General features: G+C 60.9%; 53 protein-coding genes (1 of these 53 only partly in view). 28 read left to right on the plus strand and 25 right to left on the minus strand.

What is annotated here, in order from left to right:
* Positions 1-338 precede the first annotated feature (338 nt).
* The 4 genes from lhpI (at position 339) to AC1DMK_RS21355 (ending at position 5,728) form a co-directional block, all read left to right on the plus strand.
* Complete coding sequence (lhpI, locus tag AC1DMK_RS21340) at positions 339-1,283, plus strand: bifunctional Delta(1)-pyrroline-2-carboxylate/Delta(1)-piperideine-2-carboxylate reductase (RefSeq protein ID WP_477861793.1); 945 nt, start codon at positions 339-341, stop codon at positions 1,281-1,283.
* Positions 1,284-1,288: 5 nt separating this feature from the next.
* Positions 1,289-3,745: an ATP-dependent helicase HrpB gene (gene hrpB / locus AC1DMK_RS21345; RefSeq protein WP_477861795.1), complete on the plus strand. Its 2,457-nt coding sequence runs from the start codon at positions 1,289-1,291 to the stop codon at positions 3,743-3,745.
* A gap of 27 nt (positions 3,746-3,772) precedes the next feature.
* Positions 3,773-5,083 carry an ActS/PrrB/RegB family redox-sensitive histidine kinase gene (locus AC1DMK_RS21350; RefSeq protein WP_037064486.1) on the plus strand — a complete coding sequence of 437 codons (1,311 nt, stop codon included), beginning with the start codon at positions 3,773-3,775 and terminating at the stop codon, positions 5,081-5,083.
* 69 nt (positions 5,084-5,152) lie between these two features.
* Complete coding sequence (locus AC1DMK_RS21355) at positions 5,153-5,728, plus strand: ActR/PrrA/RegA family redox response regulator transcription factor (protein ID WP_037064695.1); 576 nt, start codon at positions 5,153-5,155, stop codon at positions 5,726-5,728.
* A 2-nt stretch (positions 5,729-5,730) separates the two neighbouring features.
* Here the strand turns inward: AC1DMK_RS21355 and AC1DMK_RS21360 are convergent, their stop codons facing one another.
* Positions 5,731-6,225: an MmcB family DNA repair protein gene (locus tag AC1DMK_RS21360; RefSeq protein ID WP_037064488.1), complete on the minus strand. Its 495-nt coding sequence runs from the start codon at positions 6,223-6,225 to the stop codon at positions 5,731-5,733.
* 181 nt (positions 6,226-6,406) lie between these two features.
* On the opposite strand from AC1DMK_RS21360, the gene AC1DMK_RS21365 reads away from it, so the two are divergent.
* On the plus strand, positions 6,407-7,096 hold the full coding sequence (locus AC1DMK_RS21365; RefSeq protein WP_037064490.1) for a L,D-transpeptidase: 690 nt from the start codon (positions 6,407-6,409) through the stop codon (positions 7,094-7,096).
* 77 nt (positions 7,097-7,173) lie between these two features.
* On the opposite strand, the gene AC1DMK_RS21370 is transcribed toward AC1DMK_RS21365, so the two are convergent.
* From AC1DMK_RS21370 to hslV, 5 genes are all read right to left on the minus strand, one after another.
* The gene (locus tag AC1DMK_RS21370) at positions 7,174-9,345 is read right to left on the minus strand and encodes a malate synthase G (protein WP_477861799.1); all 2,172 of its coding nucleotides are present in this window, start codon (positions 9,343-9,345) and stop codon (positions 7,174-7,176) included.
* A gap of 98 nt (positions 9,346-9,443) precedes the next feature.
* Positions 9,444-10,847, minus strand: a complete 1,404-nt coding sequence (locus AC1DMK_RS21375) for a cytochrome P450 (protein WP_477861801.1) — start codon at positions 10,845-10,847, stop codon at positions 9,444-9,446.
* 50 nt (positions 10,848-10,897) lie between these two features.
* Complete coding sequence (locus tag AC1DMK_RS21380) at positions 10,898-11,845, minus strand: DUF1402 family protein (RefSeq protein WP_477861803.1); 948 nt, start codon at positions 11,843-11,845, stop codon at positions 10,898-10,900.
* A gap of 187 nt (positions 11,846-12,032) precedes the next feature.
* The gene (gene hslU / locus AC1DMK_RS21385; protein WP_477861805.1) at positions 12,033-13,340 is read right to left on the minus strand and encodes an ATP-dependent protease ATPase subunit HslU; all 1,308 of its coding nucleotides are present in this window, start codon (positions 13,338-13,340) and stop codon (positions 12,033-12,035) included.
* Positions 13,341-13,379: 39 nt separating this feature from the next.
* Positions 13,380-13,907, minus strand: coding sequence for an ATP-dependent protease subunit HslV (gene hslV / locus AC1DMK_RS21390; RefSeq protein ID WP_037064699.1), 528 nt, complete (start codon positions 13,905-13,907; stop codon positions 13,380-13,382).
* A gap of 177 nt (positions 13,908-14,084) precedes the next feature.
* Between hslV and hisB the strand changes: the two genes are divergently transcribed.
* Genes hisB through coaA form a run of 7 tightly spaced genes read left to right on the plus strand, consistent with a single transcriptional unit; the run spans position 14,085 to position 18,746 of the window.
* Positions 14,085-14,693 carry an imidazoleglycerol-phosphate dehydratase HisB gene (gene hisB, locus AC1DMK_RS21395; protein ID WP_037064501.1) on the plus strand — a complete coding sequence of 203 codons (609 nt, stop codon included), beginning with the start codon at positions 14,085-14,087 and terminating at the stop codon, positions 14,691-14,693.
* Between the two features lie 23 nt (positions 14,694-14,716).
* The gene (locus AC1DMK_RS21400) at positions 14,717-15,202 is read left to right on the plus strand and encodes a DUF2628 domain-containing protein (RefSeq protein ID WP_477861807.1); all 486 of its coding nucleotides are present in this window, start codon (positions 14,717-14,719) and stop codon (positions 15,200-15,202) included.
* Positions 15,202-15,852, plus strand: coding sequence for an imidazole glycerol phosphate synthase subunit HisH (gene hisH / locus AC1DMK_RS21405; RefSeq protein WP_477861809.1), 651 nt, complete (start codon positions 15,202-15,204; stop codon positions 15,850-15,852). The genes AC1DMK_RS21400 and hisH overlap by 1 nt, the downstream gene beginning before the upstream one ends.
* A gap of 28 nt (positions 15,853-15,880) precedes the next feature.
* Positions 15,881-16,630, plus strand: a complete 750-nt coding sequence (gene hisA / locus AC1DMK_RS21410; protein WP_037064509.1) for a 1-(5-phosphoribosyl)-5-[(5-phosphoribosylamino)methylideneamino]imidazole-4-carboxamide isomerase — start codon at positions 15,881-15,883, stop codon at positions 16,628-16,630.
* Positions 16,627-17,415 carry an imidazole glycerol phosphate synthase subunit HisF gene (gene hisF, locus AC1DMK_RS21415; RefSeq protein WP_477861812.1) on the plus strand — a complete coding sequence of 263 codons (789 nt, stop codon included), beginning with the start codon at positions 16,627-16,629 and terminating at the stop codon, positions 17,413-17,415. The genes hisA and hisF overlap by 4 nt, the downstream gene beginning before the upstream one ends.
* 15 nt (positions 17,416-17,430) lie before the next feature.
* Positions 17,431-17,754, plus strand: coding sequence for a phosphoribosyl-ATP diphosphatase (locus AC1DMK_RS21420; RefSeq protein ID WP_477861814.1), 324 nt, complete (start codon positions 17,431-17,433; stop codon positions 17,752-17,754).
* Positions 17,751-18,746, plus strand: a complete 996-nt coding sequence (gene coaA / locus AC1DMK_RS21425; RefSeq protein ID WP_037064516.1) for a type I pantothenate kinase — start codon at positions 17,751-17,753, stop codon at positions 18,744-18,746. Before AC1DMK_RS21420 ends, coaA begins: the two co-directional genes overlap by 4 nt.
* Before the next feature lie 98 nt (positions 18,747-18,844).
* Here coaA and AC1DMK_RS21430 read toward each other — a convergent pair whose 3' ends face one another.
* From AC1DMK_RS21430 to AC1DMK_RS21440, 3 genes are all read right to left on the minus strand, one after another.
* Positions 18,845-19,456, minus strand: coding sequence for an alpha-ketoglutarate-dependent dioxygenase AlkB (locus AC1DMK_RS21430; protein WP_477861816.1), 612 nt, complete (start codon positions 19,454-19,456; stop codon positions 18,845-18,847).
* Position 19,457: 1 nt separating this feature from the next.
* Positions 19,458-19,895 carry an alternative ribosome rescue aminoacyl-tRNA hydrolase ArfB gene (gene arfB, locus AC1DMK_RS21435; RefSeq protein ID WP_477861818.1) on the minus strand — a complete coding sequence of 146 codons (438 nt, stop codon included), beginning with the start codon at positions 19,893-19,895 and terminating at the stop codon, positions 19,458-19,460.
* Between the two features lie 96 nt (positions 19,896-19,991).
* Positions 19,992-21,602 carry a phosphoenolpyruvate carboxykinase gene (locus tag AC1DMK_RS21440; protein ID WP_477861820.1) on the minus strand — a complete coding sequence of 537 codons (1,611 nt, stop codon included), beginning with the start codon at positions 21,600-21,602 and terminating at the stop codon, positions 19,992-19,994.
* 344 nt (positions 21,603-21,946) lie between these two features.
* Between AC1DMK_RS21440 and AC1DMK_RS21445 the strand changes: the two genes are divergently transcribed.
* The 12 genes from AC1DMK_RS21445 (at position 21,947) to trxA (ending at position 39,597) form a co-directional block, all read left to right on the plus strand.
* A complete protein-coding gene (locus AC1DMK_RS21445) occupies positions 21,947-22,675 on the plus strand; it encodes a response regulator transcription factor (protein WP_196246785.1) in 729 nt (242 codons plus the stop codon).
* 79 nt (positions 22,676-22,754) lie between these two features.
* Entirely contained in the window at positions 22,755-24,545 is a 1,791-nt protein-coding gene (locus tag AC1DMK_RS21450) for a sensor histidine kinase (RefSeq protein ID WP_037064701.1), read from the plus strand.
* Positions 24,542-24,994 (plus strand): HPr kinase/phosphorylase, encoded by a 453-nt coding sequence (locus tag AC1DMK_RS21455; RefSeq protein WP_477861822.1) that lies wholly within the window; start codon positions 24,542-24,544, stop codon positions 24,992-24,994. Before AC1DMK_RS21450 ends, AC1DMK_RS21455 begins: the two co-directional genes overlap by 4 nt.
* 153 nt (positions 24,995-25,147) lie before the next feature.
* Positions 25,148-25,549 carry a PTS sugar transporter subunit IIA gene (locus tag AC1DMK_RS21460; RefSeq protein WP_037064533.1) on the plus strand — a complete coding sequence of 134 codons (402 nt, stop codon included), beginning with the start codon at positions 25,148-25,150 and terminating at the stop codon, positions 25,547-25,549.
* A gap of 14 nt (positions 25,550-25,563) precedes the next feature.
* Entirely contained in the window at positions 25,564-25,842 is a 279-nt protein-coding gene (locus AC1DMK_RS21465; protein ID WP_477861825.1) for an HPr family phosphocarrier protein, read from the plus strand.
* 173 nt (positions 25,843-26,015) lie between these two features.
* Complete coding sequence (gene ahcY / locus AC1DMK_RS21470; RefSeq protein WP_037064537.1) at positions 26,016-27,416, plus strand: adenosylhomocysteinase; 1,401 nt, start codon at positions 26,016-26,018, stop codon at positions 27,414-27,416.
* A 203-nt stretch (positions 27,417-27,619) separates the two neighbouring features.
* Complete coding sequence (locus AC1DMK_RS21475; protein ID WP_477861827.1) at positions 27,620-30,205, plus strand: PAS domain-containing sensor histidine kinase; 2,586 nt, start codon at positions 27,620-27,622, stop codon at positions 30,203-30,205.
* Positions 30,202-31,719 carry a tRNA (adenosine(37)-N6)-threonylcarbamoyltransferase complex ATPase subunit type 1 TsaE gene (gene tsaE, locus AC1DMK_RS21480; protein ID WP_477861829.1) on the plus strand — a complete coding sequence of 506 codons (1,518 nt, stop codon included), beginning with the start codon at positions 30,202-30,204 and terminating at the stop codon, positions 31,717-31,719. The genes AC1DMK_RS21475 and tsaE overlap by 4 nt, the downstream gene beginning before the upstream one ends.
* Positions 31,720-31,732: 13 nt before the next feature.
* Positions 31,733-32,464 (plus strand): nucleotidyltransferase family protein, encoded by a 732-nt coding sequence (locus AC1DMK_RS21485; RefSeq protein WP_037064544.1) that lies wholly within the window; start codon positions 31,733-31,735, stop codon positions 32,462-32,464.
* 3 nt (positions 32,465-32,467) lie between these two features.
* Positions 32,468-35,659, plus strand: a complete 3,192-nt coding sequence (gene addB, locus AC1DMK_RS21490) for a double-strand break repair protein AddB (protein ID WP_477861831.1) — start codon at positions 32,468-32,470, stop codon at positions 35,657-35,659.
* Positions 35,652-39,203, plus strand: coding sequence for a double-strand break repair helicase AddA (gene addA, locus AC1DMK_RS21495; RefSeq protein WP_477861833.1), 3,552 nt, complete (start codon positions 35,652-35,654; stop codon positions 39,201-39,203). Before addB ends, addA begins: the two co-directional genes overlap by 8 nt.
* A gap of 73 nt (positions 39,204-39,276) precedes the next feature.
* The gene (gene trxA, locus AC1DMK_RS21500) at positions 39,277-39,597 is read left to right on the plus strand and encodes a thioredoxin (RefSeq protein WP_037064550.1); all 321 of its coding nucleotides are present in this window, start codon (positions 39,277-39,279) and stop codon (positions 39,595-39,597) included.
* Between the two features lie 46 nt (positions 39,598-39,643).
* Here the strand turns inward: trxA and AC1DMK_RS21505 are convergent, their stop codons facing one another.
* From AC1DMK_RS21505 to AC1DMK_RS21550, 10 genes are all read right to left on the minus strand, one after another.
* Positions 39,644-40,996 (minus strand): bifunctional folylpolyglutamate synthase/dihydrofolate synthase, encoded by a 1,353-nt coding sequence (locus tag AC1DMK_RS21505; RefSeq protein ID WP_477861835.1) that lies wholly within the window; start codon positions 40,994-40,996, stop codon positions 39,644-39,646.
* Positions 40,997-41,023: 27 nt separating this feature from the next.
* On the minus strand, positions 41,024-41,929 hold the full coding sequence (gene accD, locus AC1DMK_RS21510; RefSeq protein ID WP_037064553.1) for an acetyl-CoA carboxylase, carboxyltransferase subunit beta: 906 nt from the start codon (positions 41,927-41,929) through the stop codon (positions 41,024-41,026).
* A gap of 39 nt (positions 41,930-41,968) precedes the next feature.
* Positions 41,969-42,808 carry a tryptophan synthase subunit alpha gene (trpA, locus tag AC1DMK_RS21515; RefSeq protein WP_477861837.1) on the minus strand — a complete coding sequence of 280 codons (840 nt, stop codon included), beginning with the start codon at positions 42,806-42,808 and terminating at the stop codon, positions 41,969-41,971.
* A 3-nt stretch (positions 42,809-42,811) separates the two neighbouring features.
* A complete protein-coding gene (gene trpB, locus AC1DMK_RS21520; RefSeq protein ID WP_477861839.1) occupies positions 42,812-44,032 on the minus strand; it encodes a tryptophan synthase subunit beta in 1,221 nt (406 codons plus the stop codon).
* A gap of 2 nt (positions 44,033-44,034) precedes the next feature.
* A complete protein-coding gene (locus AC1DMK_RS21525; RefSeq protein ID WP_037064556.1) occupies positions 44,035-44,703 on the minus strand; it encodes a phosphoribosylanthranilate isomerase in 669 nt (222 codons plus the stop codon).
* Positions 44,704-44,778: 75 nt separating this feature from the next.
* Positions 44,779-45,540 (minus strand): M48 family metallopeptidase, encoded by a 762-nt coding sequence (locus AC1DMK_RS21530; protein WP_477861841.1) that lies wholly within the window; start codon positions 45,538-45,540, stop codon positions 44,779-44,781.
* A gap of 84 nt (positions 45,541-45,624) precedes the next feature.
* Positions 45,625-46,059, minus strand: a complete 435-nt coding sequence (locus AC1DMK_RS21535; protein WP_477861843.1) for a DUF2852 domain-containing protein — start codon at positions 46,057-46,059, stop codon at positions 45,625-45,627.
* A 143-nt stretch (positions 46,060-46,202) separates the two neighbouring features.
* Positions 46,203-47,480 (minus strand): polyhydroxyalkanoate depolymerase, encoded by a 1,278-nt coding sequence (locus tag AC1DMK_RS21540; RefSeq protein WP_037064703.1) that lies wholly within the window; start codon positions 47,478-47,480, stop codon positions 46,203-46,205.
* Between the two features lie 202 nt (positions 47,481-47,682).
* The gene (locus AC1DMK_RS21545) at positions 47,683-48,525 is read right to left on the minus strand and encodes a fumarylacetoacetate hydrolase family protein (protein WP_477861846.1); all 843 of its coding nucleotides are present in this window, start codon (positions 48,523-48,525) and stop codon (positions 47,683-47,685) included.
* 95 nt (positions 48,526-48,620) lie between these two features.
* Positions 48,621-49,574: a glutathione S-transferase family protein gene (locus AC1DMK_RS21550; RefSeq protein WP_477861847.1), complete on the minus strand. Its 954-nt coding sequence runs from the start codon at positions 49,572-49,574 to the stop codon at positions 48,621-48,623.
* A gap of 160 nt (positions 49,575-49,734) precedes the next feature.
* On the opposite strand from AC1DMK_RS21550, the gene AC1DMK_RS21555 reads away from it, so the two are divergent.
* Both AC1DMK_RS21555 and AC1DMK_RS21560 read left to right on the plus strand, forming a co-directional pair.
* Entirely contained in the window at positions 49,735-50,043 is a 309-nt protein-coding gene (locus AC1DMK_RS21555; protein ID WP_477861849.1) for a DUF2218 domain-containing protein, read from the plus strand.
* Positions 50,040-50,633 (plus strand): nitroreductase family protein, encoded by a 594-nt coding sequence (locus AC1DMK_RS21560; protein WP_037064575.1) that lies wholly within the window; start codon positions 50,040-50,042, stop codon positions 50,631-50,633. Before AC1DMK_RS21555 ends, AC1DMK_RS21560 begins: the two co-directional genes overlap by 4 nt.
* Positions 50,634-50,805: 172 nt before the next feature.
* On the opposite strand, the gene gyrB is transcribed toward AC1DMK_RS21560, so the two are convergent.
* The 5 genes from gyrB to AC1DMK_RS21585 all read right to left on the minus strand — a co-directional run bounded on the left by gyrB (position 50,806) and on the right by AC1DMK_RS21585 (position 56,139).
* On the minus strand, positions 50,806-53,241 hold the full coding sequence (gyrB, locus tag AC1DMK_RS21565) for a DNA topoisomerase (ATP-hydrolyzing) subunit B (RefSeq protein WP_477861851.1): 2,436 nt from the start codon (positions 53,239-53,241) through the stop codon (positions 50,806-50,808).
* Positions 53,242-53,374: 133 nt separating this feature from the next.
* Positions 53,375-53,752 (minus strand): helix-turn-helix domain-containing protein, encoded by a 378-nt coding sequence (locus AC1DMK_RS21570; RefSeq protein ID WP_037064579.1) that lies wholly within the window; start codon positions 53,750-53,752, stop codon positions 53,375-53,377.
* Positions 53,749-54,324 (minus strand): Smr/MutS family protein, encoded by a 576-nt coding sequence (locus AC1DMK_RS21575; protein WP_477861854.1) that lies wholly within the window; start codon positions 54,322-54,324, stop codon positions 53,749-53,751. The genes AC1DMK_RS21570 and AC1DMK_RS21575 overlap by 4 nt, the downstream gene beginning before the upstream one ends.
* The gene (gene mltA / locus AC1DMK_RS21580) at positions 54,324-55,442 is read right to left on the minus strand and encodes a murein transglycosylase A (protein WP_477861855.1); all 1,119 of its coding nucleotides are present in this window, start codon (positions 55,440-55,442) and stop codon (positions 54,324-54,326) included. Before mltA ends, AC1DMK_RS21575 begins: the two co-directional genes overlap by 1 nt.
* On the minus strand, positions 55,435-56,139 hold the full coding sequence (locus AC1DMK_RS21585; RefSeq protein ID WP_037064583.1) for a Tim44/TimA family putative adaptor protein: 705 nt from the start codon (positions 56,137-56,139) through the stop codon (positions 55,435-55,437). Before AC1DMK_RS21585 ends, mltA begins: the two co-directional genes overlap by 8 nt.
* Positions 56,140-56,266: 127 nt before the next feature.
* Between AC1DMK_RS21585 and AC1DMK_RS21590 the strand changes: the two genes are divergently transcribed.
* On the plus strand, positions 56,267-56,767 hold the full coding sequence (locus tag AC1DMK_RS21590; RefSeq protein WP_477861857.1) for an FxsA family protein: 501 nt from the start codon (positions 56,267-56,269) through the stop codon (positions 56,765-56,767).
* Between the two features lie 108 nt (positions 56,768-56,875).
* Positions 56,876-57,352: a protein-export chaperone SecB gene (secB, locus tag AC1DMK_RS21595; protein WP_037064586.1), complete on the plus strand. Its 477-nt coding sequence runs from the start codon at positions 56,876-56,878 to the stop codon at positions 57,350-57,352.
* Between the two features lie 49 nt (positions 57,353-57,401).
* Here secB and dnaQ read toward each other — a convergent pair whose 3' ends face one another.
* Positions 57,402-57,546, minus strand: partial view of a DNA polymerase III subunit epsilon gene (dnaQ, locus tag AC1DMK_RS21600; protein ID WP_037064587.1) — the end only. The gene runs 569 nt beyond the window's last position; only the last 145 of its 714 coding nucleotides appear in the window; the start codon falls outside the window, past its right edge; the stop codon is at positions 57,402-57,404.

Here is a 57,546-nt window from a genome sequence, read left to right on the forward strand (position 1 = left end):
ACCAAGAACAAAAGACATCGTCGCCAGCAGCGCCGCCGCCCTCGTTCAGTGAGGGGGCTTATACGGCTAACCCCTTTTCCAAGTCAACACACCCAAACAATGTTTTTTCACAATTTTGTAACATCATGATTCATATGACAGAATTTCAAGCGCGCACAAGGAAGGCCCAAACAGGGCGACAAAGACCGCGGCGGCGACGGGCGGGGCCATGTCCCACACAGGAATACCCGTCGCGCTGGAACTGCAAGGACAAACGCCAGGCGCAGGCATTACCGGCTTGCACCGCCAATGGCGATCGCTAGGTTGGCCGCCAAGACAATGATCAAGAGAGAACACGCATGCTTGTCCTGGATGAGAAACAGACCCGCGCCGCCCTGCCCTGGGCGGAGCTTGTCGAGGCGCTGGCGACTATGTTTGCCGGCCCGTGCGTTGCTCCCGTGCGCCACCATCATGACGTGGAGGTGCCGGGCGAACGACATGCGACCCTGCTCCTGATGCCGGCGTGGGTGCCGGGGCACTATGCCGGCGTCAAGATTGTCTCCGTCTTTCCCGACAATGCGCAGCGCTCGCTGCCGGCGATCTTCGGAACCTATCTTCTTTCCTCGGCGAAAACCGGTGAAATGCTGGCGGCGATCGACGGCGGCGAGTTGACGGCGCGCCGGACGGCAGCCACATCCGCGCTTGCAGCGCGCTATCTCGCGCACCCCGAGGCCAAGGAGATGCTTGTCTGCGGCACCGGGCGGCTCTCGCTCAATCTCCTGCAGGCGCATGCCATCACGCGGCCGCTCGAACGTTTCCGCATCTGGGGCCGCAACGTCGACAATGCACGAAAGATCGCAGCCGAGGCCTTGGCGCTCGGGTTGCAGGCAGAGGCCGTGGCCGACCTGGAAGCGGCGGTGCGCTCGGCCGATATCGTGTCCTGCGCGACGCTTTCGGACGAACCGCTCATTCGCGGCGACTGGCTGAAGCCCGGCGCGCATCTCGATCTCGTCGGCGCCTTCAAGCCAAGCATGCGCGAAAGCGACGACGCGGCCATCCGGCGATCAAGTGTATTCGTCGATACGCGCGCGGGGGCGATGAGCGAGGCGGGCGACATCGTGCAGCCGTTAAAGAGCGGCTTCCTCACGGAAGACGGGATCAAGGCCGAGCTCGCAGAGCTCATCAAGGGCGTCCGCCCGGGCCGCACCAGCAGCGAGGAAATCACCCTCTTCAAGTCCGTCGGCGCCGCGCTCGAGGATCTGGCCGGCGCGATCCTCGCCTACGAGACGACGACGCGGGCGTGACGGAAATGAGGTTGTTGCCGGAACTGCCGGTTTCGCATGTCCTTGCGGATATCGGCGAGGCTCTTTCCAGCCATGGCCGCGCAGTGCTTTCTGCGCCGCCCGGCGCCGGCAAGACGACGCTGGTTCCTCTTTATCTGCTCGACCAGCTCTGGCGCGGCGACGGCCGGATCATCCTGCTCGAACCGCGCCGGCTGGCAGCGCGCGCTGCGGCGGGTCGAATGGCCTCCCTGCTCGGCGAACAGGTCGGCGAGACCGTCGGCTATCGCATGCGACTGGACAATCGCGTCTCGGCGCGGACGCGGATCGAAGTGGTGACCGAGGGCGTGTTCGCGCGGATGATCCTCGACGATCCGGAACTTGGCGGCGTGTCGACGGTGATTTTCGACGAGTTCCACGAACGCTCGCTGGACGCGGATTTCGGCCTTGCGCTGGCGCTCGACGTGCAATCTGCGCTCCGCGAGGACCTCAGGATCCTGGTGATGTCGGCCACGCTCGACGTGGCGCGCATTGCAGCGCTGCTGGATCAGCCGCCTGTCATCGAAAGTCTCGGGCGAAGCTTTCCGATCGACGTCCGCTACCGGGACCGGCCGGGGGGAGAGCGCGTCGAAGATGCTGTGACGCGGGCAATCGTCGAGGCGCATCAGACGCAGAGCGGCTCGATCCTCGCCTTCCTGCCCGGGCAGGCGGAAATCAGCCGAACGGCGGAACGGTTGCAGGGACGGTTCGACGATCAGACGCTGATTGCGCCGCTCTACGGCAATCTCAGCCAGAAGGAACAGGACGCCGCCATCCGCCCGGCTCTGCCCGGGACCCGCAAGATCGTGCTCGCAACCTCGATCGCCGAGACGTCCATTACGATCGACGGCGTCCGGATCGTCATCGACAGCGGCCTGCAAAGACTACCTGTGTTCGAGGCCTCCACCGGTATCACCCGCCTGGAGACGGTGCGCGTTTCTCGCGCCTCTGCCGACCAGCGGGCCGGACGCGCAGGCAGAACCGAGCCCGGTATTGCGGTTCGCCTGTGGCATCAGGGGCAAACGGCAGCGTTGCCGGCATTCACGCCGCCGCAGATTCTGTCGACCGACCTGTCCGGCCTCGTCCTCGACCTTGCGCATTGGGGCGTTCAGGATACGCGGTCGCTTGCCTTTGTCGATCAACCGCCCGAGGCGACGCTTGCCGAGGCGCGGGCGCTACTGAAGCAGCTCGGCGCACTCGACGCGGACGGGGCGCTTAACACGCGTGGCAAGGTCATGCGCGAGCTGGCATTGCCGCCTCGGCTGGCAGCGATGGTCATTTCGGCCGGCGAGACCGGGCATGCGAGGGATGCCGCCGTGCTCGCGGTGATGCTCACCGAACAGGGGCTCGGCGGCACGGGTGTCGACCTGGAAGAGCGGATGCGGCGTTTCAAATCCGAACGCGGCGAGCGTGCCGAGGCGGCGCGCCAGCTGGCGGGCAGACTGGCGAAGGGACTGGACCTTTCCAAGCCCACGGAGCCCAGCATGGCGGGCAGGCTTCTGCTGCATGCCTTTCCCGATCGGATCGCGCTGCAGCGCGGCGGCAGAGGGCGTTTCGTGATGGCGAACGGGCGCGGCGCCGAACTGCCGGAGACCGAAAGGCTTGCCGGTAGCCAGATGCTGGTGATCGCCGACCTCACCGGGCGCGCAGCGCAGGGGCGTATTCTGGCCGCAGCCGAGGTCTCGCGGGCTGACATCGAGGCAGAGCTGCCGGGCGCGATCAGAACGGATGACCAGACCTTCTTCGACCGGCAGAGCCGGCAGGTCAGGGCGCGGCGGGCGACGCGGCTCGGGGCCATCGTCTTCGACGAGACGCCCCTGCCCCGACCTTCCGGTGCTGAGGTGACAAAGGCACTGGCCGACGGCTTGCGCGAACTCGGCCTCGACCAGCTGCCTTTCTCGAAGGAAGCAAAGCAGCTTCGCGAGCGTATAGGCTTTCTTCACCGTGGCATCGGCGAGCCCTGGCCCGACATGAGCGACGATGCGCTGCTTGCCCGCATGGAAGACTGGTTCATCCCCTATCAGACCGACGCACGCGGGCTTTCGGAGGTTTCGGCAGGCGGCCTTTCGAACGGTCTTATGGCGCTCGTGCCGCATGCGCTGCACCGCGATCTGGCGCGCCTCGCGCCCACCCATTTCGAGGCACCGACCGGACAACGCCACCCCATCCAGTATGACGCCGAGGAGCCGACGCTGACGATCCGGGTGCAGGAGCTGTTCGGATTGAAGCAGCATCCGACGATCGGCGGCGGCCGGCTGCCGCTGCTTCTCGAGCTCACGTCTCCTGCACACAGGCCGATCCAGACGACACGCGACCTGCCGGGTTTCTGGGCCGGCTCCTGGAAAGATGTGCGCGCCGACATGCGCGGACGCTATCCGCGACACCCTTGGCCGGAACGGCCCGACGACGCCCTGCCGACGACAAGGGCGAAGCCGCGTGGTACATGAGCCGCAAACAGGTTCAAGGAACAGCCCATGGTCGATCATGTCGAGAGCATGCCGGAGGAGGACAGACACAATAGCCGTCGCCTGAGGCTTCAAACGCTGGTGAGGCTGAGATGGCTTGCCGTCTGCGGCCAGGCGGTGACCGTCTTCATCGTCGCCTTCTGGCTCCGGTTTCCGCTTCCACTGATCGCCAGCATCGCGCTGATCGCGGCGCTTGCGGCTGTCAACTTCTACCTGATGATCCGCTACCCGCCGACGCATCGCATCGACCCCGGTACCGCTTTCGCACTGCTCGGCTTCGATCTGCTGCAGCTCTGCGCCCTGCTCTTCATCACCGGCGGCCTTGCCAATCCGTTTGCGGCGCTGGTGTGCGTTCCCGTCATCATTTCCTTTGCGTCGCAGCCAATCCGCTACAGCACGGCGTTGATTCTGGTGGCGATGATCTGCATCACCATTCTCGCCTTCTCGCCGTTTCCGCTTCCCTGGTTCGGCGGCGTGGAGGTCAATGTCCACACCGTCATGCAGTTCGGCGTCTGGTGTTCGATCGCATCGACGATGACCTTTGCCGCTTTCTACGCCTACCGGGTCTCGATGGAAGCAAGCCAGCTGGCCGATGCGCTGGCGGCCACCGAGCTGGTGCTGCAGCGCGAGAAGCACCTGTCGCAGCTGGACGGGCTTGCTGCAGCTGCCGCGCACGAGCTCGGAACGCCGCTCGCCACCATCAGCATCGTTGCCAAGGAGATGGAGCGGGAGCTCAAGGACGACGACCGCTTCCGCGAGGACGTTCAGCTGCTGCGCAGTCAGAGCGAGCGCTGCCGCGATATTCTGCGGCGTCTGGCGACGCTTTCGGCGGAAGGAGAGGCGCATCTGCGGCGCCTGCCTTTGTCCTCGATGATGGAGGAGATCGTCGCGCCGCATCGCGAGTTCGGGATCAAGCTCGAACTGATCGAGAAGGGTCCGCGCAAGGGCGAGCCGGTGACCGATCGCAATGCCGGCATCATGTATGGCCTCGGCAACCTCATCGAGAACGCCGTCGACTATGCCCGCGAGAAGGTGACGGTGACGGTCGAGCACGACCAGCGGAGCGTTCGCATCATCGTCGAGGATGACGGAGAGGGATATTCGTCGGATATTTTGACCCGGATCGGTGAGCCCTATGTGACGAAGCGGCAGCGGGAGGATCGCGCCGGCGGACTGGGATTGGGTCTGTTTATCGCCAAGACGCTGCTCGAGCGCTCCGGCGCATCGCTGATCTTCGAGAACCGTGGGCCGGAGAGCGCCGGTGCGCGCGTGCGTGTCGAATGGCCGCGCATGCTGATCGATGCGCATTCGACAAAATGACTGTATCGGCCTAATGAAAGATCAGTGCATTTGACTTATGTCAGGCGGACAGCATCAGGATTGACGATGATGAACGAGCAGAACCACGACACTTCTTCAGCCACCGAGGATCATATCGGTCCGGATGCGAGCCTGTTGATCGTCGACGACGACGGCCCGTTCCTCAGACGCCTGGCGCGCGCGATGGAAACACGCGGCTTTCATGTCGAAACCGCCGAATCGGTTGCAGAAGGCGTTGCCAAGTCCAAGATCCGCCCGCCGAAGTACGCCGTCGTCGACCTGCGTCTTGGAGACGGCAACGGTCTGGATGTCATCGAGGCGATCCGGCAGCGTCGTGACGATACGCGCATTATCGTGCTGACCGGCTACGGAAACATCGCGACTGCCGTGACGGCGGTCAAACTCGGGGCGGTCGACTATCTGGCAAAGCCCGCCGACGCCGACGATGTGTATGCCGCACTGACGCAGCGCGCTGGCGAAAAGGCGGAGCTCCCGGAAAACCCGATGTCGGCCGACCGCGTGCGGTGGGAGCATATCCAGCGCGTCTACGAGATCTGCGAGCGCAATGTGTCGGAGACGGCGCGGCGCCTCAACATGCACCGACGCACGCTGCAGCGGATTCTCGCCAAGCGCGCGCCCAAGTAGGATCAGGTTTCGTCGACGTCGAACGGCTTGCCGCTTGCCCACTCGGCCATCAGCAGGCGCTGGGCGGCGGTGCGCGAGAAATCGAGCGTTACCGATTTGCGGGTGGCGGGCGCCAGACGGTGTTCGGGCGCTTCACGGATCATATGCGCGCCGTAGCCGTCCGACAGAAACAGGCCGCACTCCTCGGGAAAGATATCGAGCGGCACGTCCTTATGCGTGGCAAAGAACAAGCGATCGCAATGCAGCCGATACTCCGGCCATTTGCGATCCACCTTGAAGTCTTCGATCGAGGTCTTGATCTCAATGATCCAGATCTCGCCCTTCTCCGAGATGGTGATCAGATCCGCCCGTCGTCCGCTCGCCAGAGACAACTCCGGCAACACCGCGTGACGCATTTCATGAAGTAGAATCTGAGTCCCGCGGCGAACGAGCATGGCTCTGTCCGATTGCCGGCCATCTATTAACGGATTGTTATTATAAAGACTCAAAATGGTCATGGATAACCGTCGATGTAGCGCGCGTGTTGTTGCAAAAAAACCATGCGGTTCTACTTTGCCGTTGCGTATTCGTTTTGCCGCACTGCAACAGCTTGCAATGGCAAAGTTAATCGAAAATAAACCATATTCAAAGATGGTTCAAAAGAACGATCCTCCCTTGCCCCATTCCTAAGAGACATCCATGCGCATCCGCAATGCAATTCCTGTATTCGGCCTGATGGCGACGCTCGCTCTGGCCGGTTGCTCCACGACTTCCGAAAGTGCCTCTGTTGCAGACAAGAGTGCCGCACCAGGGCCGATCGTGCAGACCGCACAGATCTTCGACGACGCCTACGGCGTCACCACGGATGCCGGATACTCGCTGCCTGCGATCCCGATCCAGAAGGTCAAGCCGCAGTTCCATCGCCAGGTTGTCTCCTACGAAACCACGGAACGCCCGGGCACGATCATCGTCAACACCCGCGAGCGCTTCCTGTATTACATCATGCCCGGCGGCAAGGCCATGCGTTACGGCATCGGTGTTGGCAAGCAGGGCTTTGCCTGGGCGGGCACCGCCTACGTCGCCTGGAAGCAGGAATGGCCGAACTGGCATCCGCCCAAGGAAATGGCTGTCCGCCGACCGGAAATCGCCAAGTACGTCGAGGACGGCATGGGCCCCGGCCTGTCCAACCCGCTCGGCGCGCGCGCCATGTATCTGTTCAACGAAAAGGGCCAGGACACGCTCTTCCGTCTGCACGGCACGCCGGAATGGGCTTCGATCGGAACCGCTGCCTCGTCTGGCTGCATCCGTCTGATCAATCAGGACGTGATCGACCTCTACAGCCGTGTCCGTCCGGGCAAGGCGTCCTCTAAGGTTATCGTCATTCAGTAGGCCGGACCTGAAGTTCGCTATGAAAGGGCCGCCGGAACCTTCGTTTCGGCGGCCTTTTGTATACGAGCGGCTGTCGATCAGGCGTCCTGCTTGGCCTTGAGCTGCAGACGTCGCCGATGCAGGACCGGCTCGGTGTAGCCATTCGGCTGCTGCCTGCCCTTCAAGACGAGATCCAGGGCGGCCTGGAAGGCGATCGAGCCGTCGAAATCGGCAGCCATCGGCACATAGGCGGGATCAGAGGCGTTCTGCTGATCCACGACAGCCGCCATGCGCTTCATCGTCTCGACGATCTGAGCTTCGGTCACCACCTTGTGATGCAGCCAGTTTGCCATGTGCTGTGCGGAGATGCGCAGCGTTGCCCTATCCTCCATCAGACCGACATTGTTGATATCAGGCACCTTCGAGCAGCCGACGCCCTGGTCGACCCAGCGAACGACGTAGCCGAGGATGCCCTGCGCATTGTTGTCGAGTTCGCGCTGGACTTCTTCCGGCGCCCAGTTCGGCCGCACGGCAACCGGAACCGATAGAATATCGCTGAGCTTGGCACGGGCGCGATCCTTCAATCCCTGCTGGACGCGCGCGACGTTGACCCGATGATAGTGTGTGGCGTGCAATGTCGCGGCGGTCGGCGACGGCACCCATGCGGTGTTTGCCCCGGCTTTGGGATGCGCGATCTTCTGCTCCAGCATTGCCGCCATCAGATCCGGCATGGCCCACATGCCCTTGCCGATCTGCGCGTGGCCGGAAAGGCCGCATTCGAGACCGATGTCGACGTTCCAGTTCTCGTATGCGGCGATCCAGGCCGCCTGCTTCATGTCGCCCTTGCGAATCATCGGCCCCGCTTCCATCGAGGTGTGGATTTCATCGCCGGTGCGATCGAGGAAGCCCGTATTGATGAAGACGACGCGCTCCCGGGCAGCCCTGATGCATTCCTTGAGGTTGACCGTCGTACGACGCTCCTCGTCCATGATGCCCATCTTGATGGTGTTGCGCGCCATACCGAGCGCATCCTCGACGCGGGAGAAGATCTCGACGGCGAAGGCGACCTCTTCCGGCCCGTGCATCTTCGGCTTGACGACAAAGACCGAGCCGGCACGCGAATTCTTGCGCCGACCGCTCGGGCCGACGTCGTAGAGCGCGATCAGGCCCGTGATCATGGCATCCATGATGCCCTCGGGCACTTCGTTTCCGTCGCGATCAAGAATCGCCGGGTTGGTCATCAGGTGGCCGACGTTGCGGATCAGCATCAGCGAGCGGCGACGAACCTCGAAAGGAACACCGTCCGGGCCGGTGTATTCGATATCCGGATTAAGCTTGCGAATGAACGTCGAACCGCCCTTGGCCACTTCTTCCTCAAGATCGCCCTTCATCAGGCCCAGCCAGTTGCGATAGACGACGGTCTTGTCCTCGGCGTCGACGGCAGCGATGGAATCTTCGCAGTCCATGATGGCGGTAATCGCCGATTCGAGCCAAATATCGGAAATATGCGCCGGGTCGCTCTTGCCGATGGCGGTGGAGGCATCGATCACGATGTCGATATGGATGCCGTTGTTCTTCAGGAGTACATGCGTCGGTGCGGATGCTTCGCCTCGATAGCCGGCAAAATGCGCCTGATCCGTCAGGGAAACGTGTTCCCCGTCGGTCGACGTCATGGCAAGCACGCCGTCCTTGACCGCAAAGCCCGCGACATCCTTCCAGCTCCAATCGGCCAGCGGAACGGCGCCATCGAGAAAATCGCGGACCCAGGCGATGACCTTTTCGCCGCGCTTGGGATTGTAGCCCTTGCCCTTCTCTGCGCCATCGCTTTCGGCAATCGCGTCGGTTCCATAGAGCGCATCGTAGAGCGAACCCCAGCGGGCATTGGCGGCGTTGAGCGCGTAGCGGGCGTTCATGACGGGGACAACCAGCTGCGGGCCGGCGATCGAGGCGATTTCAGGGTCGACATTCGTCGTCGACACCTGGAAATCCGAGCCTTCCGGCAAGAGATAGCCAATGTCTCGCAAGAAGGCCTGATACGCTTCCATGTCGGTTGGCGCGCCATGCTGGCGATACCAGTCGTCGATTCGGAGCTGGAGCGCATCACGCTTTGCCAACAATTCGCGATTCTTCGGAGCAAGATCATGAACGATCGCCGAAAAATCAGCGAAAAACCTATCCGCGTCGACCTTGAGCCCGGGCAGTGCTTCGTCGACCAGAAACGCGTGAAGGACTGGCTCGATCGCAAGACCGTTTTTATCGATGCGGCTCATGGAATATCTCCTCGGACAATGGCGGCTTTCGCATGCTGCCACTTTGCCCGGCTTTCATTGATAGTCAATTGTGCAATAGTTCGAAAGATTTATGCCTTTTAGGGCGATGCGCGCGGCGTGACACGCAACGGCAGGCCGTTCTGTGGCTGGGTCGTCAGCTTCTGGACCGGCCAAGGCCTGGTTTGGTCCGTCATATCGAAACGGAAACGCCTCATCAGCACCGCGAGCGCGATCACCGCTTCCTGGAGCGCGAAGGTCGCCCCGATGCAAACGCGTGGACCGGCGCCGAAAGGCAGGAACTGAAAGCGGCCGATCTTGCCGCGATTTTCCGGCAGGAAGCGTTCCGGCATATAGGCGCGGGGCTTTTCCCAGTAGAGTTCGTGGCGATGCAGGGTCCACGGCATGATGAGGACCGTGACACCGGCTTCGATGTCCACAGTTTCGCCTTTGGCATCGGCCCATCTATCGGCGGCGATCGCGGCGCGGTTGATCGAGGGAGCGGGCGGATAGAGCCGCAGCGCCTCCTCGAAGGCAGCGCGGGTGTATGGCATAAGGTCAAGCCACTGAACCGGCTCGGCGCCGCTCGCCATGACCCGGCCTATCTCATCTTCCATCGCATCACGGAAATGAGGCGTGTTGGCCACGCAATAGAGCGTCCAGGCAAGCGCCCGCGCTGTCGTTTCGTGGCCCGCGCCGATGAAGGTCAGAATATTGTCTTCTATTTCCTCGTTGGAGAGACCACCGGTGGCTGCCTGCTCCAGCAACAGCGTCAGAAAATCTTCGGGCGTCGACGCCCGATCGGCTTTCATCCGCGCCAGGCGCGCATCCATTGTCTGGCGCACGATGAAACGGAATTTGTCGAGGACCTTCTGGCCGCCAATGCGCGTCACGCGCGGCACCCAGGACGGAGCGCGCAGCAGGTCCATCGGATCGACGCGCCCCATGCGGTGCAGCAGCGCGTTCACATCGTCTGCGAAACTGTCCGACGAGGTCACGATCTCGCCGGAAAACAACGTGTCGGCGAGGATCACGAAGGTCAGCTCCGTCATGTCGCTGGCGATTTCGAACACCTGGCCCTCGCCGCCGGCTGATTCGTACTTTCGCGCATAGTCCTCGGATTGGCGCAGCATCTGTCCGGCAAAGCCGTTTGCATGGCGCGGCGTGAAGACCGGCGCAACCGCCTTGCGCGACCGCTTCCACACCTCGCCTTCGGCCGTCAGCAGCCCGTCGCGCAGGATCGGGCGCAGGACGAGCTGGCGAATATCCGACATGCGGTAGTTTGCTGCATTGTCGACGAGGACGTGCCTGATCAGCCCCGGATCGTTGACGATGAGGGTGCGTTCCCGGAAGAACCGCGTCTTGATCCAGGGCAGCGTGTAGGACGGCTCGCCCCATAGCTCCAGCGGATTGCGCAGGATGGTGCGGATGATCTCCAATCGGCCTGGCGGCACCGTGCGAGGCATCGGTGCGGGCGGAACAAAGGGGTCTGGACGCATGTCCATCAGAGCCTGGCCTTTCGCGGAGGATTGTCTCCCTCCCGGCAAGGCTAGAACTAGAGCAGGCGCTCGAGCTCGTCCAGCTTGTCGTTGACCAGCCAGCCGTAGTAGTTCTCTTCCGGCAAGACGGTCTGACCCGATGCGCGGTTCTTGGCGGCCAGTGCCGAGGCGCGCTGGCGCGAATTGCCGACATTGTAGAGCGTCGCCGTCAGGCCGGGATTCTTCGAGATATCCATGCCGGCGATCTGCTTGTAGTCGTCGATCGACTTGCGGACGGAGGCCGCGACGAAGGCGAGCGAGATGTCAGGCTGCATGATCGCCCGGTATACGCCGCCGGCATCCTTTTCGTTCAGCCTGTCGTAGCCAGAGACCTTGGTGACGAGATCCGAGAGCATAAGTGCGGTCAGCGGATTGATCTGGCCGAGCCCGAAGGTCTGGCCCGCGTAGAAGGGCTGGAAGAACACCGCACTGAAGCGATTGTCCGGGAAGCTCTTGCCATCGACGGTCCTGCCGCGGAAATCGCTTTCCCAGACATCCTCGCGGCAGCTCCACAGCACGTAGGAATCGCCCTTGCCGCTGCATTCGGCAAACTGTGGCCGCTTGATGAAATCATCGACGTCCTCGCCACCATAGGCAAAGCGGAAGCTCTCGCCCGCGTAGGAGGCGGCCTTGACGTAGTAGGACTGCAGCCGGTCGTAAGCGTCGACATTGTAGGTGTGTTCGCCGACGATGGCGCCGACGACGTGGATCGGATCAATGCCGTAGGCAGCGGAGACCTTCTTGATCTTGCCCATCAGCTCATGGTCGGTCGCGAGAAGTTCGTGGACCTTGTCGTACTTGCGATCGAAGGATGTCTTGGTGCCCTTGGTCCGGCGAACGGACGCGCCCGGAATATCAGGCTGCTCAGCATGACGATTGCCCGGCGGCACGACTTCGATGGCAAATGCAGGCGCCGCGGACAGCACGGCAACAGCAATCAGAAGGCTTGTCAGAAGGCGTCGCACGATCAGCGTTCCCATCATTCCTGGCATTGGTCACGAAACGCGCTGACTGGACCATAATCTTGGCCGAATAATGCTGGCGCGGATAACAAAGCGGGCCTTTCACTAAAAAGTAAAAGGCCCGTTGTCGAGAGTGCAAACAGTCAAAAATCCGGAATCGTCCCGGTTGCGAGCAAGGCCGGTGCCAACATCACAGTATGAAGCGCGACAGATCCGTGTTCTGGGCGAGATCGCCGACATGCTGGCGAACGTAGGCCGCGTCGATTGTCACCGCAGTGCCGCCGCGATCTGGAGCATTGAACGAGATTTCGTCCAGCACCCGCTCCATTACCGTCTGCAGACGGCGCGCACCGATGTTTTCGACCGACGAGTTCAAGTGAACGGCGACATCGGCGAGCGCGTCGATGGCGTCATCCGTGAAGTCGAGGTTCAGACCTTCAGTTTCCATCAGCGCCCGATACTGGCGAATGAGACTCGCCTCGGTTTCCGTCAGAATGCGGCGGAAGTCTTCCTTGGTCAGCGGCCGTAGTTCGACGCGGATCGGCAGGCGACCCTGCAGTTCCGGCAGGAGGTCCGAAGGCTTGGAGACATGAAAGGCGCCCGAGGCGATGAAGAGGACATGGTCGGTCTTCACCGGTCCGTATTTGGTGGAGACGGTCGTGCCTTCGACGAGCGGCAGAAGATCGCGCTGCACGCCTTCGCGAGAGACGCCGGCACCCATGCCGCCATCGCGGGCAGCAATCTTGTCGATCTCGTCGAGGAAGACGATGCCGTCGTTCTCGACCGCACTGACCGCCTCGCGCTGGATAACCTCGTTGTCGATCAGCTTGTCGGACTCGTCACGGATCAGCTCGGCATAGGACGCCTTGACCGTCGTGCGGACCTTCTTGGTACGGCCGCCCATCGCCCTGCCGAACATTTCCGACAAGTTGAGAACGCCGACATTGCCGCCTTGCATGCCTGGAATGTCGAAGCCGCCCATGCCGGTGTTGGTATCGGCCACTTCGATATCGATTTCCTTGTCGTCCATTTCGCCGGTGCGCAGCTTCTTGCGGAAGCTGTCACGGGTGGCGGGCGACGCCGTCGAGCCTACCAGCGCGTCGAGGACGCGTTCCTCGGCGCTCATATGGGCTTTCGCCTGCACTTCAGACCGCTTCTTTTCGCGTGCAAGGCCGATGCCGACTTCGACGAGGTCGCGGATGATCTGCTCGACATCGCGGCCGACATAGCCGACTTCGGTGAACTTTGTTGCTTCCACCTTGATGAACGGCGCGCCGGCCAGCTTGGCGAGACGACGGGAGATCTCCGTCTTGCCGACGCCTGTCGGGCCGATCATCAGGATATTCTTGGGCATGACCTCGTCGCGCAGATCTGGTTCGAGCTGCTGGCGACGCCAACGGTTGCGCAACGCGATCGCCACGGCGCGCTTGGCCTCATGCTGGCCGATGATGTAGCGGTCGAGTTCGGATACGATCTCGCGGGGGGAAAAAGTCGTCATCTTCTATGTCCCATCAGGGGTGAAATCTCTCGGAAAGGATCAGGCGTCCGCATCCAGCGTTTCGACCACGATATTGTGGTTGGTATAGACACAAATGTCAGCGGCAATATCGAGAGCACGTCGGGCGACTTCCTCGGCGGACTTGTCGGTGTCCATCAAGGCGCGGGCGGCTGCGAACGCATAATTCCCACCTGAGCCGATTGCGATGGCGCCGTGCTCGGGTTCAAGAACATCGCCGTTGCCGGTGATAGCCAGCGTCACGGATTTGTCCGCAACCAGCATCATGGCTTCAAGATTGCGCAGATACTTGTCGGTGCGCCAGTCCTTGGCGAGTTCGACGGCCGCCCGCATCAGCTGCCCGGGATACTGCTCGAGCTTTTTTTCAAGCCGCTCCAGAAGGGTGAACGCGTCGGCGGTCGCGCCCGCGAAACCGGCAATCACTTCTCCCTTGCCGATGCGGCGAACCTTGCGGGCATTGCCTTTCATCACCGTCTGACCAAGGCTCACCTGACCGTCGCCCGCCATAATGACCTTGCCGCCCTTTCGAACTGTAATAATCGTTGTCATCAATACACCTTCGCCCGCTTGCCGGGCCTTTGCACCGGGCCGATCGCCGGCCTTGTTGAGACCTATGTAAGTTGGCGGGAGCCGATTGCAAATGGCTTCGATTTCTGCCGCCGCGGTTCTGGATATTTCCAGGCCCGCCTGATAAGGAACGGCCGTATTTCCCGATGGAGCAGCCATATGGCCGAAACCACAGCAAGCCGCACCGGCGCGGTGTCGCGCAAGACGAACGAAACTTCGGTCTCGGTGGCCGTCAACCTCGACGGTATCGGAAAAGCGAAGATTTCCACCGGCGTCGGCTTCTTCGACCACATGCTCGACCAGCTGTCGCGACATTCGCTGATCGACATGGAGATCGAGACCAAGGGTGACCTGCATATCGACGATCACCACACGGTGGAAGATACGGGTATCGCCATCGGTCAGGCCATCGCCAAGGCACTCGGCGACCGCCGCGGCATCACGCGCTACGCGTCGATCGATCTCGCCATGGACGAGACGATGACGAAGGCAGCCGTTGATCTCTCCGGTCGTCCCTTCCTTGTGTGGAACGTCGCTTTCAGCGCACCGAAGATCGGCACGTTCGACACCGAGCTCGTCCGTGAATTTTTCCAGGCGCTTGCCCAGAACGCCGGCATCACGCTGCATATCGTCAACCATTATGGTGCCAACAACCACCATATCGCAGAGACATGCTTCAAGGCCGTTGCCCGCGCATTGCGCACGGCGACAGAGATCGATCCGAGGCAGGCGGGCCGTGTTCCCTCGACGAAGGGCACGCTCGTCTGAGCCCCTTCAGGGAGCTTGACGACATGACTTCCAGCTATGTGGTTCTGACTGCTCCCGGCGGGGCCGATGTCGCACACGAGAAGACGCAGATCATCCGCGACGGCTTTACTGTGCTCGGCTTCCTGTTTCCGTGGCTCTGGCTTGCCGCCCATCGGCTCTGGCCGCATGCGATCGCTGCCTTCCTGCTGCAAAGCCTCGGCGGCGCCCTGCTGGACCGTCCCGGGCTTTGGCCGATCGGCGCTGCGATCACCTTTGCAACGAGCCTTCTCGTGGCCCTTGAAGGACAGAATTTCCGTATCCGCAGCCTGGCCTCAAAAGGCTGGGAGGAGGATGGGCTGGTCTCGGCTGATTGCTTGCAGGTCGCCGAAGAGATCTATTTTTCTGGTGTTCAGACCGACATTCGTGACGAAAGCCGCGTTCCTTCGCCGCAATGGGACAGTGCCTCCCATGCCRATGCGCGCCGCAACGCCACATCGCTCGGTCTCTTTGGTTTTGATGGAGGACGCTGATGCGCGTCGCAATAATCGACTACGGCTCAGGCAATCTGCGTTCAGCGACGAAGGCCTTTGAGCGCGCCGCCMGTGAAGCCGGCATCGATGCCGTGATCGATCTCACCGACAGAGCCGAGAACGTGGCCGCCGCCGACCGCGTCGTGCTTCCGGGCGTCGGCGCCTATGCGGATTGCCGGCGTGGACTGGACGCCGTCGACGGTATGAGCGAGGCACTCCTCGAGGCAGTCGAGATGAAGGCTCGGCCCTTCCTCGGCATCTGCGTCGGCATGCAGCTGATGTCATCGCGCGGCCTTGAGAAGACCGTGACGAACGGTTTCGGCTGGATCCCAGGCGATGTCGTCAAGATGACGCCTGACGATCCCAATCTGAAAATTCCGCAGATCGGCTGGAACACGCTCGACCTGCGCAGCCCTCACCCGCTTTTCGACGGGATTGCGACCGGGCCGGACGGACTGCATGCCTATTTCGTTCATTCCTACCATCTGGCCGCGGCGAATGAAGACAATGTGATTGCGACGGCCGGCTACGGCGGACCGATCACCGCCTTTGTCGGCCGCGACAACATGGTGGGAGCCCAGTTCCATCCGGAGAAGAGCCAGAAACTCGGGCTCGCCCTGATTGCCAACTTCCTGCGCTGGAACCCCTGAGCTCGCGCGATTGCAAGGACTGAACAGAATGATCCTATTTCCTGCTATCGACCTCAAGGACGGCCAGTGCGTCCGCCTCAAGCTTGGCGACATGGAGCAGGCGACCGTCTACAATCCGGACCCCGCCGCGCAGGCCAAGGCTTTCGAGGACCAGGGCTTCGAATGGCTTCACGTGGTTGACCTCAATGGCGCCTTTGCCGGGGAGAGCGTCAACGGCGCGGCTGTCGATGCGATCCTCAAGGCGACGACGAACCCGGTGCAACTGGGCGGCGGCATCCGCACGCTCGATCACATCGAGAACTGGCTGTCGCGCGGGTTGACACGTGTCATCCTCGGCACGATTGCAGTGCGCGACCCGGCGCTGGTGATCGAAGCCTGCAAGGCATTTCCCGGCCGCGTCGCAGTTGGCATCGATGCCAAGGGCGGCAAGGTGGCCGTCGAGGGATGGGCCGAGGCTTCGCAGCTCGGGATCATCGAACTGGCCAGGAAGTTCGAGGGCGCCGGTGTTGCCGCGATCATCTATACCGATATCGACCGCGACGGCATTCTGACCGGCATCAACTGGGATTCGACGCTGGAACTTGCCGACGCCGTTTCCATACCGGTCATCGCATCTGGCGGCCTCGCGTCGATCGACGACGTCAAGCGCATGCTGCAGCCCGACGCATGCAAGCTGGAGGGCGCGATTTCCGGTCGCGCGCTCTATGATGGCCGTATCGACCCCAGCGACGCCCTGGCGCTGATTAAGGCGGCGCGGGCAAAGGAGATCGTGCAATGACCCTCAAGGCCCGTGTCATTCCCTGCCTCGACGTCAAGGACGGCCGCGTCGTCAAAGGCGTCAATTTCGTCAACCTGGTCGATGCCGGCGATCCCGTGGAGGCTGCCAAGGCTTATGATGCGGCCGGCGCCGACGAACTCTGCTTCCTCGACATCACCGCCTCCTCCGACAATCGCGAAACGATCTTCGATGTCGTGGCGCGAACCGCCGAGCAGTGCTTCATGCCTGTGACCGTCGGCGGCGGCGTGCGCACGCTTGGCGATATACGAAAGCTGCTGCTTTGCGGCGCCGACAAGGTTTCGATCAATTCGGCGGCCGTCAACAATCCGGATTTCGTGTCAGAAGCGGCGGACAAGTTCGGCGACCAGTGCATTGTCGTTTCCATCGACGCCAAGCGTCGACTGACGCGGGCGGTCGGCGGCGACAACATCAGCGCCTGGGAGATCTACACGCATGGYGGCCGCACTGCGACGGGCATCGATGCCGTGGATTTCGCCGCGAAAATGGTCGAACGTGGCGCCGGCGAACTGCTCGTCACCTCGATGGACCGCGACGGCACCAAAGTCGGCTACGATCTCGAACTGACGCGGGCGATTGCCGATGCCGTGCGGGTACCGGTGATCGCATCCGGCGGCGTCGGCGATCTCGACGATCTGGTGGCTGGTGTCAAGCAGGGGCACGCGACCGCCGTTCTTGCCGCCTCGATCTTCCACTTCGGTACCTATTCCGTCGGCGAGGCCAAGCGCTATATGGCCTCCAACGGCATCGCGATGCGTCTCGACTGAGCTGAAGGCTAGGCAATGACCCAATTTACCCTTTTCGATCTCGAAAAGATCATCGACGAGCGCTCGAAGGCACCTGCGACCGAATCCTGGACTGCCAAGCTGGTCGCCGCCGGACAAACGAAAGCAGCGAAGAAACTCGCAGAGGAAGCGATCGAGGTTGTGATGGCCGCGGTTGTCGATGATCGCGACAATCTCGCCTACGAGGCGGCCGACGTCCTCTATCATCTCTTGGTCGTATTGAAGATCGCAGGCATTCCGTTGCACAGTGTGATGGACGAACTCGAACGCCGGACCGGGCAATCCGGCATCAAGGAAAAGGCCGGTCGGCAAGATCCATGAGCATTGCGAAGCAAATCCATGGCGCACCTGAGGCGCTCGACCACTTCCAGGCGAACGACTACTCGCCGTATCACTTCTTTTCGTCGGAGGAGTGGGCGCATTTCCGGGCAGATACGCCGCTGACGCTGACACTGGACGAAGTCAAACGGCTGCGCTCCATGGGCGACCCGATCGACCTCGACGAGGTACGACGGATCTATCTGTCGTTGTCACGGCTGCTGTCGGCACATGTGGAATCGTCGCAGTTGCTTTTCGAGCAGCGCAATCGATTCCTCAGCCTCTCCAATGTTGCCAAGACGCCCTTCGTCATCGGGATCGCCGGCTCGGTGGCCGTTGGCAAGTCGACGACGGCCCGCATCCTGAAGGAACTGTTGCGCCGCTGGCCTTCCAGCCCCAAGGTGGACCTGGTGACGACGGATGGCTTTCTCTATCCGAACGCCGTGCTGCAACGGGAAAACCTGATGCAGCGAAAGGGTTTCCCTGAAAGCTACGACACTGGCGCAATCCTGCGCTTTCTGGCCGCGATCAAGGCGGGGCAGCCGAACGTCAAGGCACCGTCCTACTCGCACCTGGTCTACGACGTGTTGCCGAACGAATACACGATCATCGACCGGCCCGATATTTTGATCTTCGAGGGCATCAATGTGCTGCAGTCGCGCGATCTGCCCGCAGGCGGCAAGATCGTGCCGATGGTTTCCGACTTCTTCGACTTCTCGATTTATATCGACGCGGAAGAAAGCCGGATTCACAACTGGTACGTCACACGTTTCATGCGCCTGCGCGAGACGGCGTTTCGCGATCCGAACTCGTTCTTTCACCGCTACGCGTCGATCAGCGAGGAAGAAGCGCTTTCGATTGCGGAAGGGCTCTGGGAGAACATCAACCTCAAGAACCTGCGCGAGAATATCCTGCCCACGCGTCCGCGCGCCGACCTCATCCTGCGCAAGGGCCAGAATCATCTGACCGAGCAGGTTGCGCTCAGAAAGCTCTAGAGCAATTCCAGCAAAAGTGCATAGCGGTTTTGCGTTCGAAATTGCGTAAAAACAAAAGGTTAGAGCGTTTTCGCGATTCGGAGAAAAGCGGAAATGCTCTAACGGGTTACACGGCGGAGCGTCAGGTTGATGCGACCGCCGTTTTTCAGCAAGGTCGAGGTTGCCGGGTAGATGCGGTCCACACCGTGGAAGCACAGCCTCCCCTCGGCACCGAGAACAACGACGTCACCACTCGACAGCTTGAAGGACAGGGTCCGGTCGCTACGATCCAACCCGCCGACACGGAAAAGGCAGGCGTTGCCGAGCGAGATGGATACGACCGGCGCCTCAAGGTCCTCTTCGTCCTTGTCCTGATGCAATCCCATGCGGGCTTCATCCGCATAGAAATTGACGAGGCAGGCCTGCGGCGGCTTTTGATAGCCGGAGACGTCGTTCCAGATCTCCACCAGCTCCTGCGGCATATCCGGCCAGGGCTTTGCCGTTACCGGATGTGTCGGCTGATAGCGATAGCCGCGCTCCTTGTCCGTGACCCATCCCAGAGGTCCGCAATTCGTCATCCGGACGGACATCGGCTTGCCGGTTCCAGGCATGACAGGCACGAAGAGGGGCGCATCGGCAACGATCGCCCGGATCGCAGCGACCAGCGCTTCCTGACGCGAACGGCTGAGATATTCGGGATTATGGCGAACGCCGTTCGGCAACTGCGGCATCTTACTCTGCGCCCGGCGGACGCCCCCGCATCTTCTTGACCTCGGAACGGCCGGACTTCGCTTTCAGCCGCCGTTCGACAGAGCCTTTCGTCGGCTTCGTCTTCCTGCGCGGCGGCGGTGGCGGCTTTGCTGCCTCGAGAATCATTTCCTTCAGCCGTTCGCGCGCATCCTCGCGATTGCGTTCCTGGCTGCGGAAACGGCTTGCCTCGATCATCAGCACGCCTTCCTTGGAGAGGCGCCTGCCGGCAAGCTTTACGGCATTGGCCTTGACCCGTTCGTTGAGCGCCGGCGAGTTCACAACGTTGAAGAAGAGCTGGACCGCGGTCGATACCTTGTTGACGTTCTGCCCGCCGGGGCCGCCTGCCAGAACGAATTGTTCTGTCAGTTCCCATCCGGCGATGGTGATCCTGTCGTCGATATAGAGCGGGTCGCTGGCCATGCGATTTCTATCTCACATTGCCGCCTGCTTGGAAACACGCAAAAACCCGGCGAAAAAACGCCGGGGTTTCACGTGAATCATCAATGCTTTGCTCTATTACTCAGCAGCGATCTGAAAACCCGGGGCCGCATCGCGCACCCCGCCATCGACATGATCTTCGAACTTGGCGAAGTTCTCGATGAACATGGCCACGAGCTTTGCAGCCTGCGCGTCGTAGGCGACGGCATCCTGCCATGTGGACCGTGGATCGAGGATGCCGCTTTCGACGGCCTGAACCGCCACGGGTATAGCGAAGCCGAAGTTCGGATCCGTGCGGAACTCGACCTTGCCGAGCTCTCCGCAGAGCGCTGCTGCAAGAAGTGCGCGCGTTGCCTTGATCGGCATGCGCTTACCGGTGCCGTAGGCGCCGCCCGTCCAGCCGGTGTTGACCAGCCAGCACTCCACACCGTGGCGGCCAATGAGATCCTTCAGCAGATTGCCGTATTCAGACGGATGGCGCGGCATGAACGGTGCGCCGAAGCAGGTCGAGAAGGTCGCTTCCGGCTCGGTGACGCCCTTCTCCGTTCCGGCAACCTTTGCGGTGTAGCCCGAGAGAAAGTGGTACATCGCCTGATCCGGAGAAAGCTTGGCAATCGGCGGCATCACACCGAAGGCGTCTGCCGTCAGCATAATGATCGTCTTTGGGTGGCCCGCCAGGCCCGTTTCAGAAGCGTTCGGAATGAAATCCAGGGGGTAAGCACATCGGGTGTTTTCCGTCAGCGATCCATCATTGAAGTCCGGTTCACGCAGGTCGTTCAGGACGACGTTTTCGAGAACCGTGCCGAAACGCTGGGTGGTGGCGTAGATTTCAGGCTCGGCTTCTGCCGACAGGCGGATCGTCTTGGCGTAGCAACCGCCTTCGAAATTGAAGATGCCGTTTTCGCCCCAGCCGTGCTCGTCATCGCCGATCAGCGTGCGAGCCGGATCGGCCGACAGCGTCGTCTTGCCGGTGCCGGAAAGTCCGAAGAAGACAGCCGCGTCGCCATCCGGACCGACATTCGCCGAGCAGTGCATCGGCATGACGCCCTTGGCCGGCAAAAGGTAGTTGAGCACGGTGAAGACCGACTTCTTCATCTCGCCGGCATAAGACGTTCCAGCGATCAGGACTTCGCCGTTCGTCAGGTCGCAGGCGATCACGGTTTCAGTGCGGCAGCCATAGCGCTCGGGGTCGGCCTTGAAGCTCGGCAGGTCGATGATCGTCAGCTTGGGAACGAAGGTTTCGAGCGCGGAACGTTGCGGACGGATCAGAAGATTGCGGATGAACAGCGAATGCCAGGCGAGTTCGGTTACAACGCGGGTCGGCAAGGCGTTAGCCGCGTCCGCACCGCCGATCAGGTCCTGCACGAACAGTTCCTTTCCAGCCGCATGCGCCAGCATGTCCTGCTTCAGCAGCGCAAAATGCTCCGGCGACATCGGCTTGTTGTTATCCCACCAGATCTGACCTTCGGTATTTTCATCGCGGACGACGAACTTGTCGCGCGGCGACCGGCCGGTGTGCTGGCCCGTCAAGGCCCGCAGTGCTCCATGAGCGGTGAGTTCGGCCTCACCCCGGCGAATCGACTCTTCATACAGAGAAGCGGCGGTAAAGTTATAGCGGACGCTCTTTGCACCCGCCAAACCTGTCGTCGCCAGCTCTACCGCCGGGTTGTGGAGTCCGAACAACACCATGGTATTTCCCTTCCCTTGAGGCTCGTGCCATTAAGAACTGAACGCGACCGTACGGGTTGGATTTTTAAAACGCAATAGCCGAAAATCGATAAAATGTAGTAATATCAAATATTTAATCGATTTAAATTGATTGCGATTATTTTAAATCGTTTGAATTAACGGGGGCCGGATCACTTTGTCGCACAGCCAGTGGTTGCCATCAAAACTTTGCAACAATCGTCCCCTTTATCTTTGCCACAATTTGTTCCACCTTTATCCCCATAAGCGCATCCGGTTCAGAAAGGCCGCCTGGGGGACAGTTCTATATTCCTTGGAGACGCGCATAGATGACGGAGACGAATACCATGGCGACAATCGCGCTCGTTGACGACGACCGCAACATCCTAACCTCAGTGTCGATTGCGCTTGAGGCTGAAGGATATAAGGTCGAGACATACACGGACGGCGCATCGGCCCTCGACGGTCTTCTCGCGCGCCCGCCGCAGCTTGCCATCTTCGACATCAAGATGCCGCGAATGGACGGGATGGAACTGCTGCGACGCCTGCGCCAGAAATCCGACATGCCGGTGATTTTCCTGACCTCCAAGGACGAGGAAATCGACGAGCTTTTCGGCTTGAAGATGGGGGCCGACGACTTCATCACCAAGCCTTTCTCGCAGAGGCTCCTGGTCGAGCGCGTCCGCGCCGTTCTGCGCCGTGCCTCTAGCCGCGAGGCGACGGCAGCGGCCGGCGGCGTTGCGCCGAAGCCGGGAGCCGCCCAGCTTGCCCGCTCGCTGGAGCGCGGCCAACTGGTGATGGACCAGGAGCGGCACACCTGCACCTGGAAGGGCGAGCCCGTCACGCTGACAGTCACGGAATTCCTGATCCTGCATTCCCTGGCGCAGCGCCCGGGCGTCGTCAAAAGCCGCGACGCATTGATGGATGCGGCCTATGATGAACAGGTCTATGTCGACGATCGCACGATCGACAGCCACATCAAGCGGCTTCGCAAGAAGTTCAAGATGGTCGACAACGACTTTGATATGATTGAAACGCTCTACGGAGTGGGATACCGCTTCCGCGAAGCAGCCTGATGCCCGAGCGGCGCGGCACGTGAGAATTGCCGAGAGCTGAGGGCCGCGCAAGCGGTCCGCTCTCCGAAAGGGCATGTCGTTGGCACAGTTGGTGCAGGAAAGGGATCTTGATGACGTGGAGGGCCTCAGCGGCCGCCGCGTCAGGGGACGACGTTGGTCCCATCCGTTTACGATCATCCGCCGGATCTTCGGCAATGCCGTCTTTTCGAGCCTCACGCGCCGCATCCTGTTTTTCAATCTTGCTGCGCTGGTTGTTCTCGTCGGCGGCATTCTTTACCTCAACCAGTTCCGCGAAGGACTGATCGACGCCCGCGTCGAGAGCCTGCTGACGCAAGGCGAAATCATTGCGGGCGCGGTCTCCGCCTCCGCATCCGTCGACACCAACTCGATCACGATCGATCCCGAGAAACTGCTTGAACTGCAGGCCGGCCAGAGCATCACGCCTGTTCCGAACGACGAAGACCTCGAATTTCCGATCGATCCGGAGAAGGTCGCACCGGTGCTTCGCCGGCTGATTTCGCCGACCAGGACGCGCGCTCGAATCTTCGACGCCGACGCAAACCTGCTGCTCGATTCGCGTCACCTTTATTCGCGCGGCCAGGTTCTGCGGTTCGACCTGCCGCCTGTCGAGGACGAGGAGCAGACCTGGGGGGAATGGTTCACCACCATCTTCAACAAGGTCCTGCAACCTGGCAACCTGCCGCTCTACAAGGAGGCGCCGGGCGGTGACGGTTCGATCTATCCAGAAGTGATGAACGCGCTGACCGGCGTGCGCGGCGCCGTCGTGCGTACGACCGAAAAGGGCGAGCTGATCGTTTCGGTCGCGGTTCCCGTCCAGCGATTCCGGGCGGTGCTGGGTGTTCTCCTGTTGTCCACGCAGGCCGGCGACATCGACAACATCGTGCATGCCGAGCGTCTCGCCATCATGCGGGTGTTCGGGGTTGCCACTCTGGTCAACGTTCTTCTGTCGCTGGTTCTTTCCTCGACCATTGCCAATCCCTTGCGCCGTCTTTCGGCTGCCGCCATCCGCGTGCGCCGCGGGGCCAAGGAGCGCGAAGAGATCCCGGATTTCTCGGCCCGGCAGGATGAAATCGGCAACCTGTCCATCGCGCTTCGCGAGATGACGACCGCTCTCTACGACCGCATCGACGCGATCGAGAGCTTTGCGGCGGATGTCAGCCACGAGCTGAAGAACCCGCTGACCTCGCTGCGTAGCGCCGTCGAAACGCTGCCGCTTGCCAAGTCGGACGATTCCAAGAAGCGTCTCATGGACGTCATCCAGCACGATGTTCGGCGCCTCGACCGCCTCATCAGCGACATTTCCGACGCCTCGCGTCTCGATGCGGAACTCGCTCGCGTCGATGCCGGCTCGGTGGATCTCGAGGTGCTGCTACGCGATCTTGTCGAGATTTCGCGGCAGATCCGCAGCCGCAAGAAGGAAGTGCAGATCGAATTCGCCATCGAGCGCAAGCCGGGCGTGAAGACGCGTTTCGTCGTCAAAGGCCACGACCTGCGCATCGGCCAGATCATCACCAATCTGATCGAGAACGCCCGCTCCTTCGTCTCCGATCAGGACGGCAAGATCACCGTAAGGCTGGTGCGGACCCGCTCGCGCTGTATCGTTTATGTCGAAGACAACGGTCCGGGCATTCAGGCTGAGAATATCGATCGGATCTTCGAGCGGTTCTATACCGACCGCCCCGAAGCCGAGGGCTTCGGCCAGAATTCAGGCCTCGGCCTGTCGATCAGCCGCCAGATCGCCGAAGCGCACGGCGGTTCGCTGCGGGCCGAAAACATCATTGATCCGGAGACCGAAAAGGTCATCGGCGCTCGCTTCACTCTCGCCCTGCCTGCCGATTCCGTAGCATGACGACCGGGGCTTCAAATATTCATGCGACTGCCATTGTGGTCGGCAAGACCGGACTGCTGTTCCTCGGCCCTTCGGGATGGGGAAAGTCGATGCTTGCATTTACATGCGTCAGCGAAGGCAATCGCATGGGCATTGTCTCCATGCTGGTCGCAGACGATCAGGTTCTCATTTCACAACGCAACGATGACGTGATCGCGCAGTGCCCGGCCTCCACCGCAGGCCTGATCGAACTGCGGGGCACCGGGATCATTCGCGTGCCGCACGTCGCCGAAGCCCCGATGCACTATGCGATCCTTCCCGGCAGCGCGTCAGGCCAGGATCGCGTTCCACCGGACGGCGAGCGAGCCGTGATTGCCGATCACATTGATCTGCCGGCCGTTCGGTTGCTGGCTAACACACCGCTGCCACTGGCTGTATTAATGGCAAGGGTGCCCGATATCGGACGATAATGCCTGCGAAATCAGCAAATCTGAGCCATAAAGTCGTATTTTTGTCTTGCACTTCGGCTTTTCATCGCCAAGATGTGCCCCCACGGTGGACGAGATTGCTGCATTGCGATATTCGATCCGCCGTTTGCATACGCCACGAGGAGCAGTAGTATCATGATCGGACTTGTGCTTGTCACGCATGGCAAGCTGGCTGAAGAGTTTCGTCATGCGGTCGAACACGTTGTCGGTCCTCAGAAATTCATCGAAACGGTCTGTATCGGTCCTGAGGACGACATGGATCAGAGGCGGCAGGATATTCTCGAAGCGGTGGCAAGTGCAGACGATGGTCATGGCGTGGTTATCCTGACCGATATGTTTGGCGGCACGCCCTCCAATCTCGCGATCTCGGTGATGAGCAGCGGCCATACGGAAGTCATCGCCGGCATGAACCTGCCGATGCTCATCAAGCTTGCAGGCGTGCGCGGCGAAAACAACATGGAGAAGGCGCTCGTCGAAGCGTCCGAGGCCGGCCGAAAGTACATCAACGTCGCCAGTCGCGTTCTGAGCGGCAAATAACGAGCCAACCTCTCATGACCTCCTCGCTCTCTCGTGAAATTCTCATCATCAACAAGCGCGGACTGCATGCCCGTGCTTCGGCGAAATTCGTGCAAACGGTCGAGACCTTCGACGCAGCGATCACCGTCTCAAAGGATGGCATGACGGTCGGCGGCAACTCGATCATGGGATTGATGATGTTGGCCGCGAGCCCAGGCTCAAGCGTCGTCATCTCCGCCAGCGGAAATCAAGCCACGCAGGCGCTGCAAGCACTCGATGAGCTGATCCAGAACAAGTTCGGCGAAGAGATGTGATTCCCCGAGCGGATCATATAAACATATAAAGACTTCTTTATATCATTATTGCCTTCGTCACGGAAGCCTGCTAAACGGCGGGCATAGCCGCGTTTGCGCGCGGACGTTTTTGCGGGTGCGAGCCTCTTCGCGCCTTCGCTTTTCTGAGACGCCTTTCAGCCCTGGAGAACCCAATGAGCACTGAAAAAGATTATGTCGTCGCCGATATCGGTCTTGCGGACTTCGGCCGCAAGGAAATCACCATAGCCGAGACTGAAATGCCGGGCCTGATGTCCTGCCGCGCCGAATTCGGGCAAGCAAAGCCGCTCAAGGGCGCGCGCATCACCGGCTCGCTGCACATGACGATCCAGACGGCCGTTCTCATCGAGACGCTGGTCGCCCTCGGCGCGGAAGTCCGCTGGGCTTCGTGCAACATCTTCTCGACGCAGGACCACGCGGCTGCGGCAATTGCCGCTTCCGGCGTTCCGGTCTTCGCGATCAAGGGTGAAACGCTTGAGGATTACTGGGTTTATACCGACAAGATTTTCCAGTGGGCCGATGGCGGCGTTTCCAACATGATTCTCGATGATGGTGGCGACGCGACGATGTACATCCTGCTCGGCGCCCGCGCCGAAGCCGGCGAGGACGTGCTCTCCAACCCGCATTCGGAAGAAGAAGAAATCCTCTTCGCGCAGATCAAGAAGCGGCTGGCCGCTTCGCCGGGCTGGTTCACCAAGCAGCGCGATGCCATCAAGGGCGTGACTGAAGAAACCACCACCGGCGTGAACCGCCTGTATCAGCTCAGCCAGAAGGGCCTGCTGCCTTTCCCGGCGATCAACGTCAACGATTCGGTCACCAAATCGAAGTTCGACAACAAGTACGGCTGCAAGGAATCTCTGGTCGACGGCATCCGCCGCGGCACGGACGTCATGATGGCCGGCAAGGTTGCTGTCGTCTGCGGTTACGGCGATGTCGGCAAGGGTTCTGCCGCTTCGCTTTCCGGTGCCGGCGCCCGCGTCAAGGTTACGGAAGCCGATCCGATCTGCGCGCTGCAGGCTGCGATGGACGGCTACGAAGTCGTTCTGCTTGAAGACGTTGTTTCCTCGGCGGATATCTTCATCACCACCACAGGCAACAAGGACGTGATCCGCATCGACCATATGCGTGCGATGAAGGACATGGCGATCGTCGGCAACATCGGTCACTTCGACAACGAGATCGAAGTCGCCGCGCTTCGCAACCTGAAGTGGACGAATGTCAAGCCGCAGGTCGATCTGATCGAGTTCCCGAAGGGCAACCGCATCATCCTTCTTTCCGAGGGCCGCCTGCTGAACCTCGGCAACGCGACGGGTCACCCTTCCTTCGTCATGTCGGCTTCGTTCACGAACCAGACGCTGGCCCAGATCGAGCTTTTCACCAAGCCCGACCAATACCAGAATCAAGTCTACATCCTGCCCAAGCACCTCGACGAGAAGGTCGCGCGCCTGCACCTCGACAAGCTCGGCGTGAAACTGACGCAGCTTTCCGAAGAACAGGCCGCGTATATCGGCGTTACGCCGCAGGGCCCGTTCAAGGCTGACCACTACAGATATTAATCGGGCAGCCGATATCCACAACATCTAGAGGGCGCAGCATTGACAAATGCCGCGCCCTTATTTTTTGACACACACCTTCCCGCCGAATCCCTTCCGAAGTATTGTTTTAGCACTCGATTCGTTGCCACGGACGCGTCCGTTTGCTTCGAAAATGGGATGTCTTGTCGTGATGCGGCACATTAAAGGACGGAGACATACCGGGCATGTCGGAAACGATGCACAGCCTGATTGAACAGGCAAAGGATGGCGTTCGCGCCGCCCCTTGCCCGTTGCTTTCAGGCGACAGGAAATCTATCGAAGCGCCCACGGCTTCGACGCCGAGGCTTGGGGTGTTGGCTCGCATCGCGGGGACCTTTGCTGCCGGTACGGCCATTGCGTCGCTAGCCCGGCCGGTCTTCGCGCAGGTGGAATCGGAAGCCGCGGCTTCCGCGCATCTTTTCACATCCTCGCAGGTCGTCAGTCTTTCCGTCATCATCGGCGTAATTTCGGCGGCACTGCTTTCGACACTCTGGGTGGTACGTCAGCGCGGAAACCTCGAAAACGAAAGCCGCAATATCCGGTCCGCGCTTTCCGACGCACAGCAGCGCATTTCGCAATACGAAGCCCTGATCGCCGACAAGAACCGGCGTATCGTGATATGGGACGGCGACGAGCGCCCGGAGCTGCTTGGCCAGTTGCCGCCGGAAACAGGTGCTCCCCAGGACAACGAATTCCTTGCTTTCGGGCTGTGGCTCAGGCCGCGCTCTGCATCCGAACTCGAACGGGCGATCGATCGCCTGCGTGAATCGGCCCATAGCTTCGACATGGTGGTCGAGACGCACCGGGACGAAATTCTCGAGGCGCAGGGCCGCGTGTCCGGCGGCCGTGCGTTCGTCCGTTTCGTTGCGCTCAACAACCTGCGCGCCGAACTTGCCGAACTGAAGATCGAGCGCGACCGGTTGCTTGCCTCGATTTCGGCTTTCCAGGGTCTCCTTGATTCCATCGATTTGCCGGCATGGCAGCGCGACACCGACGGCCGGTTGACCTGGGTCAATCACGCCTATGGCGATGCAGTGGATGCCGCATCGCCGGGCGAGGCTATCGAGGAAGGCCGCGAACTGCTGACCACCATTGCCCGCGAACGCATTCGCGCGACGGCGACACCGGAATTGCCGTTCCATGACAAGATCTCGACCGTCGTCCAAGGCAACCGCACCTTCTTCGACGTTGTCGACGTGAAGGTTGCGAGCGGTTCGGCAGGCATCGCCGTCGATGTCTCCGGCATCGAGGCCGTGCGAGCCGAGCTGGAACGCACGCTGAAGAGCCATGCCGAAACGCTCGATCATCTGGCGACACCGGTCGCGATCTTCGACGGCGATCGCCGCCTTCAATTCTACAATCAGGCCTTCGTTTCGCTCTGGCAGCTCGATATCGCGTTCCTCGAAAGCAGGCCGGACAATGCCGAGCTGTTGGAACGCCTGCGCGCCGCCAAGAAGCTGCCGGACCAGTTGAACTGGAAATCCTGGAAAGACACCGCACTTTCGGTCTACCGCGCCCTCGACACCCAATCCGATCTCTGGCACCTGCCGAACGGACAGACGCTGCGGGTCTTCGCAACCGCCCATCCGCAGGGCGGCGCCACCTGGGTCTTTGAGAACCTGACGGAACAGGTCGATCTCGAGACCCGCTACAACACCTTGCTCAAGGTGCAGGGCGAGACCATCGACCACCTCTCCGAAGGCGTTTCGGTGTTCGGGCCAGACGGACGCATTCGTCTTTCGAACCCCGCCTTCCGGGCGCTGTGGGGCATTACCGAAGCCGAGGCAAAGCCCGGCACCCATATTCGTGCGCTCGGCGAAGCCTGCGCACCGTCCTACGACCGGCCAGATGGCTGGAAGACGTTTGCCGAATCGATCACCAGCTTCGATGACGAACGCCGTTCCAGTCAGGGAACGCTTGAGCTGTTCTCCGGTCTCGTGCTCGACTATGCGATCATTCCGCTGCCGAACGCCCAGACCATGTTGACCTTCGTCAACATGACAGACAGCGTCAGAGCCGAACGGGCGCTGACAGAGAAGAACGAAGCCCTGCGCAAGGCCGACGAGCTGAAGAACGATTTCGTCCAGCATGTCTCCTACGAACTGCGCTCGCCGCTCACCAACATCATCGGCTTCACTGATCTCCTGCGCACGCCCGGACTTGGCGAGCTCAACGAACGCCAGGCCGAGTATATCGATCATATCTCGACCTCTTCGTCGGTGCTCCTGACACTGGTGAACGACATTCTTGATCTGGCGACCGTCGATGCCGGCATCATGCGGCTCAACTATTCGGAAATCGACCTTGGCGACCTGCTCGACGACGTCTCCATACAGATCGCCGATCGCCTGCAGGACAGCGGCGTATCGCTGGAGATCACCGCACCGGCGCGTCTCGGATCGATCATCGCGGACCCGCAGCGGCTGAAGCAGATTCTGGTCAAGCTGCTGTCGAACGCCGCGAACTTCTCCCCGGAGGGCGCCGCAATATCGCTGCGGTGCGATCGCGAGGGAACGGATTTCGTCTTCTCCGTCAGCGATCGCGGTCCGGGCATTTCGCAGGCGATGATCAGCAACGTCTTCGATCGCTTCGCCACCGGCGCAAAGAGCGGCAAGCGCGGTGGCGCAGGCCTCGGACTCTCGATTGTCGACAGCTTCGTCAACCTGCATAATGGCCAGGTTACAATCGACAGCCAGCCCGGCAAGGGAACGACGGTCGTCTGCCGCATTCCATCCGCCGACCTGCCATCCTCCATCGCCGCCGCCGAATGACGACCGGCAGCCCTGCCATCTCCCTTTTCCTCGTCGATGAGGCGGCGACGATCCGGCTCGGCGAGGATCTGGCGCTGGCGCTCGAGACAGGCGACTGCCTGGCGCTATCAGGCGATCTCGGCGCCGGAAAGTCCGCACTCGCCCGGGCCTTCCTGCGGGCACTCGCCGATGACGCCGAGTTGGAGGTGCCGAGCCCCACCTTTACGCTCGTGCAATCTTACGATTTGCGCATTCCGGTCTTCCATTTCGATCTCTACCGCCTCGGCGATGCGGCAGAATTGACCGAACTTGGCTTCGACGAGGCCCTGCAAAACGGTATATGCCTGGTCGAATGGCCTGAGATGGCAGAGACAGAACTGCCGGGCGACAGGATCAAGCTCAGACTGGAGCACGAAGGCGCCGGACGCCGCGCCACGATCGCAGCCCCCGAAAAACAGGCGGCGCGCATTCGCCGCGTGCTCGCCATTCGCGAATTTCTGGACGGGGCCGGTCTTGCCGGCGCCCGGCGCCGGTTCCTGACAGGAGATGCCTCCCTGCGTGCCTACGAGGCGGTCTATCCTGCCGATGGTGTTCGCCGGATCCTGATGGATTGGCCCCCGCTTGCCGAGGGGCCTCCGGTTCTGGACGGCAAGCCCTATCCGAAGGTCGCGCACCTTGCGGAAAACGCCTATCCCTTCGTCGCCATCGCCAATGCGCTCCACCAGCAGGGATTTGCGACGCCGGAAATCTACAAGGTCGATTACGAACAGGGCATCCTGCTCCTGGAGGATCTCGGCTGCGACGGCGTTCTCGATCAAGACGGCAGACCTATCGCCGAGCGCTACCGGGCGAGTGTCGCCTGCCTGGCACATCTTCATTCGCTGACGATACCGCAGGACATCAGCGTCACCGAGACGCACATCCACCACATCCCCGATTTCGACCGCACAGCAATGAAGATGGAGGCGCGCCTCGTTCTGGACTGGCACCTCCCCTGGAAACGCGCAGGCGCACCGGCGAGCGAGGCCGAACGCGACGAGTATCTGGCGATCTGGGATCAACTGATCGACGAACTCGGTGCAGCTGAAAAGAACCTGCTGCTGCGCGACTTCCATTCCCCGAACATCATCTGGCGTGACGACGAAACCGGTGTCAAGCGCGTCGGCTTGATCGATTTCCAGGATGCGATGATCGGCCCCACCGCCTACGATCTCGCCTCGATCGCACAAGATGCCCGCGTTACCATAGAGCCGACGCTTTTCCGGCAGCTCATGGACGACTATCTGTCGTTGCGCCGGGCCCAAGACGGATTTGACGAAGGAACGTTCCTCAAGAGCTGGGCCATCATGTCGGCGCAGCGCAATTGCAAACTCGCCGGCCTGTGGGTGCGGCTGATGCAGCGCGACGGCAAGCCCGACTACATGAAGCACATGCCGCGCACGCTGGCCTATCTCGACGTCGCCCTGCAGCACGAAACGCTTGCCCCCTTGCGCGACTGGTGCGTAAGAACTGGTATAGTTGCGAGCGAATCATAAGTTCCGGAATGAAATGACGATCAAGCAAGCCATGGTGCTGGCTGCCGGCCTCGGCACCCGTATGCGCCCGATCACCGATACGATCCCGAAGCCGTTGGTGAAGATCGACGGCAAGCCGATGATCGACTACGCATTGGATTCGCTTGCCGAGGCCGGTGTCGAGAAGGCGGTGGTGAACGTCCACTATCTTGCCGAGCAGATGCTGGCACATCTGAGTTGCTACACCGAACTCGAGCTCATCGTTTCCGACGAGCGCGACCGGCTGATGAACAACGGCGGCGGCTTGGCAAAGGGTCTGAAGCTGCTTGATCGCGGCAATGTCTTCGTCACGAACGCCGACCTCTTCTGGATCGGAGAGCCAGCCGATCGACCGAGCAACCTCCGTCGTTTAGCTGGATTCTTCGACCCCGAGCATATGGACATGGCGATGTTGTGCGTGAAGCTCGAGGATACGACCGGCCATAACGGCAAAAACGATTTCAACCTTGCCGCCGACGGCAGGCTCAGCCGCTATCGCGATCAAGGGCCCAATCCTGTCGTCTACGCCGGCGCGATTGCGATGAACACGTCGTTCCTCGATGATGCTCCCGACGAAGCGTTCAACCTCAACCTCTATTTCGACAAAGCGATTGCGCGCCGGCGGCTCTACGGCATGATGCTCGAAGGACATTGGCTAACGGTCGGCACTCCCGAGGCAATCGATGAGGCGGAGGAAACGATCCGGCGATACCGGACGTTCGCGTAAGCCATGGCCGAGCGGCACCAGCCACGGGTTTTGACGATACCGGCGGGACTTCCCTTCCTGGCAACGCTTGCCGAAGCATTGTGCGACGGGCGGCTGACGCCGCGTTTCCGGCACGATCCCACCGATCCCCTCTCACTCTCCAAGGTCACCATTTATCTGCCCACCCGGCGCGCAGTGCGTGTGCTGCGTTCGGAATTCGTCGATCTGCTCGGCGGACGGTCTGCCATCCTGCCCGTCATCCGTCCGCTTGGCGAAACGGACGACGACAGCGGATATTTCGACGAGGCGCTTCCGGCGACGCTCGATCTGGCGCAACCGCTGTCGAATACGGCCCGGCTTCTGGAGCTTGCGCGGCTGATCCTTGCCTGGCGAAACAAGTTGCCGGAGATCGTGCGCAGCATTCACGCCGATTCGCCGCTTGTCGCGCCTGCAAGCCCTGCCGACGCGATCTGGCTGGCGCGCAACCTTGCCGAACTGATCGACTCGATCGAGACGGAAGACCGCGATTGGAGCGACCTTGCGCGGCTCGATGCCAAGGATCATGCGCTGTGGTGGCAGCTCACTGCGGAATTCCTGCAGATCGCAAGCGCCTTCTGGCCCGAGAGATTGGCCGAACTTAGCAAATCCTCGCCGGCACGGCACAGAAACGCCATCTTGCGCGCGGAGGCGAACCGGATTGCCGCAACACCGCCGGCCGGCCCTGTCATCATCGCCGGCTCGACCGGCTCAGTCCCGGCGACCGCAGATCTGATTGCGGCGGTCGCCAATCTTGCCGAGGGTGTCATCGTCCTTCCCGGCCTGGACTTGCGGATGCCGGACGAGCATTGGCGGATGGTCGCGCCCGAATGGGCCGGACAGCTCACGGATCCCGCCAGCAGGAGCCACTCGCAGTATGGCCTTGCGCAGCTTCTCAAGCGCCTGCGGCTGGAGCGTAATGACGTCACATCACTCGACGATGCCCCGGCACTGCTGCAGCAACGCGCCGATATTCTGTCGCATGCGCTTTCGCCCGCGGAAGCGACGAGCGACTGGGGGCTGTGGAAGCGCGCATTGCCGGATACCGCCATATCTTCCGCTTTCGCCGATGTCTCGCTGATCGAAGCCGCAAACGAGCGTGAAGAGGCGACGGCCATCGCGATCGCGCTTCGCATGGCGCTGGAGAGGCCCGGCGTGGACGGCGAAAGCCGCGCAGCCCTGATCACGCCCGACCGCAACCTCGCCCGCCGCGTTATGGCGGAACTCGCGCGCTTTGACATCCTGGCAGACGACTCGGCCGGCACGCCGCTTTCGGCAACACCGCAGGGGACGCTGCTGCAGCTATTGCTGGAGGCGACGTTGCGGCCGGGAGATCCCGTGGCGATCGTTGGTCTGCTCAAGCATCCACTGGCGCGGTTCGGGCTGGAGCGCGGTGCGCTTGGCGAGGCTGTCGCAGCCCTTGAGCTGCTGGCGCTACGCGGCGGCGTCGCGGAGGTCGATATCAGTGGGCTCGAACTGCTGCTCGACCGCCGACTTTGTGAACAGGCGCTCGACCGGCACGCACCCAACTGGCGCAAATCCCTTCCACCGGAGGCTGCCTCCAAGGCCCGCGACCTTGCGCGCCGGATCGCAGAAGCAACCGAGCCGCTTGCCGCAGCGCTCCCTCGCCGCCTGCCGGACGAGCGTGGTCTTGCAACGGCGTTGACGCTGTCCGACTTTGCGGAGCGCACCGGGCGAGTGCTCGAAGCGGTCGCCCGCGACGAGCGGGAGAGCCTGTCCGGCCTTTGGACGGGCGAGGCCGGCGATACGCTCGCGAAACTACTCGGCGAGGTCATCGAGACCGAAGGGCAGATCGAAGCCGACGGGCGACAGTGGATCGACATCATGGCAGCGCTTTCGGCCGGTCAAGCCGTCAAGCCGCGCGCGCTCAGCCATCCCCGGCTCTTCATTTTCGGGACGCTGGAAGCCCGCTTGCAGAGCGTCGATACGCTCATCCTCGGCGGACTGAACGAGGGCTCATGGCCAGGGCAAACAGCCAACAATCCGTTCGTTTCGCGAAGCATGAAGACGGAGATCGGGATGGAACCGCCGGAACGCAGGATCGGACAGCTGGCGCACGACTTCGAAATGGCCAGCGGAACACGCCATCTCGTCTACTCGCGCGCCCTCAGGCAGGGTTCGACGCCGACGGTGGCATCGCGCTGGCTGCAGCGGCTGCTCGCCTTCGGCGGCAAGCCATTCGAAGCCGAACTGACAGGCCGTGGCGATCATTTCGTCCACTGGGCAAATCTCATCGACCGGGGCGATCGGCAGGCGCCGGCGCAGCGCCCCAGCCCGACGCCGCCGCGCGACATGCAGCCGAAGTCCTATTCCTTTAGCGAGGTCGGCCGGCTGCGACGCGACCCATACGCGATCTATGCGCGCCGCGTCCTGCGGCTGGATTCGGTAGATCCGTTCAACCGCGATCCGGGCCCAGCCGAGCGGGGAACGCTTTATCACGCGATCATCGATCGCTTCGTGCGCGAAGGTCACATCGCCGGTACGCCAGATGCGGCGGCTGCGATGGGTCGTATCATCACCGAACTCTTCGACCTGCAGCGGTTGCCGGCGCATATCGATGCCGTCTGGCGACCGCGTTTCGGGGAGGTTGCGCGCTCGTTTCTCCATTGGGAGGCGGAACGGCGCCCCGGCATTCAGCGGACACTGACCGAAGTGCGTGGCGGCGTCGAGCTGGAACAGATCGATGTCCGCCTCAGCGGCGTTGCCGACCGGATCGACATCACGGGCCCGAATGCCGCCGACATCATCGACTACAAGACCGGATTCAACCCTTCGCCAGCCCAGGCTCGCGCCCTTCTCGATCCGCAGCTGGCGCTGGAAGCAGCAGCCCTGAAGGCCGGCGCCTTCCGCGATGCTGGCAGCCTGATGCCGCAGGATCTTCTCTATGTGCGCCTGCGACCCGGACGCCGCTTCCAGGTCGATACCGTCAACAACGAGTTCTCGACGCGAAGCGACAAGGCGAAATCGGCCATGGATCTGGCGGCAGACTCGATCGATCAGCTCGTGAAGTTCGTTTCGCTGCTGCAATCGGGCGAGCGCGGCTTTACCTCGCGGCTCATTCCGGCGCAGCAGTTCGATTTCGGCGGCGACTACGATCATCTCGCTCGCGTTTCCGAATGGTCGACTGCCGAAAGCGACGAGGCCAGCGGCGATGATTGACGATACGACACTGCCCGAGGGCGACGATCCGATCGTCTGGACGAGCTGGACGACGATCCAGCAATCGATCGCTTCCGACCCGCAGCGTTCGGCCTGGGTGTCGGCCAATGCCGGTTCGGGCAAGACCCATGTTCTGACGCAGCGCGTCATTCGGCTCCTTCTTGCCGGCGCGCGGCCATCCGCGATCCTTTGCCTAACCTATACGAAGGCCGCCGCCTCCGAGATGTCAAACCGCGTGTTCGAGCGGTTGGCAGAGTGGGCCGTCCTGTCGGACGACGACCTCAGCCTGCGTATCGCACAGATCGAAGGCAAGGTTCCCGACGCGCTCAAGCTTGCCGAGGCCCGGCGGCTCTTTGCCAAGGCGCTGGAGACGCCTGGCGGGCTGAAGATCCAGACGATCCACGCCTTTTGCGAAGCGCTGCTGCATCAGTTTCCGCTGGAGGCCAATGTTGCCGGGCATTTTTCCGTGCTCGACGACCGCGCCGCTGCGACATTGTTGGCGGATGCGCGGCGGTCGCTTTTGACGGCGACGACGCCGCAAGAGGATCGCGCGCTAGCAGAGGCGTTCTCCTACGTTCTCAATCTTGGCGACGAATCCGGACTGGAGACGCTGCTGGAAGAAATCGTCGCGAATCGCAACGCGATCCGAAAATTCACCTTCGCGGCGGAGCAGCAGGGCGGCCTCGACAAAGCGATCCGGGCAAAGCTCGGCCTTTCCAGCAACGATACGGAGGTGGGCATTGCCGAGGAGTATTGGCCCCTGCCCGGGCTTTCGGGCAGTGCCGTTGATCGCTATCTTGAGCTTGCGGCCCTGAAGGGCGGCGCCAAGGCGCAGGATATCGCGGCCGCACTGCAAATGGCGGCGTTAGAGCAAGATGCGACACGCCGTATCCCGTTGCTCGAAAAGGCATTTCTGACCGCCAAGGGCGAACCTAAGTCGGATTCTCAGTTTTTCGTGAAGGCGATGCTCAGCGACGCTCCGGAGCTGGCGGATGCGGTGGCAGCGGCGCGCGCTCATATCGTTTCGTGCCGGGACCGGCTGAAGATCGTGCGGATGTATGACGCAACACGCGCAGCTCTCATCCTCGCCGATCGGCTGAACCGGGACTACGACGATCTCAAAAAGCAGCGAAGCCACCTCGACTTCGAAGATCTGATCACCCGTACAGCTGACCTTCTGAACAAGAGCGACGTCGGCGCGTGGATCCACTACAAGCTCGATCAGGGCATCGATCATATCCTCGTCGACGAGGCCCAGGATACCAGTCCCATCCAATGGAGCGTGATCCAATCACTCGCCGAAGACTTCTTCTCGGGCGAAAGTGCCCGGAACGTGGTGCGAACCCTGTTTGCGGTCGGCGATGAAAAGCAGTCCATCTATTCGTTTCAGGGCGCTCGTCCCGAGCGTTTCTCGGAGGAAAGCCAGCGCACCCGGCAGCGCGTTTTTCAAAGCGGCCTCGCCTTTTCGACCGTCCGGCTACCGCTGTCGTTCCGGTCGACCTCGGATGTGCTTGCGGCTGTCGACCATATCTTCACTGCGGCCAGCAACGCCCGAGGTCTGAGTGCTGGCGGCGAACCTGTGGTCCACCGTTCCAACCGCATCGGTCATCCCGGCGCTGTCGATCTCTGGGAGACGATCGCGCCAGAGGTGGCGATAAAGGAAGAGGACTGGACGGCACCCTTCGACGCAACACCGGAAAGCGCACCGGCTGCCATCCTTGCGCGGCGGATCGCGCACACGATCGGCAATCTTGTCGGCAAGGAAACGATCGTCGAAAAAGGCAAGGAACGGCTGATCGAAGCCGGTGACATTCTCGTTCTCGTGCGCAAGCGCGATGCGTTCGTCAACGCCCTGACGCGGGCGCTGAAGCGGCGCGACAACATTCCCGTTGCCGGCGCCGACCGCTTGCGGCTGACAAGCCATATCGCTGTTCAGGATCTGGTGGCGCTTGGGCGGTTCCTGCTCCTGCCGGAGGACGACCTCTCGCTCGCGGCGCTGATGAAGAGCCCGCTTCTCGATCTGACGGAAGACGACATCTTCGCCGTTGCAGCTCTTCGCGCCGACGGCGAGAGCGTCTGGGCGCACATGCAGAAATTTGCAGCCGACGGCCGCGAGCGGCTGGGGGCTGCGGTCGGTCGGCTGAAGCTGTTTCTTGAGGAGCAGAGAACGCTCCCCGTCCACGACTTCTATGCACGGGTGCTTGGCAGCCATGGCGGACGCCGGCAGTTTCTCGCGCGTCTCGGCACAGAGGTCAGCGATATTCTCGACGAGTTCCTGACATTCACCCTCGATCACGAGAATTCCGGGCTGCCGGGACTGCAATCCTTCATTTCGACGCTGGAACTGGAAGCACCGGAAGTCAAACGCGAGCAGGACAAGGGCCGAAACGAAGTGCGGATCATGACGGTCCACGCCTCCAAAGGCCTCGAAGCACCGATCGTCTTTCTGGTGGATGGCGGCTCCAGGGCGTTTACCCACACCCATATGCCGAAGCTCCGGTTGCTGGAGCAGCGGAAGGACGAACCACCGATGCCCGTTTGGGTGCCACTCGGCGATCTCGGCAATTCGCTGACCCAGGCGGACGCCGCGCGCATCCAGCTGCTGGCGGAGGAGGAGTACCGCCGCCTGCTCTATGTGGCGATGACGCGCGCCGCCGACCGTCTGGTGGTTTGCGGCTATCGCGGCGTTCGCGCCAATACCGATACCTGGCACGCGATGATTTCGGCTGCGATGACCGAGAGCCATCCGCATGTCGCGGCCGCGACTTTTTCCGGGTCGGACGACAACTGGAGTGGCATCAAATGGCGAGTGCCGCGCGTAGAGCGGCGTTTCGAGCTGGCCGATCGCGTCGAACCGGCTGCCACCCGAGACGTTTTACCTTTCGATCTCGACAAGCCGTTGCCGCCGCAACGGCACCTTCCGCGCCCGCTCAGCCCGTCCGGCGCCGGAACGATCATAGATGAGGAAGCGGACGATCTTCTGGTCGTCTCGCCGCTGTTCGGGGACAAGGGGAAATCCGACCGCTCCCTGCAAAAAGGGCGACTGCTTCACCGCATGATGCAGATGCTGCCAGAGATCACCCCCGGCGAGCGCGCCGGCGCAGCCGAGCGGTACACCGAGCGCGCCGCGGGTTTCTGGCCGGTGGCCGAGCGCCGAAAATTGGTCGATTCGGTCCTGAAACTATTGACGGAGCCGGGACTGGAAGCGGTTTTCGCGACGCATGCGCAAGCCGAGGTCTCGATCATGGGGACATTGTCCCTCGCAGGACGGGACTACGCCGTTTCCGGGCGCGTCGACCGCCTGGCGGTGCTTGCGGATCGGGTCGTGATCCTCGACTACAAAACCAACCGCGTGCCGCCGCAAACTGCCGAGAGTATCCCGTTTGCACATCGAGCCCAGCTGGCGATCTACCGGGACATCCTGGCACCGCTCTATCCCGGCAAGCGCGTGGACTGCGTGCTGGTCTACACCGAGAACGGCTCCGTCCACACGCTGGCGCCGGAGGTGCTGGCATCGGCGCTTGCACAGCTCGAGACAAAGTGAAATACCGGACATTGAAATTCCGACGCCGCACCCTCACATGTGGTTCAACAGGAAATCGGTAAAGGAGCAGCCTATGGCTACCGTGAAAGTCGATATCAACAACTTCCAGGCGGAAGTTCTGGAATCTGCAGAACCCGTCGTCGTCGATTTCTGGGCTGAATGGTGCGGCCCTTGCAAGATGATCGCTCCGAGCCTCGAAGAGCTCGCCGTCGAGTTTGCAGGCAAGGTCAAGGTCGCCAAGCTCAACATCGACGAGAATCCGGAACTTGCCGCTCAGTTCGGCGTCCGTTCCATCCCGACGCTTGCGATGTTCAAGGCGGGCGAAGTTGCTGACATCAAGGTTGGCGCTGCGCCGAAGACCGCTCTTTCGAGCTGGATTTCGAGCGCCGCTTAATCAGCCATCGACATAAATGAAAAAGCCCGGCATCGACCGGGCTTTTTCATTTCGGCGGCGTTCCATTGTCGGCAAGGACATCCCCGACGAGATAGAGCGATCCTCCTATGAGGATGCGTGGCGGCTGCGCCTGCTCCGGCGCGCCTGCATTGATGGCCTCGAGCGCATCGCTGACGGTCGACATCGGTTCGGCTACCAGGCCTGCATCGTAGGCGGCATTCGACAGGATTACCGGGTCGATCATCGCTTCACTGCCACGGATCGGCACGCAATAGACCTTTTCCGCCAGCCCCTTGAAAGCCTTGAAGTAGCCGATTGGATCCTTGGTGTTGATCATGCCGATGATCAGGAAGAGCGGCCTGGATTGCCTTTCCTCGAAATTCGCCATTGCTTCGGCAATGACTTCGCCGGCGCCTGGATTATGGCCGCCGTCGACCCAGATCTCGGCTCCGGCCGGCGCGCTTGCCATCAGGTAGCCTTCGCTCAGCCTCTGGAGGCGGCCGGGCCACTCGACCGATGTCATCGCCTGTTCCATCATGGGCTCGGTGACGGCAAAGCCCGCGGCCTTTACTGCGCGGATCGCCGCGGCTGCGTTTGCATACTGGTGGCGCCCGGGGAGCCGGGGCAGCGGCAGATCTGCCAGGCCGAACTCGTCCTGATAGACGAGACGTCCATATTCCTCATGCGCCATGTAGTCCTGGCCGAAGGCGGCCGTCGGGCAATTCAGCCGCTCGGCGGTCAGCATCAAAACGTCGAGCGCGGCGTCATATTCCTGCTTGCCGACGACGACGGGGCATCCGCTCTTCATGATGCCGGCCTTTTCGGCCGCAATGAGTTCGACGCGGTCGCCCAGGTAGGGTTGGTGATCGAGGGAGATCGGCATGATGACGGAGACGGCCGGATCAGAGATCACGTTCGTGGCGTCGAAGCGGCCACCGAGACCGACTTCGATGATGGCTGCATCGGCGGGATGCTCGGAAAACAGGATGAACGTGACGGCGGTCAGGATTTCGAAAACGGTAATCTTCTGTCCATCGTTGGCGGCAGCCACCCGGCGCACCGCCTCGGCAAAGACGGCATCGTCGACAAGCGCACCGCGGCCGCCCTTGACGCCGATACGATAGCGTTCGTGCCAATTGACCAAATGCGGAGAGGTATGGACATGTACGCTATAGCCGCCCGCCTCAAGAAGCGCACGGCTAAAGGCGGTAACCGAGCCTTTGCCGTTGGTGCCTGCCACGTGAATGACCGGCGGCAGCTTCTTCTGCGGATCACCGAGGACGGCGAGAAGGCGGGTAATGCGGTCGAGTGACAGATCGAAGCCCTTGGGATGCAATCCCATGAGCTTGTCGATCTCCTGCGCTGCTTCGCTCACTGCGGTTTGGCCCCTGGGTATCATTGCACAACCCGCCTATGATAGGTTCAATCAGGCGCTTGCGGCTATCGCAAGCGCGCCGCTGCTTTCCCTGGGCTGAGCCGCAGCCGGCTTCTTCGTCAGAATCTTGAGCACACGCGCCAGCGTATCGGGGATATCGTGACGCTTGATGACCATGTCGACCATGCCGTGTTCCAGCAGGTATTCGGAGGTCTGGAAACCCTCAGGAAGCTTTTCGCGGATGGTCTGCTCGATGACGCGCTTGCCGGCGAAGCAAATTTCCGCACCCGGCTCGGCCAGATGCAGGTCGCCCAGCATCGCATAGGATGCCGTCACGCCGCCGGTGGTCGGGTTGGTCAGTACGACGATGTAGGGCTGACCGGCCTCCTTCAGCATATCGACGGCAACGGTCGTGCGCGGCAACTGCATCAGCGACAGGATGCCTTCCTGCATGCGGGCGCCACCCGAGGCCGGGAACATGACGAGCGGGCATTTCTCAGCGATCGCGCGCTCGAACGCCTTCACGATTGCCTCGCCGGCAGCAAGACCAAGCGAACCGCCCATGAAGTTGAATTCGTGCACGACCGCAACAAGCTTCAAGCCCTGGACCTTGCCGACACCGGCGACGATCGTGTCTTCCTGGTCGGTCTTGATGCGGCTGTCGCGCAGTCGATCGGTGTATTTCTTGGAATCGCGGAATTTCAGCGGGTCCTGCGCGACCTTCGGCTGCGGCAGCGATTCATACGCGCCGTCGTCGAAAAGGTCTGCAAGACGGGCCTTGGCCGGCATCTTCATGTGATAGCCGGAAGCAGGAATGACCCACTTGTTGTCTTCCAGATCTTTGTGAAAGACCATCTCGCCCGTTTCCGGGCACTTGATCCAGAGATTCTCCGGCACTTCGCGGCGGCCCAGCATGGAATTGATGCGGGGGCGAACGTAGTTGGTGATCCAGTTCAAGTCGAAAACTCCTGATTTACACTTGCCAATGTGGGAAAACTATTCGGCAGCAACAAGGCGCGCCGAACGTGTTCCCGATGACAGCCCGCGAACGAGCGTGGCGACCGCCTGAACGGTATCGGCTGTCGCCTTCCCGTCCTTGGTCAGGCTTGTCGCCACTTGGTTGACGATTGCCGTGCCGACCACGACGCCATCCGCCGAGCTGCCGATGACCTTTGCATGATCGGCCGTCTTGACGCCGAAACCGACGCAGACGGGCAGGTTTGTATGCTGCTTGATACGCTTGACGGCACCCGAAACGAGCGAAGGATCCGGGAGCGCAGAACCGGTAATGCCGTTCATCGAGACGTAGTAGACGAAGCCGGACGTGTTCTTGAGAACCGTCGGAAGACGCTTTTCGTCGGTCGTGGGCGTTGCCAGGCGAATGAAGTTGATGCCCTTGCGGATTGCCGGAATGCAGAGTTCGTCATCCATCTCGGGCGGAAGATCGACGACAATCAGCCCATCGATGCCGGRGGCGAGCGCATCGTCCAGGAACGTCTCGACGCCGTAGATGTAGATCGGGTTGTAATAACCCATCATCACGATCGGTGTCGCGTCGTCCGTCTTGCGGAAATCTGCGGCAAGCTGCAGCGTCTTCTTGAGCGTCTGTCCGGCCTTCAGCGCGCGCTGGCCGGCCATCTGGATCGCCGGGCCGTCGGCCATGGGATCTGAGAAGGGCATGCCGAGTTCGATGATGTCGGAACCAGCTTCCGGCAGCGCCTTCATGATGCCCAGCGAGGTGTCGTAGTCCGGATCGCCGCCCATGAAATAAGTGACGAGTGCCGGGCGGCCTTCGGCCTTCAGATCGGCAAAACGTTTGTCCATACGTGCGGTCATGACTTACACACCCATTCCCAGAATCTTGCCGACGGTGAATATGTCCTTGTCGCCGCGACCGGAGAGATTCATCAAGATGATCTCGTCCTTGCCCATCGTCGGGGCGCGCTTGATGACTTCGGCAAGTGCATGCGACGGTTCCAGCGCCGGAATGATGCCTTCGAGACGCGTTAGCGTCTGGAACGCTTCAAGCGCCTCGTGGTCCATGATCGGCACGTATTCGACGCGGCCGATATCGTTCAGATAGGAATGCTCGGGGCCGATACCGGGATAATCGAGGCCGGCCGAAATCGAGTGACCTTCCTTGATCTGACCGTCGTCGTCCTGCAGCAGATAGGTGCGGTTACCATGCAGAACGCCGGGAGAACCGGCAGTGATCGAAGCGCAATGCTCGTCGCCCTGCAGGCCCTTGCCCCCGGCTTCGACGCCGACGATCTTGACGCCCGCGTCATCGAGGAACGGATGGAAGATGCCGATCGCGTTCGAACCGCCGCCGACGGCAGCGATGATGAGATCAGGCAGGCGGCCTTCGGCTTCGAGCATCTGCTCTTTGGCTTCCGTGCCGATGACGGCCTGGAAATCGCGAACCATTTCCGGATAGGGGTGCGGGCCGGCAGCCGTGCCGATCAGATAGTAGGTGTCGTCGACGTTCGTGACCCAGTCGCGGAGCGCCTCGTTCATCGCATCCTTCAGGGTACCGTGGCCAGCCGTGACCGGCTTCACTTCGGCGCCCAGGAGCTTCATGCGGAATACGTTCGGCGCCTGGCGCTCGACGTCGGTGGCGCCCATGTAGACGACGCAGGGGAGGCCGAAGCGGGCCGCAACCGTCGCCGATGCCACGCCGTGCTGGCCGGCGCCGGTTTCCGCGATGATGCGGGTCTTGCCCATGCGCTTGGCGAGCAGTATCTGGCCGATACAGTTGTTGATCTTGTGCGAACCCGTGTGGTTCAGTTCTTCGCGCTTGAAATAGATCTTCGCGCCGCCGAGTTCCGCCGTCAGGCGTTCGGCGAAATAGAGCGGGCTCGGACGGCCGATATAGTGTGCGCCGAGATGCTTCAATTGCGCCTGGAATTCCGGATCGTTCTTCGCCTTATCCCATTCGTCCTGAAGTTCCAGGATCAGGGGCATCAGCGTTTCGGCGACGAAGCGGCCGCCGTAAATGCCGAAGCGGCCATCCTCATCGGGGCCGGAACGGAAGGAATTCGGTTTTGGCGTCTCGTTCAATTTCAACTCCCTGTGGCCGGCTCTGGCTGACAAGCCTGTTCGACCGCATCGAAAAACTCATCGATCATCGCAACGCTTTTCACGCCGGGGGCGCTTTCGACGCCCGAGGACGCGTCGATCCCGGGCGCCTTGGTGATGGCGAGCGCCTCGGCGACATTGCCTTTGTTCAAGCCACCGGAAAGCATGTAATCCACATTGCCGTCAAGCCAGGTGAGCAGGCTCCAATCGAAGGAAACGCCGTTGCCGCCCGGCAGTTCGGAGCCCTTCGGGGGCTTGGCATCGAAGAGGAAGCGATCGGCAATGCCAATATAGGCTTCAACGCGCTTCAGATCATCGGCCGTGTGAACGGAAAACGCCTTGATAACAGGCAGACCGTAGACTGCCTTTATGGTCAAAACGCGCTCGGGGCTTTCATCGCCATGAAGCTGCAGGATATCCGGTTTGAGCAGTGCCACGATTTCATCGAGGTCGTCGTTGGTCGGATTGACGACAACGGCGACGATCTTGGCCTTGCCGCGGGCCGGCTCGGCCAATCTTCCGGCGATATCAGGCTCGATGTAACGGGGGCTCTTTTCGAAGAAGATGAATCCGATATGGGTCGCGCCGCGTTTCAGCGCGCGATCAATCGCTTCTGCCGTCTTCAGGCCGCAGATTTTGATATCCGGTTTCATGGCAGCGAAGTGACACGAAATGCGCTTGGAGTCGAGCCAATTTGCGACGGAGGCTTAATTTTGAGCGCTTCCGCATCAGTCGAAATCGATGGCGTGCAGTAGACTGCCGTGTCGTTTCAACCAGGACTTTGCCTCTTGCATGTCGGGACAGAGCTTCTCGCACAGAGCCCAGAAGCGCGGTCCATGGTTCATTTCTCTCAGATGCGCGACTTCGTGGGCCGCCAAGTAGTCGACGATGGAGGGCGGGGCCATGACGATACGCCAGGAAAAACTCAAGTTTCCTTCCGACGAGCACGAACCCCAACGGCTGCGCGTATCTTTCATTGAAATCGAATTGATCGGCGCATTGATGGACCGGGCATGAAATCTGGCCAATCTCTCGAGATCGGCCCGCGCTTCCTTCTTAAGAAAGGTTGCAACGCGGCGGCCGAGGTGTTCCGGCATGCCGCTGACTTTCAGGATGGGCTTGCCATCGATGACGGTGGCCTCGGTCAGACCTCGCAGGCTGCCGGTGTGCTGGATTCGATGCGAAACACCGCGAAAGAGGATCGTTGCGCCATTGCGAAGGCCCGCATCGGTCGAGAATTTCGCAAGCTTGGTGAGGAGCCAGCCCTGATGCCGATCGAGGAAGGCGTTGACCTCCCTTTGCGCCAGCCCGCTCGGGATCGTCATCTTCAGCGCCCGTCCGCCGGGTTCGATGCGCAGCGTGATACGGGTTGCGCGTTCGTGCTGCTTGATGGTGAGTGGCATCGGCCGTCCTGCAACGTCAAGCGTCCGGATCTCGGGCGGAGCCGGTTTCCGGGCGCTGCGGCGTGGCTTGGACAAGAGCGGGAACATGGGCATTTTCTATATGATTCGCACGCACTCCGGCAAACAAAAGCCGGCATCGGTGATGCCGGCATCATTTCGTTGCAAAGAGCCTCACGGTGTCTGGTACTCTGCCACCGGGCCATTGTCGTCGCGCTTGGCATTCTTGCGATCACGCATGAAGCGATCGAACTCTTCCTGATCCTTGGCGCGGCGAAGTTCGCGGACATAGGTGTCGAATTCTTCGCGCATCTCATTGAGCTTGCGCCGTTCTTCCTCGAGCCGATCGAGCTCGGCCTTGCGCCAATCGTCGAAGGCGACATTGCCGGTGTTGAAATGAGGGCGATAGCGACCATTCGAACGTCGGCAGCCGGCGAAGAATCCATCGGCGGCGTTGTTGGCGTCGCGCTTGAAGCCGCGCAAGCGATCCCCGAAGATGATGTAGGCGAGCATGGCTAGACCCAGAGGCCAGAAAACCACGAAGCCGAGGATCATCAGGGCAATGGTAACCGGAGTCCAATCCGGGCGAAGCAATGCTGACTGGTTCATCGTGCGATATCCTCGCATTTGCGCGCCGGCGGAATGCCGAACGCTCAAATCGATGTGGTTACCGCGCCGAGCGGCTTCAAGGCGGTCCGCAATCAAATCGAACAAGGCCTTGAAGTGCAATCGATAATTCGAAACGCTGCAGATCAGGCTGACTTTCCGCCCTTGATGACCCGCTTGACCGGAGGCTTGCCGGATCGGGCATGCTCCTGCACGAAGTTGACAATACGGGGCGCAATTTCGCGACGGAAACGCGATCCGTTGAAAACGCCGTAGTGGCCGACATCGGGCTGCAGATAATGCATGCGCATGGTCTCGGGGATGTTGACGCAGATCGTCTGCGCCGCCTTTGTCTGGCCGACACCGGAGATGTCGTCATTTTCTCCTTCGACGGTCAGGAGCGCGACATTGCGGATAGCGGCGGGATCGACGCGATTGCCGCGATGAATGAGTTCGCCCTTAGGAAGCGAGTGCTTGATGAACACCTGGTCCACTGTCTGGAGATAGAATTCGGCGGTGAGATCCATGACGGCGAGATATTCATCGTAGAAATCACGGTGCTTTTCGGCCGGCTCACCGTCGTTCTTCACCAGATGCATGAAGAATTCTTTGTGGGCGACGACATGCCTGTCGAGGTTCATCGACATGAAACCGGAGAGCTGCAGAAACCCGGGATAGACGGGGCGCATGAAACCCGGTTGCGGCCACGGCACGTTCATAATGACATTGTCGGCGAACCATTGCAGCGGCTTGTCCTTGGCGAGCTGGTTGACCGCGGTGGGATTGATGCGTGTATCGATCGGTCCGCCCATCAAGGTCATCGATGCCGGCGACAGCGGATCATTGGCCTCTTCCATGACCGCGGCGGCGGCCAGAACAGGTACGGAGGGCTGACAGACCGCGACAACGTGCGTATCGGGGCCGAGGAAATGCAGCATTTCGATGATGTAATCGACATAATCATCGAAATCGAAGGTGCCTTCCGTCATCGGCACCATTCGGGCGTCGATCCAGTCGGTGATGTAGATGTCAGCACTCGGCAGCAGCGCCTCGACGGTGCCTCGCAACAACGTCGCATAGTGGCCGGACATCGGCGCCACGATCAGAATGCGGGGATCGGGCCCGTGACCACCAGGAACGCTGCGCGCGAAATGCAGAAGATCGCAGAAAGGGCGAGACCATACGACCTCTTCCCTGACGGCAATCTTTCGCTCACCGATGACGCTCTGGTTCAATCCGAAGGATGGCTTTCCGTAACGGCGCGTGGTCCGCTCGAACATCTCCAGGCTTGCGGCCATCGTACGGCCCCAGGGGGTCTGCGATAGCGGATTGAGCGGATTTGCATAGGCCAGGCGCATAATATCGGCGATGGCCCGGTAGGGCGCCATTGCGGCATGGTTCAATTCATAAAGCTGATAAAACATGAGATGCGCCACCTTTCTCTGATATGGAAGATGATGCCTATTGAAGGCATCGGTATCTTCCAACGTCGTGCTTGCATCTCAACGCAGACTAACAGGTTTTTGTTGCGCAGCAACATGACCATCTGCACCGCAAAAAGAAATGCCGGGGTTTGATCCCCGGCACGATGGTGCGCCTGAATGCTTAAAGTTCGGCCAAGGGATCCTAACGATCGGCCAGGAACGTCTGCTTCTGGCTGCCCAGGCCTTCTATTCCCAGTTCCACGACATCGCCAGCCTTAAGAAAGCGTTGCGGCTTCATTCCCATACCGACCCCGGGAGGTGTGCCGGTGGAGATCACATCGCCCGGATGGAGCGACATGAACTGGCTGAGATAGGAAACGACGAAGGCCACGCCGTAGACCATCGTTTTCGACGAGCCGTTCTGCATCGTCTCGCCGTTGACCTTGAGCCACATGCCGAGCTTCTGCGGATCGACGATCTCATCCTTCGTGACCAGCCACGGGCCGATCGGGCCAAACGTGTCGCAGGACTTGCCCTTGGTCCACTGTCCCGACCGCTCGGTCTGGAACGCCCGCTCGGATACGTCGTGGGAGACGCAGTAGCCGGCGACGTAGTCGAGCGCGTCCGCCTCGGTGACATATTTTGCTGTCTTGCCGATGACGACGCCGAGCTCGACTTCCCAGTCGGTCTTTTGAGAACCGCGCGGGATCAGAACGTCGTCGTTCGGACCGACGATTGCCGAGGTCGCCTTCATGAAGATCACCGGCTCGGGCGGTACAGTTGCGCCCGTTTCGGCCGCATGGTCGGAAAAGTTGAGGCCGATGCAGATAAACTTGCCCGTTCCGGCCACACAGGCACCGATGCGGCCCGGCGCGAGTTCCGGCAAGCTGTTCGGATCCAGCGCCCTGATCCTTGCAAGCCCTTCGGGCGAAATCGCCTCGCCGGCGATATCGGATACATGGGCAGAAAGATCGCGGATTTTGCCGGTTTCATCGAGCAAGGCTGGCTTTTCGCGACCCGGCTCTCCAATACGCATGAGCTTCATTGAATTTCCTCCTCAGCAAAATCGACGTTTTGAGCACCTATGAACGAATTGTTCATAGGTGTCATTACGGCTTTTGGCATAAGCGGTACGCGGGTTCAGAAAATTTCCGAGAGTTCGGGCCCGACCGGGACTATTCCGGTCGGATTGAGGCTCGCGATCGAATAGTATCCGCGCTTGATATGATCGATGTTCACCGTTTCGGCAATGCCGGGCCAGTCCAGCATGCGCCTGCAGAAGGCGCGAAGACCAGGGTAGTCCGATAGGCGACGCAGATTGCACTTGAACAGGCCGTGATAGGCGACATCGAAACGGACCAACGTGACAAACAGACGAATATCGCTTTCCCCAGGGTGCTCCGAGAACAGGAAGGAGCGCCCTTCAAGTTGAGATTCAACCCAGTCGAGGCATGCAAAGACACCGGCAAAGGCCTCTTCGTAGGCAATCTGCGTCGTTGCGAAGCCCGCGCGGTAAACGCCGTTGTTCAAGTCGGGATAGATCCGGTCGTTGAACGCATTGATCTCGGCCCGCTTGCCGACGGGATAGAGGTCGATCGATTTCGACGCGAGTTCCCCGAAGCCGCTATTCATCATGCGCAGGATATCGGCTGATTCGTTGTTGACGATCGTCTGGCGCTGCTTGTCCCAAAGAACCGGTACGGTTGCGCGCCCGGTAAAGGCCGGCGCAGCGCTTGTGTAGATCTGGTGCATATAGGTGGCGCCCTGAAGTTGATCCTCTGTTGCTCCAGGATAATCACCGAAACGCCATCCCTGTTTCGTCAATGCCGGCTCGACCACTGACACCGAAATGGCCGCATCCAGACCCTTCAGCTTTCGACCGATCAAAGTGCGCGACGCCCAGGGGCAGATATAGGCGACATAGAGATGGTAGCGCCCTTCCTCAGCCTTAAAGCCGGCCTCGCCGGTTGGCCCGGCGCTTCCATCCGGCGTGACCCAGTTGCGAAAGCTCGATGTCTGACGCACGAAGCCGCCTTTGGCGTCCTTGGCTTGCACCGGTTGCCAATCTTCCGTCCATCTGCCGTTTACGAGCAAGGCGATCTCCCTATGTTTTGTTTGGAGAACCCTAGCGCGCTTTCGCGCAGGTGGGAGGCTCAGTTTCTTGAAACAGACTGTGTACCTTCCGCGTCAGGACGCGCTGCTTGCCAACCGCGTTCGTTGAAGCCTAAGACTATGCCCGCAGAGAAGGTGTGCCATGCCTGTTTCGACCTCCACCGTCCACACGACAAGCGCAAGCAGGTATCTCCAGCAGCTTTGCAAGCATTGGAGCCACAAATTTGCAGTCGAGTTCGACGCGCAGAACGGTCAGATTGCCTTCAGCGGTTCGGCGCAGGTCGTTCTGAAGGCGGACGAACAGGCGTTGCATATGACGCTCTCGGCCGACCGAGATCAGCTCGAACGATACGAGATGGTCGTCGCCGATCATCTGAAGCGCTTCGCATTTCGCGAAGAGCTCGACATCACCTGGAATTCCTGCATCCCCAACGCCCCGGAAGACCCATGACAAAAAGCAACAGCCGCGAATCCCAATATCCGATCGATCCGATATTTCTCGATCGTTGGTCGCCTCGCGCCTTCACCGGCGAGGTGATTGCTGAATCGGATTTACTGACCATACTGGACGCCGCCCACTGGGCGCCCTCGTCCTCAAACCAGCAGCCCTGGCGTTTCGTCTACGCGCTCCAGGGTTCGGCCGACTGGGACAAATTCGTGGATCTGCTGGTCGAATCGAACCAGGAGTGGGCAAGGAACGCCTCAGCTCTCATCTTCGTGGTCTCGCGGGATTTCAACGGCGAGCTTTCCGAAGGGCGAAAGAGCTACACACACTCGTTCGACGCCGGCGCCGCCTGGGGGCACCTTGCCATGCAAGCCAAGCTCTCCGGCTTCTATGCGCACGGCATGGGCGGGATCAAGCATGATCAAATCCGGGAGACGTTCGCCATTCCCGAAGGCTATCGTGTAGAAGCCGGCGTCGCAGTCGGCCGTCTTGCCGACAAAAGCGTTCTTCCCGAGCGCTACCGGGAACGTGAGTTTCCGAGCCAGCGCAAGCCGCTGTCCGATGTCGCCTTCAGGGGCAAATTCATCGCCAACTAGAGCAATTCCAGCAAAAGTGCATAGCGGTTTTGCGTTCGAAATTGCGTAAAAACAAAAGGTTAGAGCGTTTTCGCGATTCGGAGAAAAGCGGAAATGCTCTAAGACTGACGACGCACAAATCCCCGCAAAGTTTTACGCTTGCGGGGATTGGGGAATGCCTTGATGGTTTAGACTAAATGTCGAGGTTCGCGACGTTCAGGGCGTTGTCCTGAATGAATTCGCGCCGCGGCTCGACTTCATCGCCCATCAGGCGGGCGAACAAGCCATCGGCATCCGTGGCATCCGGCACCTTGACCTGCAACAGCGACCTGACGTTCGGATCGAGCGTGGTTTCCCAGAGCTGCTCGGCGTTCATTTCGCCGAGCCCCTTGTAGCGCTGCATCGTCAAGCCCTTGCGGCCACTTGCAAAGATCGCGTCGAGAAGCGCCCTGGCACCAGAGATTTCCAGTGCGCCCTCGCGCCGTGTCAACGACGGCGGAGTCTGATAGATCTCCTTCAGGCGCGATGACAGCTGATCGATCAGGCGAGCGTCCTGGGACCCGATCAGGGCCATGTCCAGCACGACGACTTCCTTGACGCCTCGAACCATGCGCTCGAGGCGAAGACCGCCCTCGCTTGTCAGGCTGCCTCCCCAACCGCGTTCCGTTTCCTCGGCAATGATATCCAAACGCTTCGCGACTTCGCCGACCAGTTGTTCGGCGCGCACCCGATCGCTGATGGCCTCGGCATTCAGAGCACCAGCAATTGCTGCCTGCTCGACAGCCGAACGATTGTAGCGGGAGTGCAGATTCTCGAGGAGTGCACGAAGCCGCAACGCATCGACGATCACCTCCCGCAGATCCTGGCCCACGCGTACTTCACCAGTTCCAAGCCTCAGCGCGGCGTCTTCAAGACCCTGGCTGATCAGATACTCTTCAAGCGCCTTCTCGTCCTTCAGGTACTGGATCGATTTGCCACGCGACACCTTATAGAGCGGCGGTTGGGCGATGTAGAGGTGTCCACGCTCGATGAGCTCCGGCATCTGCCGGAAGAAGAAGGTCAGTAGCAGCGTACGAATATGGGCGCCGTCGACGTCGGCGTCCGTCATGATGATGATCTTGTGGTAGCGCAGCTTGTCCGCGTTGAACTCGTCTTTGCCGATGCCGGTACCGAGCGCCGTGATCAGAGTGCCGATTTCCTGGCTGGAGAGCATCTTGTCGAAGCGGGCGCGCTCGACGTTGAGGATTTTGCCGCGCAGCGGCAGGATCGCCTGGTTTTCGCGTGAACGCCCCTGCTTGGCCGAACCGCCTGCCGAATCGCCCTCGACGAGGAAGACTTCGGATTTGGACGGGTCGCGCTCCGAGCAGTCGGCGAGCTTGCCTGGCAGCGAAGCGATGTCGAGGGCGCCCTTGCGGCGCGTCAGTTCTCGCGCCTTGCGGGCCGCTTCGCGGGCAGCGGCAGCTTCGACAACCTTGCCGACCAGAACCTTCGCTTCGGTCGGATGTTCTTCCAGCCAGGTGCTCAGCGCTTCGCTGACGAGATTTTCGACGACCGGGCGAACTTCGGAAGAAACCAGCTTGTCCTTCGTCTGCGAGGAGAACTTCGGATCCGGCACCTTGACGGAAAGCACGGCTGTCAGGCCTTCGCGGCAGTCGTCGCCCGTGAGCGAGACTTTTTCCCTCTTGGTAATCCCAGAGGTATCCGCATAGGAGGTGATCTGGCGCGTCAGGGCCGCGCGGAAGCCGGCCATGTGCGTGCCGCCGTCGCGCTGGGGGATGTTATTGGTGAAGCACAGCACGTTCTCGTGGTAGCTGTCGTTCCACCACATCGCCACCTCGACCGTGATACCGTCCTTTTCCCCGTGGATCGCAACAGGCTTGTCGACAAGCGGCTTCTTGGCGCGGTCGAGATAGGACACGAAAGCTTCCAGGCCGCCGTCGTATAGCAACTCCTCCTGCCTTACGTCGGAATGCCTTTTGTCGGTCAACACAATCCGGACACCCGAGTTCAGGAAGGCGAGCTCGCGCAGGCGGTGCTCCAGCGTTCCAAAGTCGAATTCAATCATGGTGAAGGTACCGGAGCTTGGCATGAAGCTGACTTCAGTGCCGGTCTCTCCCCCCGAATCGCCGATGGCCTTCAGCGGCGCATCCGCGACGCCATGGGTAAAGCTCATCTCATGGACCTTGCCCTGACGCCGGATCTTGAGCTTCAGCCACACCGACAGCGCGTTGACGACCGAAACACCGACGCCGTGCAGACCGCCCGATACCTTGTAGGAATTCTGGTCGAACTTGCCGCCGGCATGCAGCTGGGTCATGATGACTTCGGCAGCTGAAACACCCTCACCGGTATGAATGTCCGTCGGAATTCCGCGGCCGTTGTCCGTCACGGTCACCGACCCATCCGGGTTCAGTGTCACCGTGACGATATCGGCATGACCTGCCAGCGCTTCGTCAATGGCGTTGTCAACGACTTCGTAAACCATGTGATGAAGGCCGGAGCCATCGTCGGTATCGCCGATGTACATGCCCGGCCGTTTACGCACGGCATCGAGGCCCTTCAGAACCTTGATGGAGTCTGCGCCATATTCGGTACTAACGCCGTTTTCCGTCGCGGGTGTATCGGTCATATTGTCGAGAATTTCCCTGTTGTCAGAGCCATGGCGAGCCTTGCGAATCACCGGCTATATTTACCTCAGAATATAGGGTTTTTAGTCCCAGTTCCCAATGCCAACGCCCTCTGCGAAAGCATTAAACAGGGGATTATGACCGTTTTCCGTCGGCTTTCTCGGCATTCTCGATAAGCTCCGAGAGTTTTGCCAAAGTGGTCCGGTCCAGATCACGGATGCACCCCGCCAGACGGTTGGCAAAGGTGGTGTATTCCGCAGCCAAACCGGAGGTATCGATGACGACCCGCGGGTCGGAAAAACGGGCGAGCAGGAACAGTTCCTCCGCCTCGTCCCAGATGATGTTGAAGTAACCGGCAATGCGCTGAAGCAAATCGAAGGTCGGCAGTCCGCGCTTTCCGTGCTCAAGCGCTGAGAGATAGGCGGGAGAGACATGGAGAGCGGCCGCCATGTCTTTTTGCGACACGCCCTTTCGCTGCCTCAACCGGCGGATGGCTTCGCCGAACGGTGTCATGATCTGTCGCCGGGGCGGCGCGAGAGCCTGATATACAACGCACCCTCCCCGCCATGGTGTTGCGCGGCCGTCTCGTAAGACGAGATGAGATAACGAAATTCCGGCTTCGAGAACCAGAGCGGGACGGCACGTTTCAGCGCCCCTTCGCTCCCGAGCGAACTGCCCTTGCCCGTTATGACGAGAACATGGCGCATACCGCGCTCGTGCGCGCGGAGCAGGAATTCCAACAGCATGAGATGGGCTTCGCTCTGGACGAGGCCGTGCAGGTCGATGCGTGCCTCAAGGGCGAGCCGACCCTTGGCGATCTTGCGTTTGACCGGACGCTCGAAGGGATGATGAACGCCCGAGGGCGACTTGGGAGCGGCGGGGGCGCCCGTCTGTGACCCGACGTCATCGCCCGGCGTGATGCCGCTTTTTCCTTTTTCGACCGCCGCGGCGACGCTTTCGGCTTCGATCAGAAATGCGTCGAGTTCGCTCAAGACATCCTGATTGCCTGGCATGGGCCGCGTGCTGCGTGCCACCTTGCCCCAGAGAATTCTCTCGTCGGTGCTGAGCTTGCGGTCCTTCGCCATCAAGCGAACCTCGCCGCGGCGTTGTTCGGGACCAGAATGACGAAATCGGCATCATGGCGTACCGTGCCTGCCAGCTCGCCGGCTTCGTCACCCGATCCGGTGAATATATCACCGCGTGCGGGACCGACAATCGCCGAGCCCGTATCCAGCGCCAGCATCAGACGTTGGAATGGCTTTCCCTGATCGAGATGAACGAGATTTTCGGAGCGGATGAAGAAAGGGTAGCCAAACGTATGGATCATGCGATCGACCGCAAGCGAGCGGCCTGCAATCAGGGGCACCTTTGCCGCCGCGATCGGCCCGGCATGAGCATCGCCGAAAGGTACCTCGCGGAAGAAGATATAGGACCTGTTGTGCCACAGCACCTCATCGATGCGATCCGGATGTGCGGCCAGCCAACGGCGAATGGACTGCATCGAGATATCGGCACGATCGATCTCGCCGTGATCGATCAGCAGCTTGCCGATTGCCGAAAACGGATGTCCGGCCTTGGCCGCATAGGTGATACGGCCCAATCGGCCATCCCGGTAGCGCAAGCGGGCGGCACCCTGGACGTGAACGAAGAAGACATCGACCTTCGATTTTGCCCAGGCGATCTCCAATCCCCGGCCATTCAGTGCACCCCGATCGATATCCCGGCGGTCGGGACAAAGGCCGATCCCGTCGCTTCTCTGCATCCCGAAAACATAAGTCGCATCAATCGTCTGAGGACGATTGCCGTCGTCCAGGTCGATCAGATCTTCGGGGCGACGGTAGAAAGGAAAGCGATATTCCTTATCGGGTGCCGCCGCGACGGCGATTTCCGGCTCATAGAACGCGGTGACGAAACCGGGATTTCCGTCCTTGCGACGGATACGAAAAGGCCGACAGTGCGTCTCGAAAAACGCGCGTGCGCTTGAGGCGGACACGGGATTGAAATCTCGCGCCGCTGCCAGAAGTTCCAGAAGATCGTCCGCAGTCAGCCCCAGCGATCCTGTCCTATAGGGCTTTGCGTCCTCGATGTGACGGCGGCAAGCCTCCATCGCTTCAAAAAGGCCGGAGGGATTTTCATCCTTCCAGCCTTCCAACTCATCGAAGCTTATCGCTTGAAGGGCAAAGCCCTGGGTAGTTTCACTCATGTTCCGATTCGGTAGCCACGAGTTTCCAGTTCGGGTCGCGCGAGCGCGTATCGCGGGCAAACGTCCAAAGATCGTTGACCTCCGCCACATTTTCCGCGTCCCCGTCGACCAGCTTGTCTTCCTTGTCGTAGGTCGCCGAGATCAGTTGGCTGAGGATGCGCACCGTGATCTGCGCTTCGCTAGCCTTTACCTCAACGTTCTTGATCTCCGCCTTCTCGATGCCGACGAAGGTCGACTTGACCTTCTCGCCCTTGGCTTCGCGATCAGCAATTGCAGCATCGAAGCCGTCGTAGACTTCGCGAGACAGGAGGTTCTTGAGCGTCTTGCGGTCGCCATCGGCAAACGCCATCACGATCATCTCATAGGCCATGCGCGCGCCGTTGACGAACTCCTTGGGATCGAACGAGGCATCCGCCTTGGTCATCTCGCGGAGCGAATTGTTCAAAGGCGTGCCTGCCGGAGCAAAGGCATCGATTGCCGCAAAGCGATCTTCTTCCTCAACCGCAACATCGCGCCGCGGCAGCGTGACCACCTTGCCGGCATCCGGCGTTTCGGGACCGGCGGCGTCACGCGGCGTATAGAGATCACGCGGCGGCTTCTCATTTCCCGTCCGACGACCGAGCACGCTGCGTAGCTGAAGAAAAATCAGCACCGCCGCCACAAGAAAAAACAATGTGATGAAGTCGTTTGAACCCATATCCCGCCGCAACCGCCTTTAACTTCTCTGATTTGTATACCCATATAGTCTGCATAGACAGATGATTCAAATGGGTCCGCCAAAGCGGTTCATGTTAACGGAGTCCGGTCACTGCCGGAAAGATACAATGCGCCTCACCATGTTGCCTGGTTTCCTGTTGCTGATGCCGCTCGCCGAGATCGCGGGGTTTGTGCTCGTCGGGAAGGCGATCGGGCTCTGGGCGACGCTCGCGCTTGTCATGCTGAGCTTCGTTGTCGGAATGATGTTGCTGCGGCGCCAGGGCATCGGCATCCTGCGTCGGATGTCGGCGGAAGGTCAGAGCGGCGCCATGCCGGGTCGCGAACTCTTGCGTCCCGCCATGTTGGTGATCGCCTCGCTGTTGCTGATCATTCCCGGCTTCATAACCGACATCATCGCCCTTTTGATCTTCATTCCTGCAGTACGCGATCTTGCGTGGCGCTACGTCAGCAGCCGCTTCGTGGTCGTTGGGACCGCCGGGAGCTCCAGGGCGTCGGCGCGACCGGCCTCTGGCAACGACGGCGCCAAGGTCGTCGACCTTGACGAGGACGATTACCGGCGCGACCCGGGAGGCCACTCTCCCTGGTCCGGTAAAAACCTGGGTGAATGAAGTGGCAGATGAGGTTTTGTGGTCCGTTTGGGCCCACTGGCCCAGGGTTGTAACGACATCTGTGAAATGATAGATGCGGCACCATCCAAATTCCTCGAGGAAAAGCCAATGGCCAGCGAAGACAACAACAACGGTGCGACGAGCCCGAGCCTTACCATCCTTGCTCAGTACACGAAGGATCTCTCCTTCGAAAATCCGGGTGCTCCGCGTTCACTGCAAGCTCGCGACAAGGCCCCGGCCATCAATATCAACGTCAACGTCAACGCCAATCCGCTCTCCGACACGGATTTCGACGTCGTTCTTTCGCTCACCGCCGAAGCCAAGGATGGCGACAAGACGGTATTCCAGGCCGAGCTGGTCTACGGCGGCGTCTTCCGGATCGCGGGTTTCCCGCAAGAGCACATGCTCCCGGTTCTCTTTATCGAGTGCCCGCGCATGCTTTTCCCGTTCGCGCGCCAGATCATCGCCGACGTCACGCGCAATGGCGGCTTCCCGCCCCTGATGATCGACCCGATCGATTTCTCACAGATGTTCGCGCAGCGCGTCGCCGAAGAGCAGGCCCGCGCCAAGGTTCAGACGAACTGATCGTTTCTCCGCTGAATGCAATGACATGCCCGGGTTTGTCCCGGGCATTTTAGTTTGGGCGATCGTATCTTGCCCAAATCCCTTTCTGGCCGAGTTTGGAGATCAGCGCATCGTGCGCCTGTTCTTCCAACGCGCTGAGGCGCGGTGCCAATGGGCGCGGTCGCTCAAGCGCCACCAGGACGATGTCTTCAGCA

It is taken from the genome of Rhizobium sp. 05L419 (assembly GCF_056397845.1).

Excerpts from the sequence above, each read along its gene's own strand:
- lhpI (WP_477861793.1), top strand. The coding sequence starts at position 339 with ATGCTTGTCCTGGATGAGAAACAGACCCGCGCCGCCCTGCCCTGGGCG.
- hrpB (WP_477861795.1), top strand. The coding sequence starts at position 1,289 with ATGAGGTTGTTGCCGGAACTGCCGGTTTCGCATGTCCTTGCGGATATC.
- AC1DMK_RS21350 (WP_037064486.1), top strand. The coding sequence starts at position 3,773 with ATGGTCGATCATGTCGAGAGCATGCCGGAGGAGGACAGACACAATAGC.
- AC1DMK_RS21355 (WP_037064695.1), top strand. The coding sequence starts at position 5,153 with ATGAACGAGCAGAACCACGACACTTCTTCAGCCACCGAGGATCATATC.
- AC1DMK_RS21360 (WP_037064488.1), bottom strand. The coding sequence starts at position 6,225 with ATGACCATTTTGAGTCTTTATAATAACAATCCGTTAATAGATGGCCGG.
- AC1DMK_RS21365 (WP_037064490.1), top strand. The coding sequence starts at position 6,407 with ATGCGCATCCGCAATGCAATTCCTGTATTCGGCCTGATGGCGACGCTC.
- AC1DMK_RS21370 (WP_477861799.1), bottom strand. The coding sequence starts at position 9,345 with ATGAGCCGCATCGATAAAAACGGTCTTGCGATCGAGCCAGTCCTTCAC.
- AC1DMK_RS21375 (WP_477861801.1), bottom strand. The coding sequence starts at position 10,847 with ATGGACATGCGTCCAGACCCCTTTGTTCCGCCCGCACCGATGCCTCGC.
- hslU (WP_477861805.1), bottom strand. The coding sequence starts at position 13,340 with ATGACGACTTTTTCCCCCCGCGAGATCGTATCCGAACTCGACCGCTAC.
- hslV (WP_037064699.1), bottom strand. The coding sequence starts at position 13,907 with ATGACAACGATTATTACAGTTCGAAAGGGCGGCAAGGTCATTATGGCG.
- hisB (WP_037064501.1), top strand. The coding sequence starts at position 14,085 with ATGGCCGAAACCACAGCAAGCCGCACCGGCGCGGTGTCGCGCAAGACG.
- hisA (WP_037064509.1), top strand. The coding sequence starts at position 15,881 with ATGATCCTATTTCCTGCTATCGACCTCAAGGACGGCCAGTGCGTCCGC.
- AC1DMK_RS21420 (WP_477861814.1), top strand. The coding sequence starts at position 17,431 with ATGACCCAATTTACCCTTTTCGATCTCGAAAAGATCATCGACGAGCGC.
- coaA (WP_037064516.1), top strand. The coding sequence starts at position 17,751 with ATGAGCATTGCGAAGCAAATCCATGGCGCACCTGAGGCGCTCGACCAC.
- AC1DMK_RS21430 (WP_477861816.1), bottom strand. The coding sequence starts at position 19,456 with ATGCCGCAGTTGCCGAACGGCGTTCGCCATAATCCCGAATATCTCAGC.
- arfB (WP_477861818.1), bottom strand. The coding sequence starts at position 19,895 with ATGGCCAGCGACCCGCTCTATATCGACGACAGGATCACCATCGCCGGA.
- AC1DMK_RS21440 (WP_477861820.1), bottom strand. The coding sequence starts at position 21,602 with ATGGTGTTGTTCGGACTCCACAACCCGGCGGTAGAGCTGGCGACGACA.
- AC1DMK_RS21445 (WP_196246785.1), top strand. The coding sequence starts at position 21,947 with ATGGCGACAATCGCGCTCGTTGACGACGACCGCAACATCCTAACCTCA.
- AC1DMK_RS21455 (WP_477861822.1), top strand. The coding sequence starts at position 24,542 with ATGACGACCGGGGCTTCAAATATTCATGCGACTGCCATTGTGGTCGGC.
- AC1DMK_RS21460 (WP_037064533.1), top strand. The coding sequence starts at position 25,148 with ATGATCGGACTTGTGCTTGTCACGCATGGCAAGCTGGCTGAAGAGTTT.
- AC1DMK_RS21465 (WP_477861825.1), top strand. The coding sequence starts at position 25,564 with ATGACCTCCTCGCTCTCTCGTGAAATTCTCATCATCAACAAGCGCGGA.
- ahcY (WP_037064537.1), top strand. The coding sequence starts at position 26,016 with ATGAGCACTGAAAAAGATTATGTCGTCGCCGATATCGGTCTTGCGGAC.
- AC1DMK_RS21475 (WP_477861827.1), top strand. The coding sequence starts at position 27,620 with ATGTCGGAAACGATGCACAGCCTGATTGAACAGGCAAAGGATGGCGTT.
- tsaE (WP_477861829.1), top strand. The coding sequence starts at position 30,202 with ATGACGACCGGCAGCCCTGCCATCTCCCTTTTCCTCGTCGATGAGGCG.
- AC1DMK_RS21485 (WP_037064544.1), top strand. The coding sequence starts at position 31,733 with ATGACGATCAAGCAAGCCATGGTGCTGGCTGCCGGCCTCGGCACCCGT.
- addB (WP_477861831.1), top strand. The coding sequence starts at position 32,468 with ATGGCCGAGCGGCACCAGCCACGGGTTTTGACGATACCGGCGGGACTT.
- addA (WP_477861833.1), top strand. The coding sequence starts at position 35,652 with ATGATTGACGATACGACACTGCCCGAGGGCGACGATCCGATCGTCTGG.
- trxA (WP_037064550.1), top strand. The coding sequence starts at position 39,277 with ATGGCTACCGTGAAAGTCGATATCAACAACTTCCAGGCGGAAGTTCTG.
- AC1DMK_RS21505 (WP_477861835.1), bottom strand. The coding sequence starts at position 40,996 with ATGATACCCAGGGGCCAAACCGCAGTGAGCGAAGCAGCGCAGGAGATC.
- AC1DMK_RS21525 (WP_037064556.1), bottom strand. The coding sequence starts at position 44,703 with ATGAAACCGGATATCAAAATCTGCGGCCTGAAGACGGCAGAAGCGATT.
- AC1DMK_RS21530 (WP_477861841.1), bottom strand. The coding sequence starts at position 45,540 with ATGTTCCCGCTCTTGTCCAAGCCACGCCGCAGCGCCCGGAAACCGGCT.
- AC1DMK_RS21535 (WP_477861843.1), bottom strand. The coding sequence starts at position 46,059 with ATGAACCAGTCAGCATTGCTTCGCCCGGATTGGACTCCGGTTACCATT.
- AC1DMK_RS21540 (WP_037064703.1), bottom strand. The coding sequence starts at position 47,480 with ATGTTTTATCAGCTTTATGAATTGAACCATGCCGCAATGGCGCCCTAC.
- AC1DMK_RS21545 (WP_477861846.1), bottom strand. The coding sequence starts at position 48,525 with ATGAAGCTCATGCGTATTGGAGAGCCGGGTCGCGAAAAGCCAGCCTTG.
- AC1DMK_RS21555 (WP_477861849.1), top strand. The coding sequence starts at position 49,735 with ATGCCTGTTTCGACCTCCACCGTCCACACGACAAGCGCAAGCAGGTAT.
- AC1DMK_RS21560 (WP_037064575.1), top strand. The coding sequence starts at position 50,040 with ATGACAAAAAGCAACAGCCGCGAATCCCAATATCCGATCGATCCGATA.
- gyrB (WP_477861851.1), bottom strand. The coding sequence starts at position 53,241 with ATGACCGATACACCCGCGACGGAAAACGGCGTTAGTACCGAATATGGC.
- AC1DMK_RS21570 (WP_037064579.1), bottom strand. The coding sequence starts at position 53,752 with ATGACACCGTTCGGCGAAGCCATCCGCCGGTTGAGGCAGCGAAAGGGC.
- AC1DMK_RS21575 (WP_477861854.1), bottom strand. The coding sequence starts at position 54,324 with ATGGCGAAGGACCGCAAGCTCAGCACCGACGAGAGAATTCTCTGGGGC.
- mltA (WP_477861855.1), bottom strand. The coding sequence starts at position 55,442 with ATGAGTGAAACTACCCAGGGCTTTGCCCTTCAAGCGATAAGCTTCGAT.
- AC1DMK_RS21585 (WP_037064583.1), bottom strand. The coding sequence starts at position 56,139 with ATGGGTTCAAACGACTTCATCACATTGTTTTTTCTTGTGGCGGCGGTG.
- AC1DMK_RS21590 (WP_477861857.1), top strand. The coding sequence starts at position 56,267 with ATGCGCCTCACCATGTTGCCTGGTTTCCTGTTGCTGATGCCGCTCGCC.
- secB (WP_037064586.1), top strand. The coding sequence starts at position 56,876 with ATGGCCAGCGAAGACAACAACAACGGTGCGACGAGCCCGAGCCTTACC.